Annotated in this window: 52 protein-coding genes and 1 pseudogene (1 of these 53 only partly in view); 37 read left to right on the top strand and 16 right to left on the bottom strand. The window is 61.3% G+C overall.

Annotated features, from left to right (window positions below; genetic code table 11):
- The first annotated feature begins 210 nt into the window (after window positions 1-210).
- Window positions 211-1,572, top strand: coding sequence for an esterase-like activity of phytase family protein (locus FUU19_RS10175; RefSeq protein ID WP_230490054.1), 1,362 nt, complete (start codon window positions 211-213; stop codon window positions 1,570-1,572).
- A 199-nt stretch (window positions 1,573-1,771) separates the two neighbouring features.
- On the opposite strand, the gene FUU19_RS10170 is transcribed toward FUU19_RS10175, so the two are convergent.
- Complete coding sequence (locus FUU19_RS10170; protein WP_230490055.1) at window positions 1,772-2,947, bottom strand: low temperature requirement protein A; 1,176 nt, start codon at window positions 2,945-2,947, stop codon at window positions 1,772-1,774.
- Window positions 2,948-3,256: 309 nt separating this feature from the next.
- Between FUU19_RS10170 and FUU19_RS10165 the strand changes: the two genes are divergently transcribed.
- The gene (locus tag FUU19_RS10165) at window positions 3,257-3,541 is read left to right on the top strand and encodes a YdgH/BhsA/McbA-like domain containing protein (protein ID WP_230490056.1); all 285 of its coding nucleotides are present in this window, start codon (window positions 3,257-3,259) and stop codon (window positions 3,539-3,541) included.
- Between the two features lie 240 nt (window positions 3,542-3,781).
- Complete coding sequence (locus tag FUU19_RS10160) at window positions 3,782-4,339, top strand: class I SAM-dependent methyltransferase (RefSeq protein ID WP_025301715.1); 558 nt, start codon at window positions 3,782-3,784, stop codon at window positions 4,337-4,339.
- Here FUU19_RS10160 and FUU19_RS10155 read toward each other — a convergent pair whose 3' ends face one another.
- Window positions 4,340-4,801: a GNAT family N-acetyltransferase gene (locus FUU19_RS10155; RefSeq protein ID WP_225529293.1), complete on the bottom strand. Its 462-nt coding sequence runs from the start codon at window positions 4,799-4,801 to the stop codon at window positions 4,340-4,342. It abuts the gene before it with no gap.
- A 219-nt stretch (window positions 4,802-5,020) separates the two neighbouring features.
- Here FUU19_RS10155 and FUU19_RS10150 point away from each other — a divergent pair, with 219 nt between their 5' ends.
- The 4 genes from FUU19_RS10150 (at window position 5,021) to aroL (ending at window position 9,458) form a co-directional block, all read left to right on the top strand.
- Window positions 5,021-6,136, top strand: coding sequence for an ABC transporter substrate-binding protein (locus tag FUU19_RS10150; RefSeq protein ID WP_197833107.1), 1,116 nt, complete (start codon window positions 5,021-5,023; stop codon window positions 6,134-6,136).
- Window positions 6,129-8,252, top strand: coding sequence for a TonB-dependent siderophore receptor (locus FUU19_RS10145; RefSeq protein ID WP_141970724.1), 2,124 nt, complete (start codon window positions 6,129-6,131; stop codon window positions 8,250-8,252). Before FUU19_RS10150 ends, FUU19_RS10145 begins: the two co-directional genes overlap by 8 nt.
- Window positions 8,253-8,305: 53 nt before the next feature.
- Window positions 8,306-8,824 (top strand): GNAT family N-acetyltransferase, encoded by a 519-nt coding sequence (locus FUU19_RS10140; protein ID WP_089194342.1) that lies wholly within the window; start codon window positions 8,306-8,308, stop codon window positions 8,822-8,824.
- A 109-nt stretch (window positions 8,825-8,933) separates the two neighbouring features.
- A complete protein-coding gene (gene aroL / locus FUU19_RS10135) occupies window positions 8,934-9,458 on the top strand; it encodes a shikimate kinase AroL (RefSeq protein ID WP_033637260.1) in 525 nt (174 codons plus the stop codon).
- Window positions 9,459-9,494: 36 nt separating this feature from the next.
- Here the strand turns inward: aroL and FUU19_RS10130 are convergent, their stop codons facing one another.
- Window positions 9,495-10,238: a helix-turn-helix domain-containing protein gene (locus FUU19_RS10130; protein ID WP_230507119.1), complete on the bottom strand. Its 744-nt coding sequence runs from the start codon at window positions 10,236-10,238 to the stop codon at window positions 9,495-9,497.
- 96 nt (window positions 10,239-10,334) lie between these two features.
- Between FUU19_RS10130 and FUU19_RS10125 the strand changes: the two genes are divergently transcribed.
- From FUU19_RS10125 to ppnP, 10 genes are all read left to right on the top strand, one after another.
- Window positions 10,335-10,739, top strand: coding sequence for a nuclear transport factor 2 family protein (locus tag FUU19_RS10125; protein WP_141970720.1), 405 nt, complete (start codon window positions 10,335-10,337; stop codon window positions 10,737-10,739).
- A 47-nt stretch (window positions 10,740-10,786) separates the two neighbouring features.
- Window positions 10,787-10,987, top strand: coding sequence for a YaiA family protein (locus FUU19_RS10120; RefSeq protein WP_046688340.1), 201 nt, complete (start codon window positions 10,787-10,789; stop codon window positions 10,985-10,987).
- Between the two features lie 143 nt (window positions 10,988-11,130).
- Complete coding sequence (locus tag FUU19_RS10115) at window positions 11,131-11,631, top strand: RNA polymerase sigma factor (RefSeq protein WP_033642035.1); 501 nt, start codon at window positions 11,131-11,133, stop codon at window positions 11,629-11,631.
- A gap of 76 nt (window positions 11,632-11,707) precedes the next feature.
- Complete coding sequence (locus tag FUU19_RS10110) at window positions 11,708-12,661, top strand: FecR family protein (RefSeq protein ID WP_141970718.1); 954 nt, start codon at window positions 11,708-11,710, stop codon at window positions 12,659-12,661.
- Between the two features lie 157 nt (window positions 12,662-12,818).
- Window positions 12,819-15,518, top strand: coding sequence for a TonB-dependent receptor (locus tag FUU19_RS10105; RefSeq protein ID WP_230490058.1), 2,700 nt, complete (start codon window positions 12,819-12,821; stop codon window positions 15,516-15,518).
- Between the two features lie 78 nt (window positions 15,519-15,596).
- Entirely contained in the window at window positions 15,597-16,163 is a 567-nt protein-coding gene (locus FUU19_RS10100) for a heme acquisition protein HasA (protein ID WP_033642038.1), read from the top strand.
- 72 nt (window positions 16,164-16,235) lie between these two features.
- Window positions 16,236-18,014: a type I secretion system permease/ATPase gene (locus tag FUU19_RS10095; protein ID WP_304622308.1), complete on the top strand. Its 1,779-nt coding sequence runs from the start codon at window positions 16,236-16,238 to the stop codon at window positions 18,012-18,014.
- Window positions 18,011-19,342, top strand: a complete 1,332-nt coding sequence (locus FUU19_RS10090) for an HlyD family type I secretion periplasmic adaptor subunit (protein WP_060432541.1) — start codon at window positions 18,011-18,013, stop codon at window positions 19,340-19,342. The genes FUU19_RS10095 and FUU19_RS10090 overlap by 4 nt, the downstream gene beginning before the upstream one ends.
- Window positions 19,343-19,344: 2 nt before the next feature.
- Window positions 19,345-20,136 (top strand): energy transducer TonB, encoded by a 792-nt coding sequence (locus FUU19_RS10085; protein ID WP_230490059.1) that lies wholly within the window; start codon window positions 19,345-19,347, stop codon window positions 20,134-20,136.
- A gap of 151 nt (window positions 20,137-20,287) precedes the next feature.
- Window positions 20,288-20,578, top strand: a complete 291-nt coding sequence (gene ppnP / locus FUU19_RS10080; RefSeq protein WP_230490060.1) for a pyrimidine/purine nucleoside phosphorylase — start codon at window positions 20,288-20,290, stop codon at window positions 20,576-20,578.
- A 65-nt stretch (window positions 20,579-20,643) separates the two neighbouring features.
- Here the strand turns inward: ppnP and rdgC are convergent, their stop codons facing one another.
- Window positions 20,644-21,555 (bottom strand): recombination-associated protein RdgC, encoded by a 912-nt coding sequence (gene rdgC / locus FUU19_RS10075; RefSeq protein WP_004940461.1) that lies wholly within the window; start codon window positions 21,553-21,555, stop codon window positions 20,644-20,646.
- A 215-nt stretch (window positions 21,556-21,770) separates the two neighbouring features.
- On the opposite strand from rdgC, the gene mak reads away from it, so the two are divergent.
- The 3 genes from mak (at window position 21,771) to FUU19_RS10060 (ending at window position 23,404) form a co-directional block, all read left to right on the top strand.
- Window positions 21,771-22,685: a fructokinase gene (gene mak / locus FUU19_RS10070; protein ID WP_141970711.1), complete on the top strand. Its 915-nt coding sequence runs from the start codon at window positions 21,771-21,773 to the stop codon at window positions 22,683-22,685.
- A gap of 102 nt (window positions 22,686-22,787) precedes the next feature.
- Window positions 22,788-23,021, top strand: a complete 234-nt coding sequence (locus FUU19_RS10065) for a type II toxin-antitoxin system Phd/YefM family antitoxin (RefSeq protein ID WP_016928893.1) — start codon at window positions 22,788-22,790, stop codon at window positions 23,019-23,021.
- On the top strand, window positions 23,018-23,404 hold the full coding sequence (locus tag FUU19_RS10060; RefSeq protein WP_033637281.1) for a type II toxin-antitoxin system VapC family toxin: 387 nt from the start codon (window positions 23,018-23,020) through the stop codon (window positions 23,402-23,404). The genes FUU19_RS10065 and FUU19_RS10060 overlap by 4 nt, the downstream gene beginning before the upstream one ends.
- On the opposite strand, the gene licT is transcribed toward FUU19_RS10060, so the two are convergent.
- The 3 genes from licT to sbcD all read right to left on the bottom strand — a co-directional run bounded on the left by licT (window position 23,401) and on the right by sbcD (window position 28,961).
- On the bottom strand, window positions 23,401-24,249 hold the full coding sequence (licT, locus tag FUU19_RS10055; protein ID WP_141970709.1) for a BglG family transcription antiterminator LicT: 849 nt from the start codon (window positions 24,247-24,249) through the stop codon (window positions 23,401-23,403). The genes FUU19_RS10060 and licT overlap by 4 nt on opposite strands.
- A gap of 231 nt (window positions 24,250-24,480) precedes the next feature.
- Window positions 24,481-27,732: an exonuclease subunit SbcC gene (gene sbcC, locus FUU19_RS10050; RefSeq protein ID WP_230507118.1), complete on the bottom strand. Its 3,252-nt coding sequence runs from the start codon at window positions 27,730-27,732 to the stop codon at window positions 24,481-24,483.
- Window positions 27,729-28,961, bottom strand: a complete 1,233-nt coding sequence (sbcD, locus tag FUU19_RS10045) for an exonuclease subunit SbcD (protein WP_230490062.1) — start codon at window positions 28,959-28,961, stop codon at window positions 27,729-27,731. Before sbcD ends, sbcC begins: the two co-directional genes overlap by 4 nt.
- Before the next feature lie 215 nt (window positions 28,962-29,176).
- On the opposite strand from sbcD, the gene phoB reads away from it, so the two are divergent.
- The 5 genes from phoB to proY all read left to right on the top strand — a co-directional run bounded on the left by phoB (window position 29,177) and on the right by proY (window position 35,468).
- Window positions 29,177-29,866 (top strand): phosphate response regulator transcription factor PhoB, encoded by a 690-nt coding sequence (gene phoB / locus FUU19_RS10040; protein WP_004940438.1) that lies wholly within the window; start codon window positions 29,177-29,179, stop codon window positions 29,864-29,866.
- A gap of 24 nt (window positions 29,867-29,890) precedes the next feature.
- Window positions 29,891-31,207: a phosphate regulon sensor histidine kinase PhoR gene (gene phoR / locus FUU19_RS10035; protein ID WP_230490063.1), complete on the top strand. Its 1,317-nt coding sequence runs from the start codon at window positions 29,891-29,893 to the stop codon at window positions 31,205-31,207.
- Window positions 31,208-31,221: 14 nt separating this feature from the next.
- On the top strand, window positions 31,222-32,184 hold the full coding sequence (locus tag FUU19_RS10030; RefSeq protein WP_127146264.1) for a PstS family phosphate ABC transporter substrate-binding protein: 963 nt from the start codon (window positions 31,222-31,224) through the stop codon (window positions 32,182-32,184).
- Between the two features lie 487 nt (window positions 32,185-32,671).
- Entirely contained in the window at window positions 32,672-33,988 is a 1,317-nt protein-coding gene (gene brnQ, locus FUU19_RS10025; protein WP_038873241.1) for a branched-chain amino acid transport system II carrier protein, read from the top strand.
- Between the two features lie 73 nt (window positions 33,989-34,061).
- Window positions 34,062-35,468: a proline-specific permease ProY gene (proY, locus tag FUU19_RS10020; protein WP_099817509.1), complete on the top strand. Its 1,407-nt coding sequence runs from the start codon at window positions 34,062-34,064 to the stop codon at window positions 35,466-35,468.
- Window positions 35,469-35,500: 32 nt separating this feature from the next.
- Here the strand turns inward: proY and FUU19_RS10015 are convergent, their stop codons facing one another.
- Both FUU19_RS10015 and FUU19_RS10010 read right to left on the bottom strand, forming a co-directional pair.
- Window positions 35,501-35,764, bottom strand: coding sequence for a hypothetical protein (locus tag FUU19_RS10015; RefSeq protein WP_049209296.1), 264 nt, complete (start codon window positions 35,762-35,764; stop codon window positions 35,501-35,503).
- A gap of 132 nt (window positions 35,765-35,896) precedes the next feature.
- Window positions 35,897-37,153, bottom strand: a complete 1,257-nt coding sequence (locus FUU19_RS10010; protein WP_230490064.1) for a mechanosensitive ion channel family protein — start codon at window positions 37,151-37,153, stop codon at window positions 35,897-35,899.
- A gap of 246 nt (window positions 37,154-37,399) precedes the next feature.
- Here FUU19_RS10010 and malZ point away from each other — a divergent pair, with 246 nt between their 5' ends.
- Complete coding sequence (gene malZ, locus FUU19_RS10005; protein ID WP_230490065.1) at window positions 37,400-39,223, top strand: maltodextrin glucosidase; 1,824 nt, start codon at window positions 37,400-37,402, stop codon at window positions 39,221-39,223.
- Between the two features lie 53 nt (window positions 39,224-39,276).
- On the opposite strand, the gene ggt is transcribed toward malZ, so the two are convergent.
- The 3 genes from ggt to FUU19_RS09990 all read right to left on the bottom strand — a co-directional run bounded on the left by ggt (window position 39,277) and on the right by FUU19_RS09990 (window position 42,688).
- Window positions 39,277-41,040: a gamma-glutamyltransferase gene (gene ggt, locus FUU19_RS10000; protein ID WP_230490066.1), complete on the bottom strand. Its 1,764-nt coding sequence runs from the start codon at window positions 41,038-41,040 to the stop codon at window positions 39,277-39,279.
- Between the two features lie 234 nt (window positions 41,041-41,274).
- Complete coding sequence (locus FUU19_RS09995; RefSeq protein WP_019454212.1) at window positions 41,275-41,877, bottom strand: peroxiredoxin C; 603 nt, start codon at window positions 41,875-41,877, stop codon at window positions 41,275-41,277.
- A 229-nt stretch (window positions 41,878-42,106) separates the two neighbouring features.
- A complete protein-coding gene (locus tag FUU19_RS09990; RefSeq protein ID WP_141970686.1) occupies window positions 42,107-42,688 on the bottom strand; it encodes an ACP phosphodiesterase in 582 nt (193 codons plus the stop codon).
- A gap of 120 nt (window positions 42,689-42,808) precedes the next feature.
- On the opposite strand from FUU19_RS09990, the gene queA reads away from it, so the two are divergent.
- From queA to secF, 5 genes and pseudogenes are all read left to right on the top strand, one after another.
- Window positions 42,809-43,879: a tRNA preQ1(34) S-adenosylmethionine ribosyltransferase-isomerase QueA gene (gene queA / locus FUU19_RS09985; RefSeq protein ID WP_016928878.1), complete on the top strand. Its 1,071-nt coding sequence runs from the start codon at window positions 42,809-42,811 to the stop codon at window positions 43,877-43,879.
- A 72-nt stretch (window positions 43,880-43,951) separates the two neighbouring features.
- Window positions 43,952-45,076, top strand: coding sequence for a tRNA guanosine(34) transglycosylase Tgt (gene tgt / locus FUU19_RS09980; protein ID WP_230507117.1), 1,125 nt, complete (start codon window positions 43,952-43,954; stop codon window positions 45,074-45,076).
- Between the two features lie 33 nt (window positions 45,077-45,109).
- Window positions 45,110-45,441: pseudogene (gene yajC, locus FUU19_RS09975) on the top strand (preprotein translocase subunit YajC).
- Between the two features lie 24 nt (window positions 45,442-45,465).
- Window positions 45,466-47,313, top strand: a complete 1,848-nt coding sequence (gene secD, locus FUU19_RS09970; RefSeq protein ID WP_141970682.1) for a protein translocase subunit SecD — start codon at window positions 45,466-45,468, stop codon at window positions 47,311-47,313.
- Between the two features lie 10 nt (window positions 47,314-47,323).
- A complete protein-coding gene (gene secF, locus FUU19_RS09965; protein WP_004940389.1) occupies window positions 47,324-48,292 on the top strand; it encodes a protein translocase subunit SecF in 969 nt (322 codons plus the stop codon).
- A gap of 64 nt (window positions 48,293-48,356) precedes the next feature.
- Here the strand turns inward: secF and FUU19_RS09960 are convergent, their stop codons facing one another.
- Window positions 48,357-48,917 (bottom strand): SadB/YajI family lipoprotein, encoded by a 561-nt coding sequence (locus tag FUU19_RS09960; protein ID WP_141970680.1) that lies wholly within the window; start codon window positions 48,915-48,917, stop codon window positions 48,357-48,359.
- Between the two features lie 175 nt (window positions 48,918-49,092).
- Here FUU19_RS09960 and nrdR point away from each other — a divergent pair, with 175 nt between their 5' ends.
- The 6 genes from nrdR (at window position 49,093) to pgpA (ending at window position 53,208) form a co-directional block, all read left to right on the top strand.
- Entirely contained in the window at window positions 49,093-49,542 is a 450-nt protein-coding gene (nrdR, locus tag FUU19_RS09955) for a transcriptional regulator NrdR (protein WP_004940387.1), read from the top strand.
- Window positions 49,543-49,552: 10 nt separating this feature from the next.
- Window positions 49,553-50,662, top strand: coding sequence for a bifunctional diaminohydroxyphosphoribosylaminopyrimidine deaminase/5-amino-6-(5-phosphoribosylamino)uracil reductase RibD (gene ribD / locus FUU19_RS09950; RefSeq protein WP_141970678.1), 1,110 nt, complete (start codon window positions 49,553-49,555; stop codon window positions 50,660-50,662).
- 107 nt (window positions 50,663-50,769) lie between these two features.
- Entirely contained in the window at window positions 50,770-51,240 is a 471-nt protein-coding gene (ribH, locus tag FUU19_RS09945; RefSeq protein ID WP_004940385.1) for a 6,7-dimethyl-8-ribityllumazine synthase, read from the top strand.
- Window positions 51,241-51,260: 20 nt separating this feature from the next.
- A complete protein-coding gene (gene nusB / locus FUU19_RS09940) occupies window positions 51,261-51,677 on the top strand; it encodes a transcription antitermination factor NusB (RefSeq protein WP_004940384.1) in 417 nt (138 codons plus the stop codon).
- A 51-nt stretch (window positions 51,678-51,728) separates the two neighbouring features.
- Window positions 51,729-52,721 (top strand): thiamine-phosphate kinase, encoded by a 993-nt coding sequence (gene thiL, locus FUU19_RS09935; protein WP_141970676.1) that lies wholly within the window; start codon window positions 51,729-51,731, stop codon window positions 52,719-52,721.
- Complete coding sequence (pgpA, locus tag FUU19_RS09930) at window positions 52,714-53,208, top strand: phosphatidylglycerophosphatase A (protein WP_004940382.1); 495 nt, start codon at window positions 52,714-52,716, stop codon at window positions 53,206-53,208. The genes thiL and pgpA overlap by 8 nt, the downstream gene beginning before the upstream one ends.
- 33 nt (window positions 53,209-53,241) lie before the next feature.
- On the opposite strand, the gene FUU19_RS09925 is transcribed toward pgpA, so the two are convergent.
- From FUU19_RS09925 to ispA, 3 genes are all read right to left on the bottom strand, one after another.
- Window positions 53,242-54,216 (bottom strand): aldo/keto reductase, encoded by a 975-nt coding sequence (locus FUU19_RS09925; protein WP_060432550.1) that lies wholly within the window; start codon window positions 54,214-54,216, stop codon window positions 53,242-53,244.
- Window positions 54,217-54,322: 106 nt separating this feature from the next.
- Window positions 54,323-56,188 (bottom strand): 1-deoxy-D-xylulose-5-phosphate synthase, encoded by a 1,866-nt coding sequence (gene dxs, locus FUU19_RS09920; protein ID WP_141970675.1) that lies wholly within the window; start codon window positions 56,186-56,188, stop codon window positions 54,323-54,325.
- A gap of 34 nt (window positions 56,189-56,222) precedes the next feature.
- Window positions 56,223-56,732 carry the 3' portion of a (2E,6E)-farnesyl diphosphate synthase gene (ispA, locus tag FUU19_RS09915; RefSeq protein ID WP_141970673.1) on the bottom strand. Its footprint extends 411 nt past the window's final position, so 510 of the gene's 921 nt are visible here — the last part of the coding sequence; the start codon falls outside the window, past its right edge; the stop codon is at window positions 56,223-56,225.

Below are 56,732 nucleotides of genomic sequence, written 5' to 3'. Positions count from 1 at the left end.
TACCCTAAGCGAAATGGCGGGCTATTTTCGGGCGATTTTTTCCAGTGGTTTTCTCCATTCAATATCCCCAGGTTAATTGCTAATTTCTATTTGCCAGCCAACCTATTGTCTATTTCACATTTGACGAATTGCCTGTTGTCATCTCAGTGTCATGCTAAATTAATATCTTCGTCTGCCTGATAACGCTTCATTCAACCTCGGGTAAAAACCATGAAAATAAAATCGCTCTCCCTGCTGTTGGCTTCACTGTTTCCTGTATTCACCTACGCTGCAGATATTGAGGTGGCGCGTTATGTGGTCGGCTTCCCCGGCGGGGAACACGTCGCCTATCAGGGGGCGTTCGCCAAGAATTTCCCGCAGGGGCTGCCGGTGGGGATCGGCTCCGGGCTAACGTTCAATAGCAAACAGGGCGACGCTCTGGTATTGACGACGCTGACCGATCGCGGCCCGAATGCCGATGCCCCTGCGGTGGGCAAGCAGGAGGCCAAGATTTTCGCCAATCCGCAATTCGTGCCTCTGTTGATGGACATTCGTATCGGCGGCGGCAAGGCCGTGGCCGAGAATGCACGGCCCTTGCATGACGAAAAAGGGCCGATTAGCGGGCTGCCGCTGCCGAGCGAGCTAATTGGCTCCACAAATGAAGTGGCGTTGAATGACGTGTTGCAGCCGCTGTCCGGCGATCGCCGCGGGTTGGATACCGAAGGCATTACCGGTGACGGCAACGGTGGCTATTGGCTGTGCGATGAGTACGGCCCGTTTCTGATACATGTTGATGGCAAAGGTAAAATTCTCGCCAAATACGGCCCAACGCCGCAGGCCGGTGAGCAGGCGGTGGCGAGCGGGTTACCGAACATCTTGAAATGGCGCCAGCCTAACCGCGGTTTTGAGGGGCTGACCCGGATGCCGGATGGGCGCATTCTGGCGGCGGTGCAGAGCACGCTGGATGTCGATGGCAAAAGCAAAAACAAGGCGCAGTTTACCCGGCTGGTGAGTTTCGATCCGCGCAGTGGCAAAACCGCCATGTACGGCTATCCCATCGATATCGACAGTTATAAAAAAGCCAAAGACGCCAAGATTGGCGATGTGGTGGCGTTGGACAATCAGCGCATCCTGTTGATTGAACAGGGAACCGGTAAAGATAAGACGATGATCAACAAGATCTATCTGGTGGATCTCGCGCAGGCCAGCGATCTGAGCGCGTTTGACGGCCAGGGTAAAGCGCTGGAGTTCGACGACGCGAAAGATCTCGCTAAGCGCGGCGTGAAGCTGGCGCAGAAACGGGAAGTGGCGGATTTGCGCCAGTTGGGCTGGCGCCAGGAGAAAGCGGAAGGGTTGGCGCTGATCGACGATCGCACGCTGGCGGTGATCAATGACAACGATTTCGGCCTGCAGGCCAAGCTGGTGGACGCATCGCCAAAGAGCAAGAAAATCGGTGATTATCAGCTGGAGAAAGAAGGGCGGCTGAGCCTCGACGGCGACAAGACCGACGCCCGTATCGAGTTGCGCCCGCTGGAGCAGCCGGAATCGCTGAGCGAGCTGTGGGTGTTCACCTTGCCGCACCCCTTGAAGTGACCGACAGTGGGGGCGATAGCGCCCCCGTCAGACCGTTGACAAAGGAGGAAAAAACGTGGTTTTTCCTCCTTTGTGGTCATCAGCCGAAAATCAATAAATTGATTTTCCTTGTTTTTTATCCGCTGCTCTTTGCAAACCCGGCAATGGCATGAGGTTTGTCATCAATCTCACAGCGGGGGCGATAGCGCCCCCGTTTGTGTCAGGCTTCCGCCTGCCGCTGCGGTGCTCTGCCGCGCGAGATGCTCTCCCACGCCGCCACCACCACCATGATCAGCGTCGTCAGGCCATTGACCATCAGCAGATCGGTTAAATAGGCGATGGGGGCCAATACCGCCAGCGCCAGCAGCCCCACCAGGTGCGATAGCGGGAAGCGATGATACACCAGCCGTTTATACAGCGCGTTGGCGAACAGGTAGAGCGCCGGGCCGAGCAGCAACACCGCCGCCGTGGCGTGTTGGATGCGGCCGTCGGGATGGGCGATCACCAGCTCGTTGGCCACGGCGCAGACGATGATCGCCCCCACCAGCGCGACGTGCACGTAATGAAAATAAGCGCCCAGCTGGCCGGGGTTTTCCGCCTGGCTGATGGCGTGGCTGCCGGCTTTGCTGCTGGTGTCGAAGTAGACCCACCACATCGCCAGGCTGCCGAGAAAGGCCACCAGCGAAGCGATGAGCACCGGCAGGCTCCAGCTTTCCATCTCGCTCAGGGTGGCGCCGGTGATCAAAATGGTTTCCCCTAGCGCCACGATCACGAACAGCTGGCAGCGCTCCGCCAGATGGTGCCCCTCGATGGTCCATTCGCTGCTGCTGTCCGAACGCCCCAGCATCGGCAGCCGGAAGCCGAACATCGGCGAGACGTATTCGCATAGTACGGCGACCGCCCACAGCGCCAGGCGGGCGTTGCCTTCCGCCAGCCCGCCGGCGATCCAGAAGACGGCGGAGATGCACAGCCAGCCGAGAATGCGGTGAAAGTTTCGTTTCAACGGGTGGCCGGGCGCCAGCAGGCGCAGCACCGTGACGGAGCGCCCGACCTGAATGGCGACATAGAACAGCGCGAAGATCAGACCGCGCTCGCCAAACGCCTGCGGCAGCGCGGCGGCGGCGAACAGCCCCAGCAGCATGATAGCGAACAGCAGCAGGCGGATCTGACGGGTGTCGGGATTGAACCAGTTGGTGACCCAGGCGGTGTATTGCCAGGCCAGCCAGACGGCGAACCACAACAGCAGGGTTTCCAGCGCGCCGGTCAACGTCAGGTGATGCAACAGATAGTGGGAAAGTTGGGTCACGGCGAAAACGTAGATCAGATCGAACAGCAGTTCGGAGAATGAGACCGAAGCGCCCTGACCGTCACGCATGCGCAGCAGGTTTTGCGACATAAGCGTTCTTCCTTAAAAGGGTAAGCCACAAAATCAGCGTAGCTCAGCGCGCCCCGGCGGGTAAAAAATCTTAAATAGCGGCGACACGCGTTCTTTCTTTCGCCCTGTCTTTAATTGTTCATCAAATAGGGGTAAGGTGAAGCCTGTAAAATCATTCTCGCCTGAAAATACATACTCGCTCTCACTTCCTCCTTATTCTCCTCACAATGATTGATGTTCTTTACGTTGCATGACGTCCGTTTTCATTGGCTAGCGGATAATTAACATCACTGACAACGAGCTAATAAACAAGAACACCTGGAGTCAATCATGAAACTTATCCCAAGCATCGCAACAGTATTGATCGCCGCCGCTTCCTTCTCCACTTTCGCCGCGCCGCTGTCGTCGGTGAAACAGGTCAACAGCGAACAGGCCGCCAATCTGCAAAGCCTCGGCGTGGTGTCGGTTTCCGGCATTAGCGGCTCACCGCATGACGCCATTCACGCCCTGAAAGAAAAAGCCGCGGCGGACGGCGCCAGCCATTACCGCATTATCGGCCTGGACACCCCCGGGGACTCCAGTAACTGGCGCGGCAACGCGGAAATTTATCGCTAAGCGTTGATTGTTACTCTCTGGCCACGGCAACGTGGCCAATAAAATAAACGGTCGTAATAATTATCTGAACAGTCGGCGCATAAACGGCTTATTTTCAGGTCATTATTACGACCGTTTTTCTTTGTGCCGTCGTGGCTGAGGTCGCATTTTATTACAACTGTGTCTGTCGCTTTCGGAATCATGTTAATGATTACTTAAGAAATTCGGCTCACATTGGGGGTTTAACCCAAGGAGGCCTCAATGTTAAATGCGACCCGGCTGCAACTGATGAATCACTTCGCTTACCTGCAGCAATTTATGGCTTCACCGCGCACCGTCGGTACGCTGGCGCCTTCTTCCCCGTGGCTGTGCCAGGCGATGCTGAACCAGATTGAATGGACCCGTGCGCTGTCGATCGCGGAGCTGGGCGCGGCGGACGGCGTACTGACCAAACGCATCCTGGGGCGGATGCGCGCCGATGCGGCGCTGGAGGCTTTCGAAATTCAACCGCATTTCGTGCATCGGCTGCGGGGAATAGACGATCGGCGGCTGCAGGTGATGCCCCATTCGGCGACCCAAATGGCCACGGATTACGATGTGGTGTTTTCCTGCCTGCCGCTGCTGTCGATCCCGGTCAGGATCAGCGTGCGCATTCTTCAGCAGGCCCGGCAGCGGCTGCTGGCGCGCAATGGCACGCTGGTGCTGTTCCAATACAGCCACCTGTCGGAAAAATTGCTGTCCCGCTATTTTCACTGGAAGCGCCTGCGGGTGGTGCGCAACTTCCCGCCGGCGCTGGTGTATGTCTGTACGCCGCGTTAACTACAGCGTTTTCGCCATCACCACCACGTCTTCGTCATGCTGTCGCCGGCGCTCCAGAGCTTGCCAACCCCAGCCGGCATACAGCGCTTCCGACTTGTCGGTGATGAGATGCAAGACCGAATGATGGCGCTGCCGCGCCGCTTCGACGATGGCCATCTCCAGGCGATGGGCGATGCCCTGGCGGCGATGGTCGGGATGTACGAAAACGCCGGCCAGCCACGGGGTGAGATCCTGGCGCTGATGATCGTCGCTGGGCCACAGGCTGGCCATGCCCACCGGGCGATCGCCGTCGATCATCATCAGCGTCAGGAGATCGTCGCTTGGCCGGCTGCATTGGGTGAAACGCAGCTGGGTGCGTTCCAGCGTGCCGCCGCGTTGTGAACCCCACTGGCCGAAGGCCCAGGCGGCGCACACGTCGACAAACTGCGGGCACTCCGACAGCGGAATAATGCGTTGAGTCATGGAGGTCTCCCGGTTTTTTTGCTGTTTCCCCCTCCTATTTAATCGATTTTTCCGCCATTTTTTTAACTTTTTAAAGCCGCTCTTTTAGCGGTTTCGCCATGTTTCGCCGTGCGCCCGGCGCCATTTACCGGATTTCTTTTGGCAATCACCGTGCAGGATTGCAAGTGCTAATGAGAGTGATTATCATGCGCACACTATTTCCCCCGTGCCGGCTCAATCATGCGCAATTCCCTCATTTTACTGCTGCTTTCCCTGTGGTTCAGCCTGTTCTCCGCTCAGGCGAAGACGGTGACCGATATCACCGGCCGCCAGGTCGTGGTGCCGGACAACCCGCAGCGCATCGTGGTGGGGGAGAGCCGCATGCTGTATACGCTGGCCCTGCTGGAGCCGGGCAACCCGGCGCAGCGCATCGTCGGCTGGCCGGCGGATCTGGCGCGGTTCGATGCGCAAAGCTGGCAGCTCTATACGCAGAAGTTCCCGCAGATCGCCGCGATCCCCGTGATCAGCGGCAATAACTTCCGCCAGGTCAATATTGAAAGCCTGCTGCAGCTGAAGCCGGATCTGGTGATCCTGGCGCGCTACGCGCGTGAAGACGGCGACAACGATCTGCTGGTTTCCGCGCTGAACAAGGCCGGCGTGGCGGTGATCTACGTCGATCTGCGTATCGATCTGCTGAACAACACCGTGCCGAGCGTGCGGCTGCTGGGCGAAGTGCTCAACCGCCAGCAGCGCGCCGAGCAATTCATCACGTTTTATCAGCAGCATATGGCGGTGGTTCAGCAACGGCTGGCGGGCTATCAGGGGCCGAAGCCCAAAGTGATGCTGCACCTGCATCTGGGGCGGCGCGACACCTGCTGCACCACCGCCGCACACGGCAATCTCGGCGATCTGCTGACCTTCGCCGGCGGCGACAACATCGCCAACGCCAGCGTCAAAGGCGTGTATGGCGAACTGAACCCGGAAACCATTCTGAGCGCCAATCCTGATGTGTACCTCGCCACCGGCATGGCCGGCCCGCAGGGCAAACGGCTGTCCGATCTGCGCCTCGGGCCGCAGGTCAGCCCACAGGAGGCGGCCGACAGCTTCCGCCGGCTGATCGCCACGCAGCCGATGCTGGCCAGCCTGCAGGCGGTGAAGCATCACCGTGCCTGGAGCGTCTGGCACAACTTTTACCTCAGCCCGTACCACGTGGTGCTGGTCGAGATGTTCGCCAAAGCGTTTTACCCGGATCTGTTCGCCGACATTAACCCGCAGCAGACCTTCCAACAGCTGTATCAGCAGTTTTTGCCGTTACCTTTTTCAGGGACCTATTGGAGTCAGTTAGATAATGAATAACAACAAGCGCGGCTGGTGGTGCGCATTGCCTTTGGCGGTCTGCGCAACATCGCCGACGTGGGCGGCGGAAAAAGCCGCGTCGAAGGAAGAAAGCCTGGTGGTGATTGGCCGCAAAGACGCCGACGGCGTGCAGAGCTATCAACCATTGACCAGCGTCACCGGCACCCGCAGCGAAGCCAACCTGCTGAACGTGCCGCAGGCGATCGACGTGGTGCCGCAACAGGTGATTACCGATCAGGCGGTCAGCAGCCTGGACGAAGCGCTGTACAACGTCAGCGGCATTACCCAGGCCAACACGCTGGGCGGCACCCAGGACGCGGTAATGAAACGCGGCTTTGGCGACAACCGCGACGGCTCTATTCTGCGCGATGGCGTGCGTTCGGTGCAGGCGCGCAACTTTACGCCGACCACCGAGCGGGTAGAGGTGCTCAAGGGGCCGGCCTCAATGCTGTACGGCATGGGTGAGCCGGGCGGGATGATCAACATGATCACCAAAAAACCCCAGTTGCAGCAGCACACCCATGTGGAAGGCTGGGGCAGCAGCTTCAACGGCGGCGGCGGCCAGCTCGACGTTACCGGGCCGCTCGGCACGTCGGGCTTCGCCTATCGCATGATCGTCGATCACGATGAAACCGACTACTGGCGCAACTTCGGCCGCAACCGCCAGACGGTGATCGCGCCCTCGCTGATGTGGTATGGCGAGAACACCACCGTGCGGCTGGCTTACGAGCATATGGAATATCTGGTGCCGTTCGATCGCGGCACCATTATCGATTCGCGCACCGGCAAACCGGTGAATACGCCGCGCGATCGCCGTTTCGACGAAGCCTATAACGCCACCCGCGGCGATCAGGACAGCGTCACTCTGCAGATCGATCAAACGCTCAACGAGCGCTGGAAAAGCTCGCTGACCTACGCCTACAGCCGCAACAGCTACAGTGACAACCAGGCGCGCGCCACGGCGCTGAACCCGGTGACCGGCGTGTTGAGCCGCCAGGCCGACTCGACCGCCCATGCTGTCAGCCACGCCAACGCGGTGCAGCTGACGCTCAATGGTGACGTGGATTGGGGCAGCATCAACCACCAGATGCTGTTCGGCTTCGATTTTGAAGATAACCGTACCTACCGCGGCGACATGATCCGCGGTAAAAAGAACAGCGATTTCAATATCTATCATCCGGTATACGGCCTGATGCCGCCGTCGACCGCGGTCAGCGCCAAAGACAGCGACCAGCGGGAAAACCTCACCAGCTATGGCTGGTTTATGCAGGACTCCATCCAACTGACCGATAAATGGCTGGTAATGGGCGGGCTGCGTTACGACGCTTTCGACGTCTATGCCGGCAAGGGGCGGCCGTTCCAGACCAACACCGACAGTTCGGACGGCAAGCTGGTGCCGCGCGCCGGGGTGGTCTACAAGCTGACGCCTTACGTGTCGCTGTACAGCAGCTATACCGAGTCGTTCAAGCCGAACTCTTCCATCGCCACCCAAATTGATTCGCTGCCGCCGGAGCAGGGCAAGTCGTGGGAAGTCGGCGGCAAGCTGGCGTTGCCGAACGGCGTTACCGGCACTTTGGCGCTGTTCGACATCACCAAGCGTAACGTCATGGTCAATGAGCTGGTGGAGGGCGAAACCGTGACGCGCACCGCCGGGCGCGTGCGTTCGCAGGGCGTGGAGCTGGACGTGGCCGGTAATCTCACCGACTCGCTGAGCCTGATCGGTTCCTATGCGTATACCGACGCCCGCGTGGTGGACGATCCGGATAACAAGGGGAAAGAGATGACCAACGTGGCGCGTCATACCGCCTCGCTGTTCCTGACCCAGAACCTGGGCAGCCTGGGCCTCTACAGCGGCGATGAGGTGCGTATTGGTGCCGGCGCGCGCTACGTGGGCCGTCGCCCGGGCGATGCCGCCAACAGTTTCTCCCTGGATAATTACACCGTTGCCGATGCGTTCGCCGCTTACACCATGCCGATCAACGGCTATCGGGTGAAATGGCAGCTGAACGTGAAGAACCTGTTTGATAAAACTTACTACCCGTCCAGCGGCGGTAATTTGCGCGTGGCGGTGGGGGAACCGCGTGAGGTGGTGCTGCGCGGCAGTATCGATTTCTAAGCCACGGGCGGTGAAATTTGCTTAAATAACCGCCCCAACGTTAAGGAGAACCCATGAGCCTGCAGATTCGTTTGGCGCAGCAGCAAGATATCGTGCATCTGATGGCGGTTGAACGTTCGGCGGCGCAGCTGTTTCGCCAGCAGCCGGAATGGCGCTTTATCGCCGAAGGCGAGGTGATGGCCCCGCAGCAGCACGCCGCATTTATCGCCGAGCACCGTGAATGGCTGGCGCAAAGCGACAACGGCGAGTGCGCCGGTTTTATCGCCGTGCAGGTTCAGGGGGACGATTGGCACATCGCCGAATTGTCGGTCGCCGGCACCTGGCAGCGGCAGGGCGTCGGCCGTCGCCTGATCGGCGCGGTAGCGGAAGAGGCCAAACGGCAGGGGGCCGGCCGCCTGACGCTCACTACCTTCATCGAGGTGCCGTGGAATGCGCCTTACTACCGGCGGCTGGGATTCCGGCCGCTTGACGACGCGCGGCTCACGACCGCTTTACGGCGGCACCTGGATGAGGATCTGGCGCACGGCTTTGCCGTCGGCAGTCGCTGTGCTATGGAATTTACACTATCGTAAATATTGAAATACAGAGCGGGCAGGGTATGATGCTGCCACCACGCCATCGCACCCGCTCGGTATTTTGGTATGCAATGCACTCAAGTCACCGCATAAGGGACAACCCGTAATGACACAAACCCTGTTCATGATAGGCGCTCGCGGAGCCGGCAAGACGACGGTAGGCAGCGCATTGGCGCTGGCGTTGGGCTATCAGTTCGTCGATACCGATCTGTTTATGCAGCAGGCGGCGCAGATGAGCGTGGCGGAAATGGTCGAGCGCGAGGGCTGGCTGGGGTTCCGCCGCCGCGAGACCATCGCGTTGCAAACCGTGACCAAACCGTCAACTATAGTTGCCACTGGCGGCGGTGCGATCCTGGCGGAAGAGAATCGTCAGTTTATGCGCCAGCATGGCACCGTTATCTACCTGCGCGCGCCGGCCAGCGTGTTGGCGCAGCGGTTGGAAGAGTACCCGGAAGATGCGCAGCGCCCGACGCTCACCGGCAGGCCGATCGCCGAAGAGATGCTCGAGGTGCTGGCGGCGCGCGAAGCGCTGTATCAGGACGCCGCGCATTACGTGATAGACGGCGCCGCCGATCCACAGCGGGTGGTGGAACAAATCCTCGCGGTGCTGCCGCGTGAGACGGTGAAGTAACCCTTTCTTCTCGTCGGGCGCTGGGCGCCCGTTTTCCTATTCCGTTTGTCGAGCCGGCGCAAAGTACGCCCCGGGCGTGATGCCGAAGCGGCGGCGAAAGGCGGCGATATAGGCGCTGACGTTGTCATAGCCACAGGCGTCGGCCACCTCGCCGACCGCTGCGCCGCGTGATAATCCCTCCAGTGAACGCAATACCCGCGCCTGCTGGCGCCACAGCGCAAAGCTGATGCCGGTTTCCTGCTGAAAGCGGCGGCTCAGGGTGCGCGGGCTGAGCCCGGCCCAGGCGGCCCAGTCGCGCTGGCTGCGCAGGCTGGCGGGATCGTTCAGCAGCGCCCGGGCGATGTTCAGCAACCGGGCGTCCTGCGGCAGCGGCAATTGCAACGGCGCGCGGCTTGCCGCATGCATTTCGTCCAGCAGCACCTGCAGTAGCCGCCGTTGCGGCGCACTCAGCGGGCCGGCGGGGAACTGCGCGATGCGCTCCACCAGGGCCTGCAACAGCGCAGAGGCCGTGAACAACTGCGGCTGCGGCGGCATCTCCGGCACGCTTTCCACCGGCAGATACAAACTCCAGCCCGCCACGTCGCCGCAGGCCAGCGCCTGATGGGCGCATCCCGGCGGCAGCCAGCCCAGCGTACCGCCGGTGATCGCCCATTGCCGGCGCGGGAGTTCCATTGCCAGCATGCCGCGCGTCAAGAGATAGATCTGGCCGCCTTCGTGTCGGTGCCAGGGCGTCAGGTGTTTTTTTTCATGCTGAAGGCGTTGGCTGCGGATCTGCGTCATATTGGCCGTTTAGCGTTATTAAAAGTCTTTATGTGGTTATTATGCCATCGCTTGGCCGAGATAGGATCGCCGTTCACCCTATTTCGGAGAAACGTGATGACTCAACTTACCCCACTGAATCTGGTACTCGATACGCTGCAGCAGGTTGTCGCCAGCCCGGAACATCGGCCGACGCAGCTCGCCGCCCGTTTCAGCGCAGGCTACCGCCAGCAGGTGGATGGCAAGGTGCTGAACTTCGAACAGTTTGAACAACACATGGCGCTGCTGAAGCGGCAAACTCGCCGCATGACGCTGAGCGTGATCGCGGCGGCGGCGCAGGGCGAGGCGGTGCTGACCCACCATCTGGTCGAGGTGGAAAAGCGCGATGGCTCCTGCAGCCGTGTGCGGGTGCTGGCGCACTTCACCGTGCGTGAAGGCCGCATTTGCGCCTGCGACGAATTGACCGAACTGTTGGCGGGCGCCCCCGGCGATCGCGATCTTGGCTCGCGCGTGTCGGAATGAGGGCGGCTGCTATACTTGCTACTGTGTGAAACACACGGGAGAACGGCATGCGCGAAAATGATCAACCTGCTTATCCACGGAGCGCCCGCGTCGTAGAGGTGTTTCGGGGCGACCCGAGTCTGCATCTGCGCCGTTTTGAAGTGCGCACCGACGACATTGAGCCGAATACGCTGCTCAGTGAACATGAAACCGAGCAGGAAGCGCTCGACGCCAAGCACCGCTATGAGGACGAGGCGTTAGAGCTCTGACCTGCAGCCCAGCGGAAACCGGCGTCAGGCCGGTTTCCTGTTATTCCCGCCTTAGCACATATTTCCCAGAACAATATTGATAATGATAATCATTTATGTGATTTTTATCGCCCCTATTGGGTGTTTCACTTCTGGGAAAAGAGATGTCCAATTCCGAGTTGCAGGCGCTATTTCTGCGCCACATGCGGCCGCTGCAAGCCTATTTGAATGCCAAACTGCGCGACCCTCAGCTGGCCGCGGATTTGGCGCAGGAAAGTTTTACCCGCCTCACCGAGCAATACCCGCAGGGCAATATTCTCGATATCGAGGCCTACCTGTATAAAACCGCCAAAAATCTGATGCTCGACCATCTGCGGCAGCAGCAGCGGCGGCAAACCGAAGCGGTAGAAGACGACATTCTGGCGCAGTACCCCTCCGGCGAACCGGCGCTCGAACAGCGGGCGATCGATGGCCAACTGCTGCAGCTGTTGCAACAGGCGTTGGCGGGCATGCCGCCGCGCACGCAGCAGATTTTCCGCCTTAACCGGCTCGATGGCTTGACCCAGGCGCAGGTGGCGACGCAGCTGGGGGTGTCGCTCAGCACGGTGGAGAAACACTTGGCCAGCGCGCTGGAGCGGCTGATGGCGCGGATGGGCGAACAATAATGGCAATTTTTTTACGGGTTTATCCGCCCTCAGACGTCTTAACCTATAACCAGAAAAAACAGGGGTCTACGTCATCATGAAACCGCTAACCGCACAGGTGCGACAGCAGGCGGCGGCCTGGGCCGTATGCCTGGCCGAAGGGGCGCTGCCCGACGATCGGCGGCAAGCGCTGGACGCCTGGCTGGCCGATGATCCGCAGCATCCGGCGGCGCTGCGTCAGGCTCGCCTGCTTTGGGCGACGCTGGGGCAGCTGCCGCCAGAGCAGCGGCAGGCGTTACAGCCGCAGGTGGCGGCGCTGAAAACGCCCTCTCGCCATCGATGGCCCCGCTGGGCGGTGGCGGCTGCGGTGGCGATCGCCGTTTCCTTCGGCGTTTATCGTGGGCCGGATCTGTGGATCGGCCTGCAGGCGGATTATCAAACCGTTCGCGGCGAGGTGCGCGAAGTCGCGCTGCCGGACGGCAGCCGGGTGGCGCTGGACAGCGGCAGCGCGATCGCGCTGGCGTATTCTGCAGACGAGCGCAAGGTGCGGCTGCTGCGCGGTACCGCCTATTTTATCGTCGCGCCGCTGGGCGGGGCGGAACGTCGCCCGTTCAGGGTGGAGGCGGAAAACGGCGTTACGCAGGCGCTGGGCACCGAGTTCAGCGTGGCGCGCACCGGGCAGGGCGTAGACGTCAGCGTGCATCAGCACAGCGTGCGGGTGACGCTCGAGCGCGGCGAGCGCTCGCTGGTGGTCGCGCAACGTCAGGCGGCGCATTACCGCAGCGGCCTGCTGTGGCTGACGAGGCAAACGGCCGGCGATGACGCCTGGCGGCGCGGCTGGCTGGTGATCGACCGCCAACCGCTGACGCAGGCGCTCGCGCAGCTCAATCGCTATCGCGAAACCCGCATCGTGGCGGTCAATCCCGCGCTAAGAGCGCGCACGGTGAGCGGCGTGTTCGCGCTCAATAAACTCGACGACGGCGTCGGCGCCATTCGTCAGGAACTCTCCGCCCGCCAACTGAATCTCCCCGGCATCACATTGCTTTACTGAGCGGCTAAAGGCGGGCCGGGATGCCCGTTTCGCCGCTATTTTCACTTTCTGTAAAAAATCTTTACGGGTTTTTGCCTCCCGGAACGTCCTTATGTTTAAACGAGATTGATTTCCATTATCACTTAGTTTGGCATTCTTTCGGGTGGAACACACACGCATGTTTATTCACAAGGGAACCACGCCGGCCGGCCGATTGGCCACGGCGGTACGCGCCGCGCTGGCGGTGATGATGCTGACTCAGCCGGCGGTAGCGCTCGCCGCCCAGGCTGATGCGAGCAGCGCGCAGGCCGCACAGCAAAAGAATTTCAACATTGCGGCGCAACCGCTGCAGAGCGCCATGTTGCGCTTCGCCGAGCAGGCCGATATGCAGGTATTTTTCGACGAGGTGAAGCTCGACGGCATGCAGGCGGCGGCGCTGAACGGCAGCATGAGCGTTGAACAGGGCCTGCGGCGCTTGATTGGCGACAATCCGGTGGCTTTCCGCCTGCAGCCGCAGGGGCAGATCGTATTGAGCCGGTTGCCAGCGGCAAACGGCGACGGTGGCGCGCTGGCGCTGGACAGCCTGACGGTGCTGGGCGCCGGCGGCATCAACGCCAACGATTGGGTTTACGACGAACCGCGCTCGGTCAGCGTCATCAGCCGCGAACAGATGGATAACCGCCCGGCGCGGCACGCGGCCGATATTCTGGAGCAGACTACGGGAGCCTATTCCAGCGTCAGCCAGCAAGATCCGGCGCTGTCGGTCAACATCCGCGGCATACAAGACTATGGCCGGGTGAACATGAACATCGACGGCATGCGGCAGAATTTTCAAAAGAGCGGCCATGGCCAGCGTAATGGCACCATGTACATCGATTCCGAACTGCTGTCCGGCGTGACCATCGACAAGGGCACCACCGGCGGCATGGGCAGCGCCGGCACGCTCGGCGGCATCGCCACCTTCAATACCGTCAGCGCGAGCGATTTCCTGGCGCCGGGCAAAGAGCTGGGCGGCAAGCTGCACGCCAGCACCGGCGATAACGGCACCCACTTCATCGGCAGCGGCATACTGGCATTGGGCAACGAAACCGGCGATATCCTGCTGGCCGCCAGCGAACGCCACCTCGGCGACTATTGGCCCGGCAACAAGGGCGATATCGGTAACATTCGTATCAATAATGACACCGGCAATTACGATCGCTACGCCGAGAGCATCAAGAACAATAAAATCCCCGACACAAATTACCGCATGCACTCGCGGCTGGCCAAGGTGGGCTGGAATCTGCCCGCCAATCAGCGCCTGCAGCTGAGCTATCTGCAGACCCAGACCGCGTCGCCGATCGCCGGCACGCTGACCAACCTGGGCACCCGGCCGCCCTATGAGCTGGGCTGGAAGCGCACCGGTTACAGCGACGTGATGGCGCGCAACGCGGCGTTTGATTACAGCCTGGCGCCGGAAGGCGTCGACTGGCTCGATTTTCAGGCCAAGCTGTATTACGTCGATACTCAGGACGACAGCGACACCTACAGCACCAGCTCGCTGCTGGACAACGGCTACGCGACGCGTACCCGGCTGCGTACCTATGGCGCGCAGGCGCAAAACACCTCGCGCTTCAGCCTGGCGCCGGGGCATGACTTCCGCGCCAACTACGGGTTGGAGTTCTATTACGACAAGGCGACCAGCGACTCTTCTCGCCAAGGCATGGAAGGGGTGACGCCGGCCGGCAACCGTTCGGTCGCCAGCCTGTTCGCCAACCTGACCTACGACTACGACGGCTGGCTGACGTTGGAGGGCGGGCTGCGTTACGACCGCTATCGCCTGCGCGGCCAGACCGGCCTGAGCTATCCGGATTTGGCCAAGGATGGGCAACGCTACACGATTGACAATCCTTGCAAAGCGCTGCGTCTGACCGGCTGTTCAACCACCACCCGCGAAGATTGGGCGGTTGACCGCGATCAGGGCAAGCTGTCGCCGACGCTGGCGGTGGCGGTGCGTCCCGGCGTGGAGTGGCTGGAGCTGTATTCCACCTACGGCAAATCCTGGCGGCCGCCGGCGATCACCGAAACGCTGACCAACGGCAGTGCGCACGGCTCCTCCACGCAATACCCCAACCCGTTTCTGCAGCCCGAGCGCTCGCGCGCCTGGGAAGTCGGGTTCAACGTGCAGCAGCCGGATCTGTGGTTTGAGGGCGATCGGCTGGTGGCCAAGGTGGCCTACTTCGACACCAAAGTGGATAACTACATCAACCTGGCGATAGACCGCAATAAACCGGGGCTGGTGCAGCCGAGCATCGGCAATGCCGCTTACGTCAACAACCTGTCGAAAACCCGCTTCCGCGGGCTGGAGTACCAGCTCAACTATGACGCCGGGGTGTTCTACGCCGATCTGACCTACACCCACATGATCGGCAAAAACGAGTTCTGCTCGAACAAAGCCTGGCTGGGAGGACGCCTGCGCTATGGCGACGGTTCGCGCCGCGGCAACTTCTATGTTGAACCGGATGCCGCGTCCAATGATGCCGTCACGTGCGACGGGGGCTCGCAGTTCGGCACGGCCGCCTATCTGCCGGGCGATCGCGGCTCGGTCACGCTGGGCGGCCGCGCTTTCGATCGCAAGCTGGACGCCGGGGTGACCGTGCGCTTCGCGCCGGGCTATCAGGACAGTTCGGTGCCGTCCAACTACCCGTACCTGGCCGACTGGCCGAAGTACACCCTGTTCGATCTGTATGCCAGCTACAAGCTGACCGACAGCCTGACGCTGCGCGGCTCGGTGGAGAACCTGACCAACCGCGCCTACGTCGTCAGCTACGGCGAGACGCTGGCCAACACGCTGGGGCGCGGCCGCACCGTGCAGGGCGGGGTGGAATATCGTTTTTAAGCAGTAAAAGGGCGTTGCTCATTCTTGAGCACAAGGGCGGCCTCGCAAGGGGCGCCATTCATCAATGGAGATAGAGAAATGGCATTTTCAGTCAACTATGACAGCAGCTTCGGCAGCTACAGCATCCATAACTATCTGAACGAGTGGGCGTCGTCATTTGGCGATATCAACCACACCAACGGTAACGTCACCGACTCCAACAGCGGCGGCTTCTATGGCGGCAGCCTGTCCGGCAGCCAATACGCCGTGACCAGCACCGCCAACAACGTTACCTCGTTCGTGGCGGGCGGCAACCTGACCTACACCTTGTTCAATGCCCCGGCGCACACCCTGTACGGCCAGCTGGATTCGCTGTCGTTCGGCGACGGCCTGAACGGCGGCGGCTCCACGCCGTACAACATCCAGGTGCCTGACGTCAGCTTCGGCGGCCTGAACCTCAGCAGCCTGCAGGCGCAGGGCCACGATGGCGTGGTGCACCAGGTAGTGTACGGCCTGATGTCCGGCGATACCGGCGCGCTGGAAACCGCGCTGAACGGCATCCTCGACGACTACGGCCTGAGCGTCAATTCCACCTTCGATCAGGTGGCGGCGGCGACGGCGGTGGGCGTGCAGCACGCCGACAGCCCGGAACTGCTGGCGGCCTGATCGCGGCCGTTTGCCCGCCGGCGCCGCGCGCCCCGGCGGGCGTTTTCTCGTTTTTAGCCGATGGAAAACGCCATGAAAAACGCCGTCAGGCGCGGAGAAGTGATGAGCGTGCTGGTCGCATACCGGCGCGGATTTTGGGGCATCGCGCTGTTTACCGCGGTGATCAATCTGCTGATGCTGGCCCCGGCGTTGTACATGCTGCAGGTCTACGATCGCGTGTTGCCGTCGGGCAACCGCATGACGCTGGCGATGCTGACCCTGATGGTGGTCGGCCTTTACCTGTTTATGGGGCTGCTGGAGTGGGTCCGCAGCCAGGTGGTGATCCGCCTCGGCGCCCAGATGGATATGCGCCTGAATCAGCGGGTCTACGACGCCGCCTTCGAAACCAATCTGAAAACCGGCAACCCGTTGGCGGGGCAGGCGCTGAACGATCTGACCAACCTGCGCCAGTTCGCCACCGGCAATGCGCTGTTTGCGTTCTTCGATGCGCCCTGGTTCCCGGTTTATCTGCTGGTGGTGTTTCTGCTCCACCCCTGGCTTGGCGCGTTGGCCAGCGCCGGGGTGATCGTGCTGGTGCTGCTGGCCTGGCTCAACCAGCGGGTGTCGCAAGCGCCACTCGCGGAGGCTGGCCGGGTCGCGCTGAGCGCCACGCAGCAGGCCAACGGCAACCTGCGCAACGCCGAAGCCATTGCCGCCATGGGGATGCTGACCGACTTGCGCCTGCGTTGGTTGCGGCAGCATCAGCAGTTCCTGCTGTTGCAGAACCGCGCCAGCGAGAAAATCGCCGCCGTCACCGCCTGGTCGAAAACCGTGCGGCTGGCGCTGCAGTCGCTGATGTTGGGCTGCGGCGCGCTGCTGGCGGTCAACGGCGACATTACGCCGGGCATGATGATCGCCGGATCGATCCTGATCGGCAGGGTGCTGGGGCCGATCGATCAGCTGATCGGCGCCTGGAAGCAGTGGTCGTCGGCGCGCCAGTCCCTGCAGCGGCTGGAGGTGATGCTGGCCGCCAACCCGCCGCAGGCGGCGAGCCTGCCGCTGCCGGCCCCCAATGGCACCTTGACCGTGAATCAGCTGGCCGCCAGCGCGCCCGGCGGGAGCGCACCGGTATTGCACGGCGTCAGTTTTCGTCTGGAGGCCGGTGAGGTGCTGGGCGTCATTGGTGCATCCGGCTCGGGCAAAACGCTGCTGATGCGCCAACTGGTCGGCGCGCTGACGCCGCTCAGCGGCGACGTGCGGCTGGACGGCGCGGATATCCGGCAGTGGGATAAACAGCAGCTGGGGCCGCATATCGGCTACTTGCCACAGGATATCCAGCTGTTCGCCGGTACCCTGACGGAAAACATCGCCCGCTTTGGCCAGGTTGACGCCGAGAAGGTGGTGACCGCCGCCGCGCTGGCCGGCGTGCACCAATTGATACTGCATTTGCCCAAAGGGTATGAAACTGAGCTGGGTGAGGGCGGCAGCGGCCTGTCCGGCGGCCAGCGTCAGCGGGTGGCGCTGGCGCGCGCGCTGTACGGTTCTCCGGCGTTGGTAGTGCTGGATGAACCGAATGCCAACCTCGATCGTGAAGGGGAAGAGGCGCTGCAGCGGGCGATCGAAGCGTTGAAGGCGCGCGGCACCACCATCGTGTTGGTGACTCACAAACCGGCGATCCTGGCGACCACCGACAAATTGCTGGTGCTGGCCGCTGGCCAGGTGCAGCACTTCGGCCCCAGTGACGCCATCCTGAAAAAGTTGCCTGGTTTTGCGCCCGCTGCCGTACCGGCCAACGTCGGCCGCAGCAGCGGTGGCTTCAACGTCAACTACGCCAACTTTGCCAAAACGGCCAGCGGTGAACGAAAAGTATGAGCAATCAGAGTGTGATCCCCGGCGATATCGACGCCCTTTCCCGACAGTTCGACGAAGGGCGCCATCTGCGGCTCGGCGGCTGGCTGGTGTTGCTGGGATTTGGCGGCTTCCTGCTGTGGGGGCTGTTGGCGCCGTTGGATAAGGGCGTGCCGGTTTCCGGCAGCGTGGTGGTGGCCGGTAACCGCAAGGCGGTACAGCACCCGAGCGGCGGCGTGGTGTCGCAAATTCAGGTGCATGAGGGGGACCGAGTCCGCGCCGGGCAGGTGCTGTTGCTGATGGATACCGTCGACAGCCGCACCCAGCGCGATGCGCTGCGCAGCCAGCAGTTGAGCAACGCCGCGCAGCGGGCGCGGCTGCAGGCCGAGCGTGACGGCCTGCAGGCGATCGCCTTTCCCGCGTTGTTGCAAGCGCGGCGGGAGGAGCCGGAAGTGATGTCGTTGATGCTGTTGCAACAGCAGCTGTTCACCAGCCGCCGTGCGGCGTTGCAGAGCGAGCTGGCGGCGATCGCGGAGAGCATCGCCGGATCGCAGGCGATGCTGGAGGGGATCCGGCAGTCTTACGCCAGCAAACAGCGGCAAAAGGCCATGTTGCAGGAGCAGCTGGGCGGCATGCGCAAGCTGGCGGCGCAGGGGTATGTGGCGCGCAATCGGCTGTTGGATCTGGAAGGACAGTATGCGCAGATTGACGGCCAGGCGTCCGAGGATACCGGCAATATCGGCCGCCTGGGGCGCCAGATCCTGGAGCTGAAGCTGCGGGCGATCCAGCGGCGGGAAGAGTATCAGAAAGAGGTCAGCAGCCAGCTGGCCGAGGTGCGGATGAAGCTGGACGAACTGGATAACCGCCTGGCCAAGGCGGAGGCCGATCTGGGCCATACGCAGGTGAAAGCGCCGGTGGCGGGCACCGTGGTGGGGCTGAGCGTGTTCACCGAAGGCGGCGTGATCGGCGCCGGTCAGCAGCTGATGGAGATCGTGCCCAGCGATCGGGGGTTGCAGGTGGAGGCGCGTATCCCGGTCGAGCTGATCGACAAGGTGCAGGTGGGATTGCCGGTCGAGCTGTTGTTCTCGGCGTTTAACCAAAGCACCACGCCGCGCGTCGAGGGCGAGGTGACGCTGGTCGGGGCCGATCGCCTGACCGACGAGAAAAGCGGCGCGCCCTATTACAGCGTGCGCGCCAAGGTCAGCGAAGCGGGGCTGCAACGCCTGAACGGGTTGGAGATCCGCCCGGGGATGCCGGTCGAAGGCTTCATCCGCACCGGCGAGCGTTCGATGATGAACTACCTGTTCAAACCGCTGACCGATCGCCTTCATCTGGCGCTGACGGAAGAGTGAGCATGTCGGTTTCGTCGCTGCCTTTCGCCGCGCCCGGTGCCGCCATGCCCTGGCGCCGCTGCCTGGTGCTGGTGCTGACGCTGCATCTGCTGGCCGCGGCGTTGCTCTGGCCCTGGCGAGACAAGGCCGCGCCGCCGTGGGTGCCACCGCCGGCGGTCATGGTGCTGATGGCCGCCGCACCGCAGGCCCCGGCCGAGGTAAAACAACCGCCGGGACAAAGGACGCCGCCGCCTCAGGTTGAACCGCCGGCACCGCCGGAACCCTTGCCGACGGTGAAGGTGCCTGAAGCCGTACGGCCGAACATCGCCGTACCGCCGAAGCAGAAAAAACCGCCCAAGCCGGTGAAGAAAAAAAACCTGTCGCGCACGCCGCCGCAGGAGAAAACGATCGCGCCGCCGAAGGTTCAGGAGCAAAGCGCCGGCGCGCCGCCGCCGGGCCGGGCGGATAAAACGGCCGCGCCGCAAACCCGCCTGATGCCCTATGCGCAAACAGGAGAGGATAGCTGGCGCAGCCGCATCAACAGCCGCCTTAATCGCTTTAAGCGTTACCCCAAAGACGCATTGCGGCTGAAGCGCCAGGGCGTCGGGCAGGTGCGTTTTACGTTGGACAGGCAGGGCCATGTGCTGGCGGTAACGCTGGTCAGCAGCGCCGGGCTGCCGTCGCTGGATCGTGAAATCCAGGCGCTGGTCAAACGCGCTTCGCCGCTGCCGACGCCGCCGGCGGACGCTTACGTCAACGGCACGGTGGAATTGACGTTGCCGATTGATTTCAGTTTGCGCGGCGCGGGTTTTTGACGCGGTGGTTTCATGGCGATGGCCTGAGCGTGACGCACGGAAACCTTTGCCTCTGCGCCGCGATCGCATTTCGCGCGAAAAACCAGTGACAGATCAACCGCAATCCCCCAATATGGATTTTCCATCAAGATGATTACGCGGGTGCCAGTCTATGCTGAAAGTGAATGAGTATTTTGCCGGAAAAGTGAAGTCTATCGGTTTTGACAGTAGCAGCATCGGTCTTACCAGCGTGGGCGTGATGGAAGAGGGCGAATACACCTTCTCCACCGCGCAGCCGGAAGAAATGACGGTGATCACCGGGGCGCTGAAAGTGCTGCTGCCGGGGGCGCCGGACTGGCAGGTGTTTACGCCGGGCGAGAAGTTCTTCGTGCCGGGGCACAGCGAGTTCAACCTGCAGGTGGCCGACGCGACCGCCTATCTGTGCAGCTATCTGAGCAAATAAATTTTGTTCGTTAGGGGAACGCAGGGCTCAGCGGATGCTGGGCCCTGGTCGTTTCTGAGGCGGGATTAACGCTGGGCTTCGCCGCCGAGCGCTTCGATGGTGTTTTTGATCAACGCCGCCAGCTCGCTGGTCATCAGGATAAAGTCGGCGTCAAAGCGCTGGGCGAAGTCATCGCGATCGATATCGTCGTTCTGCTCGCGCAGCGTGTCGGCGAACTTCAGGCGCTTGAGCGAACCGTCGTCCGACAGCATCAGCTGAATGCGCTCCTGCCAATCCACCGCCAGCTTGGTCACCAGCTTGCCGGCTTCGATGTGCACCGCGATTTCGTCGCTGATCAGATTCTGTTTCTTGCAGCGGATCACGCCGCCTTCTTCCAGAATCGCTTTCAGTTCCGCTTCATCCTGAATGGCGAAGCCGGCCGGCATCTCGCCGGAACGCACCCATTCGGTCAGCGTCAGTTCGATCGGGCTTTCCATGGTCAGCGGCACCACCGGCAGCGAGCCGAGGCTCTTGCGCAGCAGCGCCAGCGTATCTTCGGCGCGTTTGGCGCTGGCGGCATCGACCATGATCAGATCGTTGACGGTGTCGATCCACATGAAGGTCTGGTTGAAGCGGCTGAACGCGCGCGGCAGCAGGCTGTGCAGCACTTCGTCCTTCAGCGCGTCTTTCTCGGTCTTCTTCAGTTTGCGGTGTTGTTCCGCCTCCAGGCGCTCAATCTTGGCCTGCAGCTCTTGCTTGATGACCGGCGACGGCAGGATTTTCTCTTCTTTGCGCGCGCAGATGACGATCTGGCCGTTGACCGCGTGCGTCAGCGCATCGCTGTGTGAGCCCATCGGGGAGACCCAGCCGGTCTTCGCCATATCCTGGCTGCCGCACGGCGTGAAGGCGAACGCGCTGAGTTGTTTTTCCATTTCATCCGCGTTTAACGCCACTTCGCGGCTCAAACGGTAAACCATCAAATTCTTAAACCACAGCATAATGTTATCCCTGGCTGGGCGTGCGTTCGGCACGCTGATTCGTCAAAAGCAGGGCGGCATGATAACGAATTGACGCTGAAAAATCGCCCCATTCTCTCCGAATTGCGTCGCCGTACGCAGCGGAAAAGGCCTGGCCCGGGAGAGGGAAACAGGTGATTCATCCGCGCGCTTACATTAGGCTGTGGCAACGCTGCGTGGCATCGAGGAGAAAAAACGTGCGCATTGGCATCGACTTGGGCGGGACAAAAATTGAAGTGATTGCGTTGGCGGACGACGGGCGAGAGCTGTTTCGCCATCGCATCGCCACGCCGCGCCATGACTATGGGCAAACCCTGGCGGCGATCGCCGGGCTGGTGAAGCTGGCGGAAGATCATACCGGCGAATGGGGATCGGTCGGGATCGGCATTCCCGGCACGCTGTCGCCGTTTACCGGGCGGGTGAAGAACGCCAACTCGGTATGGCTTAACGGCCAACCGTTGGATAAGGATCTGTCGGCGCTGTTGGCGCGCGAGGTGCGTATCGCCAACGACGCCAACTGCCTGGCGGTGTCGGAAGCCACCGACGGCGCCGGTGCCGGCGCGCAAACCGTGTTTGCGGTCATTATCGGCACCGGCTGCGGCGCCGGCGTGGCGCTGAACGGCCTGGCGCATTCCGGCGGCAATGGCATCGCCGGCGAGTGGGGCCACAACCCGCTGCCGTGGCAGGATGACGATGAGCTGCGCTACGCCCGCGACGTGCCGTGCTACTGCGGTAAGCCGGGCTGCATCGAAACCTTTATTTCCGGCACCGGTTTCGCCACCGACTATGCGCGCCTGAGCGGCAACGCGCTGCAAGGGCACGAGATCATGGCGCTGAGCGAGCGGGGCGATGCGCTGGCGGAGCAGGCGATCGTTCGCTACGAAATGCGGCTGGCGAAAGCGTTGGCGCACGTGATCAACATTCTGGATCCGGACGTGGTGGTGCTCGGCGGCGGCATGAGCAACGTGGATCGCCTGTACCGCACGGTGCCGCAGCGGGTGAAAGATTGGGTGTTCGGCGGCGAGTGTGAAACGCCGATCCGCAAGGCGGTTCACGGCGACTCCAGCGGCGTACGCGGTGCGGCCTGGCTGTGGCCGCAACAGCAACGCTAAACGTTGCAACAAAGCGCGAGGCTGCTCGCGCTTTAAACCCTTTCCTGTACAAAAACTGGACGGCGCCTTATGCTTTAGCTAACTTAGCTAAGGAGGACGCGTATGCCGATTCAGGCCAATATGCACGAAGCCAAATCCAATCTGAGCCAGTTGGCGGACAGAGCCGCGGAGGGAGAAACCGTGATTATTGCAAAAGCAGGGAAGCCGTACGTACAGCTGGTTGCCATCAAGGGGGAAGCGCGCCGCCCTGGCGCCGCCAAGGGCAAGTTCACCGTGCCGGCGGATTTCAACGCGGGGGACGCGGCCATTGCGGCGCTGTTTGAGGGCGATGAATGAAGCGCTTGCTGCTGGATACCCACGCGTTGCTGTGGTGGCTGATTGATGACGCCTGCCTGGGCGCGAACGCCAAAAGGCAGATCGCCGATCCCGGCAACGCGGTATACGTCAGCGCGGCCAGCATTTGGGAGATCTCGATCAAGCAGGCGCTGGGCAAGCTGGCGCTGCCGGAAGATATCTTTGCGATCATCGAGGCCGAAGATTTTCTGGCGCTGCCGATGGACGCCTTTCACTGCCAACAGGCCGGGCAGTTGCCGCCCTATCATCAGGATCCTTTCGATCGCATGCTGATCGCACAGGCGCAGGCCGAAGGGCTGACGCTGATCTCCGCCGACGCGGTGTTTCCGCAGTACGGCGTGCGGGTGGCGGACGCCCGCCGTTAAGCCGGTTTTTCCTCGCTTTCGCTGCGCACCCGTTCGATATGAATAGTCAGGAACATCATCTCTTCCGTGGTGAGCTGATGCTGATAGTGCTTTTCGATGTGGCGGTTGATCTTGCCGGCGCAGGCGAATGACTCACGGTATTTCTCTTTCACCACCTGATACAGCGAGTCGTCGTCGCTGTCGACGTAGTTTTTCCCCAGCAGGCGCTGGGCGAAGAATTTCAAATGGGTGACAAAACGGTGGTAGCTCAGGGCTTCCTCATTGTAATCAAAGCGGAAGTGGTATTTGACCAGGTTGAGGATCTCTTGCATCACGCGGGTGATGTGCAGCGTGTTGTGCATCTCGTCGTTAAGCTGGGCGTTGACCAGGTGTAGGGCGATAAATCCGGCTTCGTCTTCCGGCAGTGCGGTATCCAGCCGTTGGGCGATCAGGGCCAGCGCCTCCAGCCCGACGGCGAACTCGGCCGGATAGAGCTTTTTAATCTCCCACAGCAACGCATTTTTGATATCCAGCCCTTGCGCATGGCGCTGCAGGGCGAAGTGGATGTGATCGGTCAGCGTGATGTAGACGATGTTATGCAACTTGCCCGGCAGCCGTTCGCGGGCAAGGGTAATAATCCTGTCGGCGGTGGTGACGCAGGCCAACGGGATCTCGGCGAGCAGCTCTTTATAGCGTTCGGCGATTTCACCGCCGTTATGAGTGAACACCTTTTCGATCAGGCTTTCATCCAGCGTGTCGCCGGGCTTCTTTTTAAAGCCGATTCCTTTTCCCATTACCACCGTCTCTTCGTGACGGTCGTCCAGCGTAATCACCACGTTATTATTGAGTATTTTAGCGATTTTCATGGTCTTTCCCGGTGTTTCAGCATCCTGAAAACGAAAAAACCTGACGCCCGGAAGCGATCCCGGGCGTCAGGTTTTGCCTGTATTTTATGTTTCTGCCCTGCGGCCTGAGCGGCGGAGGGGATACAGTAACAATCCTGTTATGCCTGCATAATAACCCGTGCTCGCCGCGGCTCAACGCTTTTCACCGCGGAGTGCCGCCACGGTCACACTTCTGCGCCGCGCGCGGCGGGATCATTCCAGCCTGAAGTGCGCCTCCAGCCGGCTGACGCCAAGCCCGTTGACCTTTTTCACCTTGATTTGCACCGGAATACGCTCTTTCATCGCCTCGACGTGGCTGATCACGCCAATGGTTTTACCGGAAGCATTCAGGCTGTCCAGCGCGTCCAGCGCGGTATCGAGGGTTTCGGCGTCCAGCGTGCCGAAGCCTTCGTCGAGGAACAGCGAGTCGATGCTGGTTTTGTGGCTGACCAGATCGGACAACGCCAGCGCCAGCGCCAGGCTGACCAGGAAGCTCTCGCCGCCGGACAGGGTGCGGGTATCGCGCAGCGCATCGGCCTGCCAGGTGTCCACCACCTGCAGCTCCAGCGCTGCGCTGGTTTTGCGCTGCAGCAGGTAGCGCCCGTGCAGCCGGCCGAGCTGAAGGTTGGCCAGGTAGACCAGGTGATCGAGCGTCAGCCCCTGAGCGAAACGGCGGAACTTGTCGCCTTCTTTCGAGCCGATCAGCTGGTTGAGGTAGCTCCAGTCGTCGTAGTCTTGCTGGCTGCGGGCGATTTGCTCGAACAGCGCCTGTTGATTGAGACGGCGGGCGGCGTCGCTTTCCAGCTGGTTGCGCAGTTCGCCCTGGCTCAGCTGCAGCGCCTTCAACTGCTGTGCCAGCGCGGCCAGCGATTGGGTGAGCGCGTCGAGATCCGCGTTGGCTTCATCCACCCCTTCAGGGCGGTTCAGCCGATGCTGCTCCAGCGTTTGCGTCGCCTGAGTCAGCAGGGCCGCAGCCTCTACCTGCCGCTGTTGCAGTTGCTCTTTGCGCTGCTGCAATTCGCGGCGCAGAGCGTCGTCCAGCAGCGCGGCGGCGAAGGCGGTTTCATCGGCGAATTCGCTGTCGGCCAGCGCCTGCTGCCATTGCTGCTGCGCCTGCTGCAGCCGTTCCTGCATTTGGGTGTGCTGTTGTTGTAACCCGGCCTGTTGGCCGGCCAGGCGTTCGCGCAGCTCCTGCGCCTTTTGCCACTGCTCGGCGGCCTGCAAGCAAGCCTGTTCACAGGCGGTTTGTTTGGCGCGCAGCTGTTCCCGCACCTCGGCGACCCGCTGTTCGCCGAACAGCGCCAACCGCTGCGCACGCCGCTCGGCGAGGGTTTTCTCGCCTTCCTGCCAGCGTTGTTGCAGGTCTTGCTGCTGTTGCAGGCTGTCGGCATGGGTTTTCTGCAGCAGCGTAAAGCGCTCTTCGAGCAGCGCCAGCTGTTGCTGCGCCTGCTGCTGCTGCGTTTGCAGAGCGGCGAGCGCGTCTTTTGCCTGCTGTACCGCCTGCGCCGCCTGTTCATGCTGCTGCAGCGCGTGTTGCCCGCACCGCTCTTCGTCGTCGCAGCCGCTCAGCCAGGCGCTGAGTCGCTCGCTCTCCGCCAGCGTAAAGTCGAACGCCAGCGGTGCGCTGAGCTGCTGCCACTGCTGCTGTTGGGCAGCCAGCTGCTGTTCATCCTGCGCGATAGCCTGCTGTTGGCGTTGCTGCTGCTCTTGCAGGCCTTCACAGCGGGTGCGCAGCTCGGTGCCCTGGGTTTGCAGTTTCTCGGCGAGGGTGCGCATCTCAACCAAGCGTTGTTCCGTCGCCGAAGGCTGCACTGCCTGATATTGCTCCACCGCCGGGTGGCTGGTGGAGCCGCACAGCGGGCAGGGGGCGCCGCTCTGCAACAGGGCGCGCTCCGCTTCCAGACTGACGATGCGTTTTTCCAGCTCGTGGATCCGCTCCACTTCCTGCAGCTGCGCCTTGTGCTGTTTGAATTGCTGACGCGCGTTCTCCAGCTGGTGTTGCGGCCCGGCGAGCTGCGTTTGCCGCTCGGCGTGCTCCGCCTGTTGCCGGGCCAGACGCTCGCGGGTCTGACGGTAAAGGGAAGCGAGCGTAAATAACTGCTGGCGCGTCGGGCGCAGGTCTGCCAGGGTGCTCAGGCGCTGGCGCAGTGGGGCCAGCGGCGTTTGCGCATCCAACGCCTGCTGCTGTTGCTGTTGAGCGGCCAGCGCTTCACTCAGCGCATTCAACTGCTGCTGATGCTGTGCGGCCTGCGTCGTCAGCTGGCTGCGCTGAGCGGTGAGCTGCTCCAGCGTAGTTTGCTGCTGGGCGCACTGCTGCGCGGCGGCATCGACGGCCTGTCGCCGTTCGGCCTGTGTCGACTGCAGTTGGGCTATTTGGTGGTCAAGCGGAGCGACTTGCTCATCGATCAGCTGTTGCTGCTGCCGCATATGCTCGGCATGGGTTTGCTGCGCCAGGCGGGCTTTTTCCACCGCCTGCTGCAGCGGTGCCAGCTGCGCCGAGTGCTGTTCCTGTTGCTGCGTCAGCTGGGCAGCCTGCTGTTGTATCGTTTGTAGCTCGGTGCGGCAGCGATCGCGTTCGCCGCGCAGCGGCCGCAATTTCTCGGCCGGTTCGCTGAGCGCCAGCCGCTGCAACTGCGGGGCGGCCTCGGCCTGCTCGCGCTGGGCGGTTTCCAGCCGCCGTTGACCCTCGTTTTGCTGTTGCCGGAGGCGTTGCCATTGCTGCAGCCAGCTCAGCGCCTGTTGCTGTTGCTGAGTTTGCTCGCCGAGAGCACTTTCCTGCGTGCTCAGCGCCGTCAGCTGTTCAGTCAGGGAGTGGCGCTGTTCATCATTCAGCAACTCGATGCCGCTGGCGCGCTGGTGCAACGCATCCAGGTCGGTTTTGGCCTGCTTGTGCGACTCGAACACCTGTTCGGACAACCGCCCGTAGATTTCGGTGCCGGTCAGCTCTTCCAGCAGCTCGGCGCGATCGTTGGCGTCGGCGTTGAGGAACGCGGCAAACTGCCCTTGAGACAGCATCATCGATTTGGTGAAGCGGCCGAAGTCCAGCCCGGTGATGGCGGCGGTGATCTCCAGCTTGTCGCGTACCTTATCCGCCAGGATCTTGCCGTCCTCGCGGCGCGCCAGTTCGACCTTCGGCGCCTGCAGATTGCCGTCCGGCGCATTTTTGGCGCGGCGCTGGCTCCAGAAGGCGCGATAGCCGATGCCCTTGACCTCGAATTCAACCTCCGCCAGCGATTCGGCGGTGTGGCGGGTCATCAGCTCATTCTGGCTCGGCGTGACGTTGAGGCGTGGCGTCTGGTGGTACAGCGCCAGGCAAATGGCGTCCAGCAGGGTGGTTTTGCCCGCGCCGGTCGGGCCGGTAATGGCGAACAGACCGTTGCTGGCGAACGGCTCGGCGGTGAAGTCAATTTTCCATTCGCCCTGCAGCGAGTTGAGGTTTTTTAACCGCAGGCTGAGGATCTTCATGAGTTGGTCTCCTCAGGATTGTGCTGCACCGCATCGACCACCTGGCGGAACAGTTGGTGCATCCGCCGTTGGCGCGCTTCGGGCATGTCGGCCTCCTGAGCCAGGCGCCGTTCGAACACCTCGTTGACGCTCAGCTCGTTGAGCGTTTCTTTGTCCTGCTGCGCGATCGCCTGGCGGCGTTGCTCTTTGCTGCGCCGCAGCAGTACCACTTCCACTGGCAGCTCATCCGCCATCAGTTGGATGCGGCGTTGGATATCGCTGAGGTAGTCCTGCGTCGCCACTTCGATATCCAGCCACACCGGCAGCTCGCCGGCATAGTCGGCAAATTGCTGCAGTTGCCGTTCGATCTCGGCCAGATCGCCTTTGATCAGCTGCATGGGCTGGAACTGCGGGATCGTTAACGCGTCTACCCGCTGGAGGGCGCCGTCGGCGAAATCGACCAGGAAGACGCTTTTGGCTTTGCCCAGTTCATCGAAGCTGAGCGGGATCGGCGAGCCGCTATAGCGAATATGTTCCGACTTGGCGACGTTCTGCGCGCGGTGAATGTGGCCCAGCGCGATATAGTCGGCAGGGGGGAAGGCCTGCGCCGGGAAGGCGTCCAGGGTGCCGATATAGATATCGCGCACCGAGTCGGAGGTAGTGACGCCGACGGTGGTCAGGTGGCCGGTGGCGACGATCGGCAGCGGCAGGCCCAGCCGATCGCGGCGCTCGCAGGCCGCCTGATACAGCGCCTGGTAATGTTCGGCGATGGCTTCCTGCAGCGCCTGCTGTTTCTGTACGCCGGATTCGCCGGCGCGGCTGGTGAGCAGATCGCGCGGCCGCAGAAACGGAATGGCGCACAGCACGGCACCCGGCTGACCGTCGCGCCGGTTAAGCACCACGATCTGCTGCTCGATGGCACCCTGCGCGCTCGCGATCACCGTGGTGTTCAGGCAAGAGAGCAGTTCCCGCGATTCGTTCAGCGTCGCGACCGAATCGTGGTTGCCGCCCAACACGACCAACTGGCAGCCGGTGCGCTGCAGGTCCACCACGAAGCGGTTGTACAGCTCGCGGGCGTAGCTGGGTGGCGAGCCGGTATCGAACAGATCCCCGGCGACGATCAGCGCATCCACCTGCTGCTGCTCGATCTGCTCGATCAGCCAGTTCAGAAAAGCCTGGTGCTCGGCGGCGCGGCTTTTGGTGAAAAAGTACTGGCCAAGATGCCAGTCAGAGGTGTGGATCAGGCGCATGACACTCCCGGATGCAAAGATAATGGCGATGATTATAAAGGCCGCGGCGGCGGCTGTCCCGGCGCAATGGCGATGACCATGGAATGATTTTTCTTTGCGCCGGGAAATAATCGCTATGCTTACTGCCTATAACAGCCGCTTTTTTTCATAAAAGTGTCACAAAACTGACGCATAATGGCGCCCGCAAAGTCGCTAACACATTGGCAGGATTGACGATGGCAAGACGCATACTGGTGGTGGAAGACGAAGCGCCGATCCGTGAGATGGTGTGCTTTGTGTTGGAACAGAATGGTTACCAACCGTTGGAAGCCGAGGATTATGACAGCGCCGTGACGCGCCTGTCTGAGCCGTTCCCTGATTTGGTGTTGCTCGACTGGATGTTGCCCGGCGGTTCCGGCATTCAGTTCATCAAACATATGAAGCGCGAAGCGCTGACCCGCGATATCCCGGTCATGATGCTGACCGCGCGCGGCGAAGAGGAAGACCGCGTGCGCGGCCTGGAAGTGGGGGCGGATGATTACATCACCAAGCCGTTCTCGCCGAAGGAGCTGGTGGCGCGCATCAAGGCGGTCATGCGCCGCATTTCACCGATGGCGGTGGAAGAAGTGATTGAAATGCAAGGGCTGAGCCTGGATCCATCCTCCCACCGCGTGATGGCTAACGATCAGGCGTTGGACATGGGGCCGACCGAGTTCAAGCTGCTGCACTTCTTTATGACCCACCCGGAGCGCGTTTATAGCCGCGAGCAGTTGCTTAATCACGTCTGGGGCACTAACGTTTATGTGGAAGACCGTACCGTTGACGTGCATATCCGTCGGCTCCGCAAGGCGTTAGAAACCAGTGGGCATGATAAAATGGTTCAAACCGTTCGGGGCACCGGCTACCGGTTCTCAACGCGCTACTGATCGCGCTGCGCTGGAGAATATGCCGTGTTAGAACGTCTGTCGTGGAAGAGGCTGGCTCTGGAGCTGGCTCTTTTTTGTTTGCCCGCTTTACTGCTGGGGCTGATTTTCGGTCATCTGCCCTGGTTCCTGCTGGCCTCCGCGCTGGCTGCGCTGGTGTGGAATTTCTACAACCAGCTCAAACTCTCCCATTGGCTGTGGATCGACCGCAGCATGACACCGCCGCCTGGCCGCTGGAGCTGGGAGCCGCTGTTTTATGGCCTGTATCAGATGCAGCAGCGCAACCGCCGCCGCCGGCGCGAGCTGGCGCTGCTGATCAAGCGCTTTCGCAGCGGGGCCGAATCGCTGCCGGATGCGGTGGTGATGACCACCGTCGAAGGCAACATCTTCTGGTGTAATGGGCTGGCGCAGCATCTGCTCGGCTTCCGCTGGCCGGAAGACAACGGCCAGCACATCCTCAACCTGCTGCGCTATCCGGAATTCAGCCACTACTTGCAACAGCAGGAGTTCTCGCGCCCGCTGACGCTGCAGCTGAACAACGAACACTACGTCGAATTCCGCGTGATGCCGTATTCCGAAGGGCAGCTGCTGATGGTGGCGCGCGACGTTACCCAGATGCGCCAGCTGGAAGGGGCGCGGCGCAACTTCTTCGCCAACGTCAGCCATGAGCTGCGCACGCCGCTGACGGTGCTGCAGGGCTACCTGGAGATGATGGGCGACGAAGAGCAGGACGGCTCGCTGCGCAGCAAGGCACTGAGCACCATGCAAGAGCAGACCCGCCGCATGGACGGGCTGGTCAAGCAGCTGCTGACGCTGTCGCGCATCGAGGCGGCGCCCAATGTCGACATGAACGAGCGGGTGGATATCCCGCTGATGCTGCGGGTGTTGCAGCGCGAGGCGCAGTCGCTGAGCGGCGGCAATCACGAGATCACCTTCCGGGTGAACGAGCAGCTCAACGTGTTCGGTAATGAAGACCAGTTGCGCAGCGCGGTGTCTAACCTGGTGTACAACGCGGTCAATCACACGCCGAAGGGCACCCACATTGAAGTGAGCTGGCAGCAGACGGCGCACGGCGCGCAGTTCCAGGTCAGCGACAACGGGCCGGGCATCGCCGCCGAACACCTGCCGCGGCTGACCGAGCGTTTTTACCGCGTCGACAAGGCCCGTTCGCGCCAAACCGGCGGCAGCGGGTTGGGGTTGGCGATCGTCAAACACGCGCTCAGCCATCACGATGCGCGGCTGGAGATCCTCAGCGAACCGGGGATTGGCACCCGCTTTATCTTTACCTTACCCAATCGGTTGATTGTTCCCGCCGCTTTATCAGAGAATGCGGTGAAAAATTAACGCGAGACACCGGTATGACCCGAATAACCCGAGGGCTGTTGCTTTGCCTGGCGCTGCTGGCCGGACGCGGCGCGCTGGCGCAGCCCGACGGCATGCTGGCGGGCAACCTGTCCAGCGTCGGTTCCGACACCCTGGCGAATCTGATGGCGCTGTGGGCGCAGGATTTCAGTCAGCATTATCCCAACGTTAACCTGCAGATCCAGGCCGCCGGCTCCTCTACCGCGCCGACCGCCTTGGCGGCGGGCGCCGCGCAGCTGGGCCCGATGAGCCGGCCGATGAAGGCGGCCGAGGTCTCGGCGTTCGAACATCGCTACGGCTATGCGCCGCTGGCGGTGCCGGTAGCGGTGGATGCGCTGGTGGTGTTGGTGCATCAGGACAATCCGCTGCGCGGCCTCAACCTGCAGCAGCTCGATCGCATTTTCTCAGCCACCCGGCGCTGCGGCGAAAGCAAGCCACTGACGCGCTGGGGCGAGCTGGGGCTGAGTGGCGACTGGGCGACGCGTTCGCTGCAGCGCTTCGGCCGCAACTCGGCGTCCGGCACCTACGGCTATTTCAAACTGCGTGCGCTGTGTGGCGGCGATTTTATGCCGCGCGTCAATGAGCTGCCCGGTTCGGCTTCGGTGGTGCAGGCGGTGGCCGGTTCACTCAACGGCATCGGCTACGCCAGCATCGGCTTTCGCGCCAGCGGCGTGCGGCTGCTGCCGTTGGCGGAGTCGGGAGAGGACTATGTTGCGCCTACCGCCGCCAACGTGCGCAACGATCGCTATCCGCTGTCGCGCTATCTCTATATCTACATCAACAAAGCCCCCAATCAACCGCTGGAGCCGCTGACCGCCGCGTTCCTCGATCGCGTGCTGTCGACCGCCGGACAGAGCCTGGTCAACCACGACGGCTACCTGCCTCTGCCGCCGGCCACCCTGCAGAAGACCCGCCAGGCGCTTGGGTTGCAACCGCTCGCGCCGGCCATGATGCAATAATCGACAAAAGGCGACGTAATTTTCGCCTTTTTTCACGGCCAAACGGAGCTCATGCCACGCGAAAATCGGACTTATATTGGCGTTTTCGCGCGGTAAAGTGATATATGCTTCACGTTTCGTGAATCAGTTGTTCAAAAATGATACAAATCATGTAGTGTATATTTATTGATAGCCAATATGATCGACTGGTGGCTAAAGTTTATATGGTCGATAGCTCTGCTTTTCGCCGTGCGCCTTGCCTTGAAGCGCTATAAACGTTTACCTTAGCCTTCGTTGTCGGATTAAACCTCCATTTTTATAACTCCTAAAATTTTGCCCATCTTCATGAGCGGCCACTTTCGAATAGGGACATAAACGCCGGATCCAGTGCGTTTAGGGTGCTTATTTGGCGCTGCAACGATCGGGCATGCCGGCAACCGGGTGGGGCGTTCACGCCACCACGCAATCGGACAATTTTTTTTCATTTGAACAGGCAACACGACATCGTATGAGTCATCGTTTAACGTCAAAAGATATCCTGGCACTGGGCTTTATGACCTTTGCCTTATTCGTCGGGGCCGGGAACATCATCTTCCCGCCGATGGTCGGCTTGCAGTCCGGTGAACACGTCTGGACCGCGGCGCTGGGCTTCCTGATCACCGCCGTCGGCCTGCCGGTCATCACCGTCATCGCGCTGGCGCGCGTCGGCGGCGGCATCGACGCCCTCAGCTCGCCGATCGGGCGCGGCGCCGGCCTGCTGCTGGCGACCGTCTGCTACCTGGCCGTCGGCCCGCTGTTCGCCACGCCGCGCACCGCCACCGTGTCCTTCGAAGTGGGTATCGCCCCGCTGACCGGCGACGGCGCCATGCCGCTGTTCATCTATAGCCTGGTGTATTTCGCGCTGGTGATCGGCATCTCCCTGTACCCGGGCCGCCTGCTCGACACCGTCGGCCATGTGCTGGCGCCGCTGAAGATCGTGGCATTGGCCGTACTGGGCATCGCCGCGCTGCTGTGGCCTGCCGGCGCGCCGATCCCGGCGACGGCGGCTTACCAGAGCGTGCCTTTCTCCTCCGGTTTCGTTAACGGCTATCTGACCATGGATACGCTGGGTGCGCTGGTATTCGGCATCGTTATCGTCAACGCGGCGCGTTCACGCGGCGTGAAAGACGCCGGTCTGTTGACCCGTTACACCATTCTGGCCGGTTTGATCGCCGGCGTGGGCCTGACACTGGTTTACCTGAGCCTGTTCAAGCTGGGCTCCGGCAGCGGCGCGCTGGTGCCTGACGCCACCAACGGCGCGGTGATCCTGCACGCTTACGTTCAGAACACCTTCGGCGGTTTGGGCAGCTTCTTCCTGGCGGCGCTGATTTTCATCGCCTGCATGGTGACCGCGGTCGGCCTGACCTGCGCCTGCGCCGAGTTCTTCGCGCAATATCTGCCGTTCTCGTACAAGACGCTGGTGTTTATCCTGGGCCTGTTCTCGATGGTGGTGTCTAACCTCGGCCTGAGTCACCTGATCCAGATCTCCATTCCGGTGCTGACCGCGATTTACCCGCCGTGCATCGTGCTGGTGGTGCTGAGCTTCACCCTGCGTTGGTGGCACAGCGCGCCGCGCATCATCGCGCCGGTGATGCTTGTCAGCCTGTTGTTTGGTATCCTTGACGCGGTGAAAGCCTCCAGCTTCCAGCAACTGCTGCCGGCCTGGACGACTCACCTGCCGCTGGCGGAGCAGGGGTTGGCATGGTTGCCGCCTTCGCTGCTGATGCTGGTGCTGGTCGCGATTTATGATCGGGTGTGCACGCGTTCCCAAGTGACCGCGCACTGATAATCCCCCGGCTTAATCCAGGGCCACGGACATGTCCGTGGCTTTTTTTCGTTTAAAACTATGGGTCATTTTCATGCAACAACAGTCACCCACCTCTGCCCCCGACAATAAGCTGAAACGCGGCCTCAGCACGCGTCATATCCGCTTTATGGCGTTGGGGTCAGCCATCGGCACCGGGTTGTTCTACGGCTCGGCGGATGCCATCAAAATGGCCGGCCCGAGCGTGCTGCTGGCTTACCTGATCGGCGGCATCGTGGCCTTTATCATCATGCGCGCCCTGGGGGAGATGTCGGTCAACAACCCGCAGGCCAGCTCATTTTCCCGCTATGCGCAGGACTACCTCGGCCCGATGGCGGGTTACATCACCGGTTGGACCTACTGCTTTGAAATCCTGATCGTCGCCATCGCCGACGTGACCGCTTTTGGCATCTATATGGGGGTCTGGTTCCCGGAAGTGCCGCACTGGATCTGGGTGCTGAGCGTGGTGTTGATCATCGGCGCCATCAACCTGATGAGCGTCAAGGTGTTCGGCGAGCTGGAGTTCTGGTTCTCGTTCTTCAAGGTCGCCACCATCATCATCATGATCGCGGCCGGTATCGGCATCATCATCTGGGGTATCGGCAACGGCGGGCAACCGACAGGCATTCATAACCTGTGGTCGAACGGCGGCTTCTTCAGCAACGGCTTTATCGGCATGATCCTGTCGCTGCAGTTGGTGATGTTCGCTTACGGCGGCATTGAAATCATCGGCATCACCGCCGGCGAAGCCAAAGATCCGAAAAAATCGATTCCCAAAGCCATCAACTCGGTGCCGTGGCGCATTCTGGTGTTCTACGTCGGCACGCTGTTCGTCATTATGTCTATCTACCCGTGGAACCAGGTGGGCACCAACGGCAGCCCGTTCGTGCTGACCTTCCAGCATATGGGTATCACCGTGGCGGCGGGCATTCTCAACTTCGTGGTGATTACCGCGTCGCTGTCGGCGATCAACAGCGACGTGTTCGGCGTCGGCCGCATGCTGCACGGCATGGCTGAGCAGGGCCACGCGCCGAAAATGTTCAGCAAGGTGTCGAAACGCGGTATTCCCTGGGTGACGGTGGTGGTGATGATGCTGGCGCTGCTGCTGGCGGTATACCTCAACTACATCATGCCGGAGAGTGTGTTCCTGGTGATTGCGTCCCTGGCGACCTTCGCCACCGTGTGGGTGTGGATCATGATCCTGTTCTCCCAAATCGCCTTCCGCCGCAGCCTGAGCAAAGAGCAGGTGAAGCAGCTGGCGTTCCCGCTGCGCGGCGGGGTATTCACTTCGGTGGTGGCGATCGTGTTCCTGGTGTTCATCATCGGCCTGATCGGCTACTTCCCGACCACGCGCGTCTCGCTGTACGCCGGCCTGGTCTGGGTGGTATTGCTGCTGGCGGGATACTGGTTCAAGGTCAACCATCAGAAAAAACGCGCGCCGCTGGCGACGCAGCAAGACTAAATGGAAAAACACCGGCTGAGGCCGGTGTTTTTTTAGCGTTGGTCTTCCACTTCATCCTCCCCGGCGGCGCGCGCTTCGATACGCATGTCGCCGCCGTTAAGGCGTTCTTCCTCCTCCTCGCCGGCGCAGCGCGCCAGCACTTCGCGAATGTCCTGCATATTGCTGCTGAGCGCGCTCAGCGAAGGTTGCAGATTACGGGGCATGCGGCTTTCGTCCAGCGACGCGCTGTGCAGGCAGCCGATAAACAGCAGGGTGGCCATCAGGGTAAACAACCGGTGACGTAACCGTTTCAGCAAGGGCTTTCCCTCTCGGTGGTGAAGGTGATGGCGCATTAACGCCGTTTTCGCCGGGGAAAAGAAGGGGGTGGAGATATCTGCTGGCAATTGAAAGAACATCATTACCAGCAGACACAATTACGTCAGCCGACGTCAGGAAGCGTTCGCGCTTTGTTGCAGCATGCCGCGCAGGTCATTGCCGGTCGGTGTCTGATGCACGCGCAGGCCGAACTCGTCGATCACCGCCAGGATATGGTCGAAAATATCCGCCTGAATGCTTTCATACTCCGCCCAGACCGTGGTGTTGGTGAAGGCGTAGATTTCCAGCGGCAGGCCTTCCGGCGTCGGCGCCAGCTGGCGCACCATCAGGGTCATGTTCTGGTGAATGCGCGGGTGAGCGCGCAGATAGGCTTCCAGATAGGCGCGCAGCGTGCCGAGGTTGGTCAGGCGGCGGCCGTTGAGCGGCGAGGCCAGATCGACGGCGATCTCCTGGTTGTGCTGGCTCAGCTCCTGGGTCTTGACGTTCAGGTAGCTGTGCAGCAGCGGGTTGCGCTGCAGGCTGCACTGTTCCTCTTCCGACAGGAAGTGCACGCTGCCGGTGTCGATATTCAGGCTGCGCTTGATGCGGCGCCCGCCGGATTCCGACATCGACCGCCAGTTTTTGAACGAGTCGGAGATCAGTGCGTAGGTGGGAATTGTGGTGACGGTGTTGTCCCAGTTACGCACTTTGACCGTGGTCAGGCCGATGTCGGTGACCGCGCCGTCGGCGCCGTATTTCGGCATTTCCAGCCAGTCGCCGATCTTCAGCATATCGTTGGCGGAGAGCTGAATGCCGGCCACCAGCCCGAGGATCGGATCCTTGAACACCAACATCAAGACCGCGGTCATGGCACCCAGGCCGCTGAGCAGCAGCAGCGGCGATTTGCCCATCAGCAGCGAGACGATCATGATGCCGATCAGGATCGCCGCCACCAGTTTCAGGCCCTGGAAAATGCCGCGCAGCGGCAGCTGATTGGAGATCGGGCTTTGGCGCAGCAGCGCCAGCAGCGTATCCAGCAACGAGAACAGCGACAGCAGGGTGAAGGCGAGGATCCACACCTGCGCGGCGGTAACGATCACCGCCTGGGTCTGGCTGCCGCTCTGCAGCCACAGCGTCGCCTGGATGCTGATGATCACCCCTTGCAGCAGCAGCGCCACGCGCTGGAACAGTTTGTATTGGGTGATAGCCTGTTGCCAGACGCGCTGCGATTGCTGGCCTCGGCGCTGAAGGGCAGCCAGCACTACCCGGTGCAGCACCAGGTGGATCACCACCGAGATCAGAACAATCAACCCCAATACCATCAACAGCGACATCACTCCGCCGAATTCCAACCCAAATTGTTCCAGCCAGCGCGTTATCTGTTGTTGCATTACCGCTCCTTAAAAAATGCGCAAAAAATATCCTGTAAGCTCAAAACGCGTTAGCCTAAGGGTTAACGTGCAGGATTTGTGCCTGTTTACCTTTTTTTACATCGAGTTAGCGTTATTTTTCGGTCTCCGCCCCCCGGCTCATCCCCGGGTTTTGCGGTCAGAGAGGAGGGGGAGTTGCACTTAACGTGGCATTGTTCGCTTCTTGAAGAACGCCGTCGATTTCGTTTGGTACAGCAGGAGAACAGTATGCTTAACGCCTGGCATCAACCGGTCCCGCCTTTTGTGGTGAAGCAAGGGCAACGTTTGGATATCACGCTGTGGTTACAAGGGGATGAACTGCCAGAACGGGTGTTTTTGCGCGCCGAACCGGACAACGAAGAGTGGCTGCTGGTGATGAAAGCGCAGCGCCACGAGGGGATGCGGCGCTACCAGGCCAGCCTGACGCTGAATGAGGGCGAGCCGACGCGGCGTTACTGCTTCAAGCTGCTGTGGGCCGATCGCCAGCAGTGGTTCGGCCCGCAGGGCTGGTCGCCAACGCCGCCGGGCCAGCTGGCGCAGTTCGCCGTCGACGAGCCCGACAACGGCCCCGAATGGGTGGCGGATCAGCTGTTCTATCAAATTTTCCCCGATCGCTTCGCCAGCAGCGGCGGCGAGCACGGCATCCAAAGCGGCAGTTACCGCCATCACGCGGCCGGTGCCGAGGTGATTCGGCGCGACTGGCAGCATCCGCTGGAGGATCGCCACGCCGCCTCGACCTTTTACGGCGGCGATCTGGACGGCATCAGCGCCAAACTGCCGTATTTGCAGCAGCTGGGCGTGACGGCGCTGTACCTGAACCCGATTTTTACCGCGCCGAGCGTGCATAAGTACGATACCGAGGACTATTATCAGGTCGATCCGCACTTCGGCGGCAACGCGGCGCTGCAGCGTTTGCGAGTGAGCACTCACAAGGTGGGCATGAAACTGGTGCTGGACGGGGTCTTCAACCACACCGGCGACTCGCATCCGTGGTTCGACCGCCATCGTCAGGGCGAAAACGGCGCCTGTCATCATCCCGATTCGCCGTATCGCGGCTGGTTCAACTTTTACCCGGACGGCCGCGCGCTCGACTGGAAGGGCAACGCCAGCCTGCCGAAGCTCAACTTCGCCGAGCCGCAGGTGGCGGAAGCGATTTATCAGGGGGAAGGCAGCGTGGTGCGCCACTGGCTGCGCCCGCCGTACAGCATCGACGGTTGGCGGCTGGACGTGGTGCACATGCTGGGGGAGAACGGCGGCGCCGCCGGCAATTTGCGTCACCTGGCAGGCATCTATCAGGCGGTGAAGCAGGAGAACCCGCAGGCCTACGTCTTGGGCGAGCACTTCGGCGACGCGCGCCGCTGGCTGCACGCCGGCGTGGAGGATGCGGCGATGAACTACATGGGCTTCGCGCTGCCGGTGCGGGCGTTCTTGGCGGGGCTGGACGTGGCCTATCATCCGGTGCGGCTGGACGCCGCCGGGTGCGCGCAGTGGATGGACGGCTACCGCGCCGGGCTGCCGCACGGCCGCCAGCTGATCCAGTTCAACCAGTTGGACAGCCACGATACCGCGCGTTTCCTCACGCTGTTGCAGGGGAACGCGGCGCGCATGCAGATGGCGGCGGTGTGGTTGCTGAGCTGGATCGGTGTGCCTTGCCTCTATTACGGCGATGAGATTGGTCTGGACGGCGGCAACGATCCGTTCTGCCGCAAGCCGTTCCCGTGGGACGTCGGCGACTGGGACCGGCCGCTGTTGGCGCTGTTCCAGCGTATGGCGGCGCTGCGTAAACAGAGCGTGGCATTGCGCCGCGGCGGCTGTCAGGTGCTGTATGCCAGCGGAGAAACGCTGGTGTTCGTGCGTCTGTATCAGCAGGAACAGGTGCTGGTGGCGCTGCAGCGCGACGGCAGCGGTCAGGCGCAGCTGCCGCACAACCCGCTGTTGGCGCGCGGCCCGTGGCGGCGTGTGGAAGGGCGGGGAGAGTTGAGCGAAACGGCGGGCGGGCTGCGCCTGCAGCTGGCGGAAGAGTCGGCCACCGTGTGGCGGTATGAAGGCTAAAGCAACTGCGGGGGCCGTAAGGCCCCCGCGATAAAGGTGAGTAGGCGTTTACATCAGTAACCGACCGCGGAGCCTGCCGGACGACGCACGTCGTTAGCGCCGTACAGGTAGCCTTCACGCACCTTACCGGAAACCGCCGAATCGTTGCCGGAGTTGGCCGGGCCGACGCCCGCCGCGCCCGGCAAGCCGACCAGAATCAGTTCGGCGGCGCCCCACGGCGTTTGCTCGACCATCTTATAACTCATGCCGCTCAGCAGCTTTAGCGTATCGGCGGAAACGCCGCGCTGTTCGTAGTACACCTCATCCGGCAACCATTGGTGATGGATGCGCGGCGCGTCTACCGCTTCCTGCGGCGCCATACCGTGGTCGATCACGTTCAACGCGGTCTGCAGGGTGATGGTGATGATGCGTGAGCCGCCCGGCGAACCCAGCACCATAAAGATTTTGTTGTCCTTGGTCACCAGCGTCGGGCTCATCGACGATAGTGGGCGCTTACCGGGGGCAATGCTGTTGGCGGTGCCCTGCACCAGCCCGTACAGGTTTTTCTCGCCCACTTTCACCGTGAAGTCGTCCATCTCGTCGTTGAGGAAGAAGCCGGTGCCCGGTGCGATCACCACGGCGCCGAAGCGGCCGTTGACGGTATAGGTGGTGGAGACCGCGTTGCCGTCGTGGTCGACGATCGAATAATGGGTGGTTTCCGGCTTCTCATGCGGTTCCATGCCGGGCTGCACGTTTTCCGACGGCGTGGCCTTGTCCGCGACGATTTTCTTGCGGATCTGCTCGGCGTAGCTCTTGCTCACCAGCCGGTCGATCGGGTTCTTGATGAATTCCGGGTCGCCGAGGTAGGTGTTGCGGTCCATGTAGGCATGGCGCATCGCTTCGGTCATGGTGTGAATGGCCGCCGCCGAGTTGAAGCCCATGCTTTTCAGGTCATAGCCTTCCACCACGTTGAGGATTTCGCACAGCGTCACGCCACCGGAGCTGGGAGGCGGCGCCGACACGAATTTGTAGCCGCGATAGCTGCAGGTGATCGGCGGGGTTTCGGTGACTTTATAGTTGGCGAAGTCGGCAGCGGTCAAAATGCCGCCGCCCTGTTTGGCCGCTGCCTCCACCGCCTGTGGGATCTTGCCTTTATAGAAGGCGTCGGTTCCCCCTTTGGCGATGGCTTCCAGCGTGTTGGCCAGATCGGTTTGCACCAGTTTGTCCCCCGGCTGCAGCGGGCTGCCGTCCGGGCGCAGGAAGATTTTGGCCGACTCGGGATCCTGTTTGAAGCGTGCGATGGTGGTGTCGAGAATATCGGTGTCGGCGCGGGTCAGCACAAAGCCTTCGCGCGCCAGCCTGATCGCCGGCGCCAGCACCTGTTCACGGCTCAGTTTGCCGTACTTCTCACGCGCGGTTTCCATCCCCAGCACGGTGCCCGGCACGCCCGCCGCCAAATAGCCGTACAGGCTGGCGTCTTTCTTCACCTTGCCGTCGGCATCCAGATACATGTTGGCGCTGGCCGCCGCCGGCGCGGTTTCGCGGAAGTTGATGAAGGTGTCGGTGCCGTCCGCCAGGTGGACGGTCATAAAGCCGCCGCCGCCGATGTTGCCGCAGCAGGGGTTAACCACCGCCTGCGCGTAACCGACCGCCACGGCGGCGTCGATGGCGTTGCCGCCCATCTTCAGGATATCCACCCCGACCTGCGAAGCCAGATGCTGAGAGGTGACCACCATGCCGTTTTTGGCTTCCACCGCCGGGTTGGACGCCGCATACAGGCTGCCGCTGACCAGCAGCGCCGCCATGGTCAGGGGTTTGCTCCATTTCTGTAAAAACATAGTTATTCCTACCCTGTCAGTTTTTTATTGTGTTGTGTTTGCTTGCCGCTGTTCACTTGCAAAGCGCGAGCCAGCGTTATTGATAGTAGCCGCAGATGGGCATTCGCGCGGCGAGCAGGGCGGGAAATGTGAGCGGAAACAGGGAAATAAAGCACTGAAGGTGGGCGGTCTGCCCCAAAAAGGAGCATAAAAAAACCGGCCGCGTGGGCCGGTTGATTCACTATCAGGCTGAAATTACAGCTTGGCAGCGTTTTCAGACAGGTATTTTGCCACGCCGTCTGGGGAAGCGCCCATACCTGCTTTGCCTTTTTCCCACTGAGCCGGGCACACTTCACCGTGCTCTTCGTGGAATTGCAGCGCGTCAACGGTACGGATCATTTCGTCGATGTTACGGCCGATTGGCAGGTCGTTAACAACCTGAGCACGCACGATGCCGTCTTTGTCGATCAGGAAGGAGCCGCGCAGCGCAACGCCGGCTTCCGGGTGTTCGATGCCGTAAGCTTTCTGGATTTCACGCTTGATGTCAGCAACCATTGCGTATTTCACTTCACCGATGCCGCCTTTGTCGACAGGGGTTTTACGCCATGCGTTGTGAACGAATTCTGAGTCGAAGGAAACGCCAACCACTTCAACGCCACGCTTCTGGAACTCTTCATAGCGGTGATCGAAAGCGATCAGCTCGGAAGGGCATACGAAGGTGAAGTCCATTGGCCAGAAGAACAGCACGGCCGGTTTGCCGTTCAGGTGCTTCTTCAGGTTGAAGTTTTCAACGATTTCGCCGCTACCCAGTACGGCAGCTGCAGTGAAGTCAGGGGCTTGACGAGTTACCAGGACCATAATTACTCCTGTAATAGGTGTTAAAGGGTGGATGTAAAAACAAGGGCCAGTATAGGGGCCGCGACTTGGCGAATAAAGGGCAAAAGACCAATCGATGAGATAGCTTTTACCTATTAAATTCATTAATTAAATTTGACAGGCTTTAAAAATAACCTTTTCCCACAAAAGGGCAAGCGGCAAAACGTAAATTCTTGCAAGGCGCTGCAATTTCAAACGCTTGGGCTTGACCTCAGAGCGTTTTGTCCTTCGCCTGCCGCATCATTTGCGGGTAAAACTGCCAGAATTGTGTTTCAAGCTGATGATAATGTTGCTCGACGTCGGCGAACGAGCCGGCCAGCGCATCGAGGCGCGGACGGCGGCTGGCCATGCCCTGCAGCACCCGGGCGATGAACGGCAATTCGGCGTAGCGTTCCAGCCAGCGTTCCGGCCACAGATAGCCGTTCAGGTTCTGAAAACGCGGCGGCGTGAGTGGCAGGTAAGGTTCGATCTGGCTGCGGGCTTCCTGGGTAAACTGGTGCAGGTCGCGTGAAGGTTCCAACTGCTGCCAGTGGCGCGCCAGAAAATGGTCCCACACCACGTCGAGGGTAATTGGCGCCACGCGGCGGTAGGGGGCGCTGAAGTAGTCGCGGCAGGCTTTCACCTGCGGCAGGCTGTCGGTCAGCACGTCGACGCGGCGGTGCATCATGATGCCGGCCACCACGTCGGGCTGGTAGTCGGCGGCGGGGTTGCCGCGCACGAAATCGGCCAGCAGGTTGCCCAGCAGCGAGCTGTCCGCCAACATGGCCAAATGAAGATGAGCGAGAAAATTCATCCCTCAACTATACCCGAAGTCAGGCAAATCCTCCTTATTTCTTGCCGCTGACCGCCCCCGGCTTTAGACTAGGCCGCCTGTTTTTTACCAACCAGCCCTAAATTGAAGAAGTGAATACCCATGCGCGTCGCTGATTTTTCGTTTGAACTTCCCGAATCCCTGATTGCCCACTACCCCCAGGCCGAACGCAGCGCATGCCGTCTGCTGCAGCTGGACGGGCCGAGCGGGGCGCTGACGCACGGCGTATTCACCGATCTGCTGGACAAGCTGGAAGCCGGCGACCTGCTGGTGTTCAACAATACCCGCGTGATCCCGGCGCGCATGTTCGGCCGCAAGGTCAGCGGCGGCAAGATAGAAGTGCTGGTGGAGCGCGTGCTGGACGACCATCGCGTGCTGGCGCACGTGCGTGCGTCGAAAGCGCCTAAGCCGGGCGCCGAGCTGCTGTTGGGAGATGACGAGAGCATCGCCGCCACCATGGTGGCGCGCCACGAGACGCTGTTCGAACTGCGCTTCAACGACGAACGCGACGTATTCACCATTCTTAACGCAGCCGGCCACATGCCGCTGCCGCCTTATATCGCCCGCCCGGATGAAGACGCCGACCGCGAGCTGTATCAGACGGTCTACAGCGAGAAACCGGGGGCGGTCGCCGCGCCGACCGCCGGCCTGCACTTCGACGAACCCTTGCTGGCGGCGCTGCGCGCCAAGGGCGTGGAAATGGCGTTCGTGACGCTGCACGTCGGCGCCGGCACCTTCCAGCCGGTGCGCGTGGAAACCATCGAAGATCACGTGATGCACGCCGAATACGCCGAAGTGCCGCAGGACGTGGTCGATGCCGTGCTGGCCTGCAAGGCGCGCGGCAAACGCGTCGTGGCGGTTGGCACCACCTCGGTGCGCTCGCTGGAAAGCGCCGCGGCGGCCAGCAAAGAGGCGCTGATTGCGCCGTTCTTCGGCGATACCAGCATCTTTATCTATCCAGGTTATCACTACCAGGTGATCGACGCGCTGGTGACCAATTTCCACCTGCCGGAATCGACCCTGATCATGCTGGTATCGGCCTTCGCCGGCTATAAAAATACCATGAACGCCTATCAGCAGGCGGTGGCCGAGCAGTATCGCTTTTTCAGCTACGGCGATGCGATGTTCATCAGCCGTAACCCGCAGGCGGAAAACGAGTCCGTCGGCGGCTAATTTCCCGGGCTGTGCCCACGGCGCGGCCCCGTTTCAACGACATCAGACTGTTTCTCTGATGCTGGAGGCTTTGTGAAGTACGAATTAGACACTACCGATGGCCGCGCGCGTCGCGGCCGCCTGATCTTCGACCGCGGCGTGGTGGAAACCCCGGCCTTTATGCCGGTCGGTACCTATGGCACGGTCAAGGGCATGACGCCGGAAGAAGTGAAAGAGACCGGCGCGCAGATCCTGCTGGGCAACACCTTCCACCTGTGGCTGCGCCCGGGCCAGGAGATCATGAAACTGCACGGCGATCTGCACGACTTCATGCAGTGGCCGGGCCCGATCCTCACCGACTCCGGCGGTTTCCAGGTATTCAGCCTGGGGGCGATGCGCAAGATCAAAGAGGAAGGCGTGTACTTCCGCAACCCGATCAACGGCGACAAGGTGTTCCTGAGCCCGGAAAAATCGATGGAAATCCAGTATGACCTGGGTTCCGACATCGTGATGATCTTCGACGAATGCACGCCGTACCCGGCCGACTGGGACTACGCCAAGCGTTCGATGGAAATGTCGCTGCGTTGGGCGGAGCGCAGCCGCAAGCGTTTCGACGAGCTGGAAAATAAAAATGCGCTGTTCGGCATCATTCAGGGCGGTGTTTACGAAGATTTACGTGATGTTTCCGTCAAAGGGCTGGTGGATATCGGCTTTGACGGGTACGCTGTGGGCGGCTTGGCTGTAGGCGAGCCGAAAGAGGATATGCATCGCATTCTTGAACACGTTTGCCCGCAAATTCCGGAAGATAAGCCACGCTATTTGATGGGCGTCGGCAAGCCGGAAGATTTGGTGGAAGGCGGGCGTCGCGGCATCGACATGTTCGACTGCGTCATGCCGACCCGCAACGCCCGCAACGGCCATTTGTTCGTGACTGACGGTGTGGTAAAAATCCGTAATGCCAAGCACAAGGATGATACGTCTCCGCTGGATAAGGACTGTGATTGCTACACGTGTCGCCATTACAGCCGCGCCTACTTGCACCATCTCGACCGTTGCAACGAAATATTGGGTGCTCGACTGAACACGATTCATAACCTGCGTCACTACCAGCGCCTCATGGCGGGTTTACGCCAGGCTATCGAAGAGGGTAAATTAGAGCAGTTTGTTGCGGATTTCTATGGTCGGATCGGCAAGCCGATTCCGCCTTTAAACGCTTGATCTAATAATTGATAACTTAATGAGGGAATTTCAATGAGCTTTTTCATTTCTGAGCCGTCGCATCCGCAGGGGCTCCGGCTCAGGGAAGCCCGTACTCTCTGATCATTATGCTGGTGGTGTTCGGCCTGATCTTCTACTTCATGATCCTGCGCCCACAGCAGAAACGCGCGAAAGATCACAAGAAGCTGATGGACTCCATCGGTAAAGGCGACGAAGTGCTGACCACTGGCGGCTTGATCGGTCGCGTGACCAAAGTGGCCGACACCGGCATCATCGCCATCGCGCTGAACGACACCACGGAAGTGATGATCAAGCGTGACTTCGTGGCGGCCGTTCTGCCGAAAGGTACCATGAAGGCCCTGTAATCTTTTTTCCCGAAGGGAATTGCCGTGCTAAACCGTTATCCTTTGTGGAAGTATCTGATGTTGATCGTCGTGATCCTCGTCGGTCTGCTTTATGCGCTTCCCAACATCTACGGTGAGGATCCGGCCGTACAAATCACTGGCGCGCGCGGTGTCGCCGCCAGTGAAACTACGCTGGACCAGGTCCGTACCGTATTAGAAAAAGACAACATTGCGAGCAAGTCGATTGCGCTGGAAAATGGCGCTATCCTGGCTCGCTTTAAAGATCCTGACGTTCAGCTGCGCGCCCGCGAAGCGCTGGTGACCGAGCTGGGTGACAAATTCGTCGTGGCGCTGAACCTGGCGCCGGCCACGCCGACCTGGCTGGCCATGCTGGGCGCAGAACCGATGAAACTCGGCCTGGACCTGCGCGGCGGCGTGCACTTCCTGATGGAAGTGGACATGGACACCGCGTTGAGCAAGCTGCAGGAACAGACCATGGATACCCTGCGCAGCGAGCTGCGCGAGAAGGGCATTCCTTACGCGTCTCTCCGCAAGCTGGACAACAACGGCGTGGAAGTTCGCTTCCGTGACGATGCGGCTCGCGACCAGGCCATCAGCTACATCGGCCCGCGTCAGCGCGATCTGGTGCTGTCCGCCAACGGCGCCAACACCATGAAAGCCAACCTGACGGACGCCCGTCTGAGCGAAGCGCGCGAATACGCCGTCCAGCAGAACATCACTATCCTGCGTAACCGCGTCAACCAGCTCGGCGTCGCCGAACCGCTGGTGCAGCGCCAGGGCGCCGACCGCATCGTGGTCGAGCTGCCGGGCATTCAGGACACCGCGCGCGCCAAAGAAATTCTGGGCGCCACCGCGACCCTCGAATTCCGTCTGGTGAACACCAATGCGGACGCCACTGCGGCGGCCAACGGCCGCGTGCCGGGCGATTCCGAGGTGAAATACACCCGTGACGGCCAGCCGATCGTGCTGTACAAGCGCGTGATCCTGACCGGTGACCACATCACCGACTCCACCTCGAGCACCGACGAATACAACCAGCCGCAGGTTAACATCTCGCTGGACAGCGCCGGCGGCACGTCCATGTCCAACTTCACCAAGGACAACATCGGCAAGCCGATGGCGACCCTGTTCGTGGAGTATAAGGACAGCGGCAAGAAAGACGCCAACGGCCGTGCGGTGCTGGTGAAACAGGAAGAAGTGATCAACGTGGCGAACATTCAGTCACGTCTGGGCAACAGCTTTCGCATCACCGGTATCGGCAACCCGAACGAAGCGCGTCAGCTTTCGCTGCTGCTGCGTGCGGGTGCGCTGATCGCGCCGATTCAGATCGTTGAAGAGCGCACCATCGGTCCAACCCTGGGTCAGCAGAACATCACCCAAGGTCTGGAAGCCTGTCTGTGGGGCCTGGTGGCGTCCATCGTCTTCATGGTGGTCTGGTACCGTAAGTTCGGCGTGATCGCCACCACGGCGCTGGTCGCCAACCTGGTGCTAATCGTCGGCGTGATGTCCCTGTTACCGGGGGCGACGCTGACCATGCCGGGTATTGCCGGGATCGTGTTGACGCTGGCGGTGGCGGTTGACGCCAACGTACTGATTAACGAACGTATCAAGGAAGAGCTGAAGAACGGCAGGTCCGTTCAGCAGGCGATCCATGAGGGCTATAAAGGCGCGTTCTCCAGTATCGTCGACGCCAACATCACCACCCTGATCACCGCGGTCATCCTGTACGCAGTCGGCACCGGTTCGATCAAGGGCTTTGCGATCACCACCGCTATCGGTGTGGCGACGTCCATGTTCACCGCGATTGTCGGTACCCGTGCCATCGTCAACCTGCTTTACGGCGGCAAACGCATTAACAAGCTGTCTATCTGAGGAGTGCGTTGTGGCACAGGATTATACTGTTGAGCAACTCAACTACGGCCGTAAAGTCTACGACTTTATGCGCTGGGACTATTTGGCCTTCGGCATCTCGTTGCTGCTGTTGGTCGCGTCGATTGTCACCATGTCGGTGCGCGGGTTTAACTGGGGTCTGGATTTCACCGGCGGTACGGTGATTGAAATCAACCTGGAGAAGCCGGCTAACCTCGATCTGATGCGCGATACGCTGGAGAAGGCCGGATTCCAGGATCCGATTATCCAGAACTTCGGCAGCAGCCGCGACGTGATGGTGCGCATGCCACCGGCGACCGGCACCGCAGGCCAGGAACTGGGCAACAAGGTGATCGGCGTGATCAACGACTCGGTGGATAAAAACGCCACCGTGAAGCGCATCGAGTTCGTCGGCCCGAGCGTGGGCAGCGAGCTGGCACAAACCGGCGGCATGGCGCTGCTGGTGGCGTTGATCTGTATCCTGATCTACGTCGGTTTCCGCTTCGAATGGCGCCTGGCGCTGGGGGCGGTTATCGCGCTGGCGCACGACGTGATCATCACGCTGGGCGTGCTGTCGCTGTTCCACATCGAGATTGACCTGACCATCGTCGCGTCCCTGATGTCGGTTATCGGTTACTCGCTGAACGACAGTATCGTGGTATCCGACCGTATTCGTGAGAACTTCCGCAAGATCCGCCGCGGCACGCCTTACGAGATCATGAACGTGTCGTTGACTCAGACGCTGAGCCGTACGCTGATGACTTCCGGTACTACCCTGATGGTGGTGCTGATGCTGTACATCTTCGGTGGCGCGATGCTGCAAGGCTTCTCGCTGGCGATGTTGATCGGCGTGTCGATCGGTACCGTTTCCTCCATCTACGTCGCGTCCGCGCTGGCGTTGAAGCTGGGGATGAAACGCGAGCACATGCTGCAGCAAAAAGTGGAAAAAGAGGGCGCGGATCAGCCTTCGATTCTGCCTTAACCGCCGCAGTATTCAGCGAAATGAGAAGGAGCGCCGATGGCGCTCCTTTTTTTTGCTTTGAGTTTCAGTGTTGCTGCACCACCGCCGGTTGTGCGGTGGCCACCAGGCTGTGCAGACGGATATAGCCGAGCTGTTCCGGCGTCAGGCCGCTAAAGCGCAGTTCGAAGTCCTGGCCGGGTTTCGGCAGCAGCGAATCGGCGCTGGCGATCGGTTGCGACAGCGCCTCGGCGGTCAGCGGCCGGCCGGTGGCCTCATCCAGCTGGCCCCATTCCACCACCGCGTTGAACGGCGGCAGCGTGGCCTGCGAGAGGATGCGCACATGCAGCTGCGCCTGCGTGCCGTTGGCTTCGCTCTTGATGTGGCTCAGTGAAACGCTCAGTTCGCCGAGGCTGCTCTGCAAACGGGCGGCGCTCCGGGCTGCCGGCAGCAGGTAGACGCCGTTGTCGGAGTGCTGATTGAGCAGATTCTGCCGCTCCAGCGCGGTGGTTTGGTCGGTCAGCACGCTCACTTTCTGGTTCAGCGCGGCGACCTGATGGCGCAGCTGGGGCACGGCGGCGTTGTGCGCGCAGCCCGCCAGCAAAATGGCGGCGGCGAGCAGGGCGATTTTGGGGTAACAGGTTGTCATGACGGCGATTTCCTATGCTGAGTCTCCTGCTATCAGCTTAGTCCGCATGGCGGTGAAAGTCATATCGCTGTCGCCTTCTCGCCGCCTGTCGCAACAAATGGCCGCCGCTCTTTGTTGTGGCTGCACTTCGGGTTAAACTGCATTTATCTATAAAAAACGTTTATCAGGACGTGTTATGCATTGCCCTTTCTGCGCCGCCGTTGATACCAAAGTCATTGATTCCCGCCTGGTGGGGGACGGGTCGCAAGTGCGCCGTCGTCGCCAGTGTCTGGTATGCAATGAACGCTTCACCACCTTCGAGGTGGCCGAGCTGGTGATGCCGCGAGTGATTAAAAGCGATGAGGTGCGCGAGCCGTTCAACGAAGACAAACTGCGTCGCGGCATGCTGAAAGCGCTGGAAAAGCGCCCGGTCAGCTCGGACGACGTGGAAAACGCCCTTAACCATATCAAATCCCAACTGCGCGCCACCGGCGAACGCGAAGTGCCGACTAAATTAGTCGGCAATCTGGTGATGGACGCGTTGAAAAAGCTGGATAAGGTTGCCTACATTCGCTTTGCGTCGGTGTACCGCAGCTTCGAAGACGTGCGCGAATTCGGCGAAGAGATTGCCCGCCTGCAAGACTAAAGGATCTTTCATGCATCACGACGAATTTTACATGGCGCGCGCCTTCGAACTGGCGCGACTGGGGCGTTTCACGACTGCGCCCAATCCGAACGTCGGCTGCGTTATCGTGCGTGACGGCGAAATTGTCGGTGAAGGTTATCACCTGCGCGCCGGCGAGCCGCATGCGGAAGTGCACGCGCTGCGCATGGCGGGCGACAAGGCGCGCGGCGCCACCGCTTATGTCACGCTCGAGCCGTGCAGCCATCACGGCCGCACGCCGCCCTGCGCCGATGCGCTGGTGGCCGCCGGCGTGACGCGGGTGGTCGCGGCGATGCAAGATCCCAATCCGCAGGTGGCGGGGCGCGGGCTGTACAAGCTGCAGCAGGCCGGCGTCGAAGTCCGTCATGGCCTGATGCTGGCCGAGGCCGAAGCGGTCAACCTGGGCTTCCTCAAACGCATGCGCACCGGTTTCCCCTATGTGCAGCTGAAGCTGGGCGCGTCGCTGGACGGCCGCACGGCGATGGCCTCCGGCGAAAGCCAGTGGATCACCTCACCCGAAGCGCGCCAGGACGTGCAGCGTCTGCGCGCGCAGAGCGCCGCCATTCTCAGCACCAGCGCCACCGTGTTGGCGGACGATCCGTCGCTGACCGTGCGATGGGATGAGCTGGACGCCGAGACGCAGCGCCTCTATCCGCGCGAAAATCTGCGCCAGCCGCTGCGCATCCTGCTCGATAGCCAAAATCGCATTACCCCGCAGCACCGCGTGGTGCAGCAGCCGGGCGCCACCTGGTTGGCGCGCCTGCAGGCGGATGAACAGAGCTGGCCGCAAGACGTTGAGCAGTTTATCTGCCCGGCGCACGGCGGCGGCGTCGATCTGGTGGTGATGATGATGCTGTTGGCCAAACGCCAGGTGAATTCAATCTGGGTGGAGGCGGGGGCATCACTGGCCGGGGCATTGCTGCAGGCCGGCCTGGTGGATGAGCTCATTTTGTACATCGCGCCGAAACTGTTGGGCGATAATGGCCGTGGCCTGTGCCACCTGCCGGGCCTGGAGCGGTTGGCCGATGCGCCGGAATTCGTCTTTAGCGATGTGCGTCAGGTTGGCCCCGATCTGCGTTTGCGCCTGCGGGCGAAACACTGAATCTCGCGCCCGCGCGCCGGTTTTACAAAAGCGCCGCGCAGGCGATGAAAGAATATGATAGAATCCGCCCCCCTGCGGGGTATTGAACCCATTTTTAAGGAAAGCCCATGAAAGTTATCGAAGGTGTTGTTGCTACTCCAAATGCCCGTGTGGCGATCGCAATTGCACGTTTTAACAATTTCATCAACGACAGCCTGCTGGAAGGTGCCATCGACGCACTGAAACGCATTGGTCAGGTTGCTGACGACAACATCACTGTTGTCTGGGTCCCGGGCGCTTACGAGCTGCCGTTGACGGCGAGCGTATTGGCCAAAACCGGCAAATACGACGCGGTTATCGCGCTGGGCACCGTTATCCGTGGGGGCACCGCGCACTTCGAATATGTGGCGGGCGAAGCCAGCTCCGGCATCGGCAACGTTGCGATGAATGCCGAAATCCCGGTTGCCTTTGGCGTGCTGACCACCGAAAGCATCGAACAGGCGATCGAACGCGCCGGCACCAAAGCGGGCAACAAGGGCGCTGAAGCCGCGCTGACCGCACTTGAAATGATTAATGTTATCAAAGCTATTAAAGCCTGAATTTAGTTAAGGGGAATTCCGTGAAACCTGCTGCTCGTCGCCGCGCTCGTGAGTGCGCTGTTCAAGCGCTTTACTCTTGGCAGTTGTCTAAAAACGACCTTGCCGATGTTGAACACCAGTTCCTGACGGAGCAGGATGTCAAAGATGTTGACGTCGCCTATTTTCGCGAGTTGCTGTCCGGCGCGGCAGTGAATGCAGGTATGCTGGACGAACTGATGGCGCCTTACCTGTCGCGTCAGCTCGAAGAGCTGGGTCAGGTGGAGCGCGCGGTGCTGCGCGTCGCGCTGTTTGAACTGAAAATGCGCGAGGATGTCCCTTACAAGGTGGCGATTAACGAAGCGATCGAGCTGGCGAAAACCTTCGGCGCGGAAGACAGCCACAAGTTTGTGAACGGGGTGCTGGATAAAGTGGCGCCAACCCTTCGCAAGAAAAAGTAAAACATTAAGGCCGGCATTCCCGGCCTTAATTTCTTCTAGTGGAATATCGATATGGCATGCGGCGAATTTGACCTCATTGCCCGCTATTTTGACCGGTTTAAGCGCGTGCGCCGGGATGTACAGTTGGGCATTGGAGATGACTGCGCACTGCTGGCAGTGCCGGAAAAACAGCTGGTGGCCGTCAGTACCGATACGCTGGTGGCGGGCATTCACTTCCTGCCGGACATCGATCCGGCCGATCTCGGTTACAAGGCGCTGGCGGTCAATCTCAGCGATCTGGCGGCGATGGGCGCCGATCCTGCGTGGCTCTCGCTGGCCCTGACCCTGCCGGAGGTGAACGAGCCGTGGCTGAAAGCCTTCAGCGACAGCCTGTTCGATCAGCTCAACTATTACGGCATGCAGCTGATAGGCGGTGATACCACGCGCGGCCCGCTGAGCATGACCTTGACCATTCAGGGACTGATCCCGGCCGGCCGGGCGCTGACCCGCAGCGGTGCGCGCATCGGCGACTGGATCTATGTGACCGGCACGCTGGGCGACAGCGCCGCCGGTCTGGCGATCCTGCAGGATCGCCTGGCGGTGACGGATACGGCGGCGCGCGATTATCTGGTCGCTCGCCATCTGCGGCCGCAGCCGCGGGTGTTGCAGGGGCAGGCGCTGCGCGATCTGGCCAGCTCGGCGATCGACATCTCCGACGGCCTGATTTCCGATCTGAAGCACATCCTGAAGGCCAGTGACTGTGGCGCACGCATTGTTCTGGACGAGCTGCCGATGTCGCAGGCGCTGAGCAGCCACGCCGATGCCGAGCAGGCGCTGCGTTGGGCGCTGGCGGGCGGCGAAGATTACGAACTGTGCTTCACCGTGCCGGAGATCAACCGCGGCGCGCTGGAAGTGGCGCTGAGCCACCTCGGGGCTGACTACACCTGCATCGGGCAAATTGGCCCGCTGTCTGAAGGCATCCGCTATTATCGCAACGACGAAGCGGTAGAGCTGGACTGGATTGGGTTCGATCATTTCAACGCGGAGCCGGGCAGCCATGGATGAAGCCAAGCGCCGGCTGCGGATGAGCAATCCGTGGCACCTGCTGGCCACCGGTTTTGGCAGCGGTTTGTCGCCGGTGATGCCGGGCACCATGGGATCGCTGGCGGCGATTCCGTTCTGGCTGCTGCTGATCCAACTGCCGTGGCAGCTCTACTCGCTGGCGGTGATGTTCAGCATTTGCATCGGCGTCTATATTTGCCATCGCACGGCAAAAGACATGAAGGTGCACGATCACGGCAGCATCGTCTGGGACGAATTCGTCGGCATGTGGATCACGCTGATGGCGTTACCGGTCAACGATTGGCGCTGGGTCGCCGCCGGTTTCGTCATCTTCCGCATTCTGGATATGTGGAAGCCGTGGCCGATCCGCTGGTTCGACCGCAACGTGCATGGCGGTATGGGTATCATGGTCGACGATATCATCGCCGGCGTGCTGTCCGCCGGCATCATCTACCTGATTGGGCACCACTGGCCGATCGGGCTGTTCTGACAGACGGGCGCGCTTCTTCGCGCCCGCTTCTCTTTATTCAAACCCCGTCACCCGGTGCGGCACGTAAGCCGTCTCCAGTTCCGCCACCTCTTGCGGCGACAAACTCAAATCGACTGCGGCGATGGCGTCGTCCAGCTGTTCGCTGCGCGAAGCGCCGACGATCGGCGCGCTGACCGCCGGCTTGTTCAGCAGCCAGGCCAGCGCGATCTGCGCGCGTGAAACGCCGCGTTCGTCGGCGAGGCTGGCGACGCGCTCGGCGATAATGGCGTCAATGCCTTCGGTTTCCTCGTACAGGCTCTTGCCGAACTGGTCGGAAACCAGCCGCGCGGTGGTTTCGCCCCAGGGGCGGGTCAGGCGGCCGCGCGCCAGCGGGCTCCACGGCAGCACGGCGATGCCTTCGGCGGCGCACAGCGGGTGCATCTCGCGTTCTTCTTCGCGCTGAATCAGGTTGTATTGATCCTGCATGCTCACGAAGCGCGTCCAGCCGTGCAGATCGGCAGTATACAGCGCCTTGGCGAACTGCCAGGCGTACATCGAGGAGGCGCCGATGTAACGCGCCTTACCGGCTTTCACCACGTCGTGCAGCGCTTCCAGCGTCTCTTCCAGCGGCGTTTCGTAATCCCAGCGATGGATTTGCAGCAAATCGACATAGTCGGTGCCCAGGCGCCGCAGGCTGTCGTCGATGGACTGCATGATGTTGGCGCGCGACAAACCGCGCTTCAGGTTGCTCAGCGGGAAATACACTTTGGTGGCGATTACCACGTCCTCGCGGCGCGCATAGTCGCGCAGCGCTCGGCCGAGGATCTCCTCGCTGCTGCCGTCGGAATAGCTGTTGGCGGTGTCGAAAAAGTTGATACCGGCTTCCAGCGCCTGTTTCAGCAGCGGGCGGCTGCTCTCTTCCGGCAATGTCCAGGCGTGATTGCCGCGGTTTGGCTCGCCGTAGGTCATGCAGCCCAGGCAGATGCGCGAGACGTTCAGATCGGTGTTGCCCAGTTTCAGGTACTTCATGCTTGCCTCCCATTCACAGCTCAGACAGTAACTGTAGCGCGGATCCCGGAGGGCGGAAATGAAAACGCCCCCGCAGGCGGAGGCGTTTGTCAGATGCAGGCGGTGATTACTGCGCCAGCCAGGTTTCGATTTGGCGCTGAATGCCGGCGGCGTCCAGCCCCAGATCGGCGCGCAGCTCTTCCTGGCTGCCCTGCGAGACGAAGCTGTCCGGCAGGCCGAGGTTCAGCACCGGCACCGGGCGGCGTTTGGCCATCAGCAGTTCGTTGACGCCGCTGCCGGCGCCGCCCATGATCGCGTTCTCTTCCAGCGTGACCAGTGCTTCATGGCTGGCGGCCAGTTCGAGCACCAGCTGTTCGTCCAGCGGTTTGACGAAGCGCATGTCGACCAGCGTGGCGTTGAGCGCTTCCGCCGCTTGCGCGGCCTCCGGCAGCAGGGTGCCGAAGTTGAGAATGGCGATCTTTTCCCCCTGGCGGCGCACCACGCCTTTGCCGATCGGCAGCAGGCTGAGCGGCTCCAGCGCCGCGCCGGTGCCGGAGCCACGCGGGTAGCGCACGGCGCTCGGGCCGGCATTGTAGTGATAGCCGGTATACAGCATTTGGCGGCATTCGTTCTCGTCGCTTGGCGTCATGATCACCATGGTCGGGATGCAGCGCATGAACGACAGATCGAACGCCCCCTGGTGAGTCTGGCCGTCGGCGCCGACGATACCGCCGCGATCGATGGCGAACATCACCGGCAGGTTCTGGATCGCCACATCGTGGATCAGCTGGTCGTAGGCGCGTTGCAGGAAGGTGGAATAGATCGCCACCACCGGCTTGTAGCCGCCGATCGCCAGCCCGGCGGCGAAGGTGACCGCATGCTGCTCGGCGATCGCCACGTCGAAATATTGCTGCGGGTAGTCGCGGGAGAACTGCACCATGCCGGAGCCTTCGCGCATGGCCGGCGTGATTGCCATCAGCGAGCTGTCTTTGGCGGCGGTTTCACACAGCCAGTCGCCGAAGATTTTCGAATAGGTCGGCAGACCGCCGGCGCTTTTCGGCAGCGTGCCGCTGGCAGGATCGAACTTCGGCACCGCGTGGAAGCTGATCGGATCCTTCTCCGCCGGCGCGTAACCGCGGCCTTTCTTGGTCATGATGTGCAGCAGCTGCGGGCCTTTCAGATCGCGCATGTTTTTCAACGTGGCGACCAGTCCCTGCACGTCGTGCCCGTCTACCGGGCCGATGTAGTTAAAGCCCAGTTCTTCGAACAGCGTGCCCGGCACCACCATGCCTTTCAGGTGCTCTTCGGTGCGTTTCACCAGCTCCTTGATCGGCGGCACGCCGGCCAGCACTTTCTTGCCGCCTTCGCGCAGGGTGGAGTAAAGCTTGCCGGACAGCAGCTGCGCCAGGTGGTTGTTCAGCGCGCCGACGTTTTCCGAGATCGACATCTCATTGTCGTTCAGCACCACCAGCATGTCCGGATTGATGTCGCCGGCGTGGTTCATCGCTTCGAACGCCATGCCGGCGGTGATGGCGCCGTCGCCGATCACGCACACCGTGCGGCGGCCTTTGCCTTCACGCTCTGCCGCCACCGCCATGCCGAGGCCGGCGCTGATCGAGGTCGATGAGTGGCCGACCGACAGCACGTCGTATTCGCTTTCGGCGCGCCACGGGAACGGATGCAGGCCGTTCTTTTGCCGAATGGTGGCGATGCGGTCGCGACGACCGGTCAGAATTTTGTGCGGGTAGGCCTGGTGGCCGACGTCCCACACCAGATGATCGAACGGCGTGTTGTAGACGAAATGCAACGCCACCGTCAGTTCGACGGTACCCAGCCCGGAGGCAAAGTGGCCGCTGGAACGACTGACGCTGTTCAGCAGGTATTGCCGCAGCTCATCGCACAGCTTCGGCAAGCTCTCTTTGGGCAGCGAGCGGAGTTCCTCGGGGTTTTCCGCTAGCGCCAGGGTTGGGTATTTGGCTATATCAAGACTCATTCGATACTCATATCAGAGGAGTTAACGTCACACGTTAATTGTCGCGTTCAATAATGAAGCTGGCTAACGCTCGCAATGGCGCTGTGTTATAAGATTGCGCTGCCAAAGTGTCCAATGCAGCTAATGCTTCCTGATAGAGATCCCACGCTTTTGCTTTCGCGCTGTCAAGCCCGAGTAACGCCGGGTAGGTACTCTTTCCGTGTTGTTGGTCCGCGCCCTGGCGCTTGCCGATTTTCTCAGTCTCGCCGACAACGTCCAAAATGTCATCCTGCACCTGGAACGCCAGGCCGACCGCGGCGGCATAACGATCCAGCTGCGGCAGCGCCGCTCGCCCGGCTTCGCCGGCGCTCAGCGCGCCCAGGCGCACCGCCGCGCGGATCAGCGCGCCGGTTTTGTGGCGATGGATTTGCTCCAGCGCCTGCAGGTCGACGTGCTTGCCTTCAGCTTCCAGATCCAGCGATTGGCCGCCGCACATGCCGGCTACGCCGCTGGCGGCCGCCAGTTCGGAGACCATCGCCAGCCGATCGCGCAGGGCCACGTCGGG

The organism is Serratia montpellierensis (genome assembly GCF_020858655.1).
Classification (GTDB): Bacteria; Pseudomonadota; Gammaproteobacteria; order Enterobacterales; family Enterobacteriaceae; genus Serratia; species Serratia montpellierensis.
The sequence above is the reverse complement of the archived record's forward strand: the minus strand, read 5'-3'. Positions and strand labels throughout refer to the sequence as shown.

Coding starts and splice junctions, on each gene's coding strand:
- FUU19_RS10130 (WP_230507119.1), bottom strand. CDS start 10,238: ATGACGCAGATCCGCAGCCAACGCCTTCAGCATGAAAAAAAACACCTG.
- FUU19_RS10090 (WP_060432541.1), top strand. CDS start 18,011: ATGAGCAATCAGAGTGTGATCCCCGGCGATATCGACGCCCTTTCCCGA.
- FUU19_RS10105 (WP_230490058.1), top strand. CDS start 12,819: ATGTTTATTCACAAGGGAACCACGCCGGCCGGCCGATTGGCCACGGCG.
- thiL (WP_141970676.1), top strand. CDS start 51,729: ATGGCATGCGGCGAATTTGACCTCATTGCCCGCTATTTTGACCGGTTT.
- FUU19_RS10155 (WP_225529293.1), bottom strand. CDS start 4,801: ATGACTCAACGCATTATTCCGCTGTCGGAGTGCCCGCAGTTTGTCGAC.
- FUU19_RS10140 (WP_089194342.1), top strand. CDS start 8,306: ATGAGCCTGCAGATTCGTTTGGCGCAGCAGCAAGATATCGTGCATCTG.
- FUU19_RS10125 (WP_141970720.1), top strand. CDS start 10,335: ATGACTCAACTTACCCCACTGAATCTGGTACTCGATACGCTGCAGCAG.
- FUU19_RS10030 (WP_127146264.1), top strand. CDS start 31,222: ATGACCCGAATAACCCGAGGGCTGTTGCTTTGCCTGGCGCTGCTGGCC.
- queA (WP_016928878.1), top strand. CDS start 42,809: ATGCGCGTCGCTGATTTTTCGTTTGAACTTCCCGAATCCCTGATTGCC.
- FUU19_RS10120 (WP_046688340.1), top strand. CDS start 10,787: ATGCGCGAAAATGATCAACCTGCTTATCCACGGAGCGCCCGCGTCGTA.
- ribD (WP_141970678.1), top strand. CDS start 49,553: ATGCATCACGACGAATTTTACATGGCGCGCGCCTTCGAACTGGCGCGA.
- FUU19_RS10115 (WP_033642035.1), top strand. CDS start 11,131: ATGTCCAATTCCGAGTTGCAGGCGCTATTTCTGCGCCACATGCGGCCG.
- malZ (WP_230490065.1), top strand. CDS start 37,400: ATGCTTAACGCCTGGCATCAACCGGTCCCGCCTTTTGTGGTGAAGCAA.
- FUU19_RS10175 (WP_230490054.1), top strand. CDS start 211: ATGAAAATAAAATCGCTCTCCCTGCTGTTGGCTTCACTGTTTCCTGTA.
- dxs (WP_141970675.1), bottom strand. CDS start 56,188: ATGAGTCTTGATATAGCCAAATACCCAACCCTGGCGCTAGCGGAAAAC.
- FUU19_RS10060 (WP_033637281.1), top strand. CDS start 23,018: ATGAAGCGCTTGCTGCTGGATACCCACGCGTTGCTGTGGTGGCTGATT.
- FUU19_RS10100 (WP_033642038.1), top strand. CDS start 15,597: ATGGCATTTTCAGTCAACTATGACAGCAGCTTCGGCAGCTACAGCATC.
- FUU19_RS09925 (WP_060432550.1), bottom strand. CDS start 54,216: ATGAAGTACCTGAAACTGGGCAACACCGATCTGAACGTCTCGCGCATC.
- FUU19_RS10150 (WP_197833107.1), top strand. CDS start 5,021: ATGCGCAATTCCCTCATTTTACTGCTGCTTTCCCTGTGGTTCAGCCTG.
- pgpA (WP_004940382.1), top strand. CDS start 52,714: ATGGATGAAGCCAAGCGCCGGCTGCGGATGAGCAATCCGTGGCACCTG.
- FUU19_RS09995 (WP_019454212.1), bottom strand. CDS start 41,877: ATGGTCCTGGTAACTCGTCAAGCCCCTGACTTCACTGCAGCTGCCGTA.
- FUU19_RS10110 (WP_141970718.1), top strand. CDS start 11,708: ATGAAACCGCTAACCGCACAGGTGCGACAGCAGGCGGCGGCCTGGGCC.
- nrdR (WP_004940387.1), top strand. CDS start 49,093: ATGCATTGCCCTTTCTGCGCCGCCGTTGATACCAAAGTCATTGATTCC.
- FUU19_RS09960 (WP_141970680.1), bottom strand. CDS start 48,917: ATGACAACCTGTTACCCCAAAATCGCCCTGCTCGCCGCCGCCATTTTG.
- FUU19_RS10165 (WP_230490056.1), top strand. CDS start 3,257: ATGAAACTTATCCCAAGCATCGCAACAGTATTGATCGCCGCCGCTTCC.
- brnQ (WP_038873241.1), top strand. CDS start 32,672: ATGAGTCATCGTTTAACGTCAAAAGATATCCTGGCACTGGGCTTTATG.
- FUU19_RS10065 (WP_016928893.1), top strand. CDS start 22,788: ATGCCGATTCAGGCCAATATGCACGAAGCCAAATCCAATCTGAGCCAG.
- FUU19_RS09990 (WP_141970686.1), bottom strand. CDS start 42,688: ATGAATTTTCTCGCTCATCTTCATTTGGCCATGTTGGCGGACAGCTCG.
- aroL (WP_033637260.1), top strand. CDS start 8,934: ATGACACAAACCCTGTTCATGATAGGCGCTCGCGGAGCCGGCAAGACG.
- ggt (WP_230490066.1), bottom strand. CDS start 41,040: ATGTTTTTACAGAAATGGAGCAAACCCCTGACCATGGCGGCGCTGCTG.
- FUU19_RS10160 (WP_025301715.1), top strand. CDS start 3,782: ATGTTAAATGCGACCCGGCTGCAACTGATGAATCACTTCGCTTACCTG.
- FUU19_RS10170 (WP_230490055.1), bottom strand. CDS start 2,947: ATGTCGCAAAACCTGCTGCGCATGCGTGACGGTCAGGGCGCTTCGGTC.
- sbcD (WP_230490062.1), bottom strand. CDS start 28,961: ATGCGCCTGATCCACACCTCTGACTGGCATCTTGGCCAGTACTTTTTC.
- rdgC (WP_004940461.1), bottom strand. CDS start 21,555: ATGCTGTGGTTTAAGAATTTGATGGTTTACCGTTTGAGCCGCGAAGTG.
- ribH (WP_004940385.1), top strand. CDS start 50,770: ATGAAAGTTATCGAAGGTGTTGTTGCTACTCCAAATGCCCGTGTGGCG.
- FUU19_RS10145 (WP_141970724.1), top strand. CDS start 6,129: ATGAATAACAACAAGCGCGGCTGGTGGTGCGCATTGCCTTTGGCGGTC.
- sbcC (WP_230507118.1), bottom strand. CDS start 27,732: ATGAAGATCCTCAGCCTGCGGTTAAAAAACCTCAACTCGCTGCAGGGC.
- proY (WP_099817509.1), top strand. CDS start 34,062: ATGCAACAACAGTCACCCACCTCTGCCCCCGACAATAAGCTGAAACGC.
- FUU19_RS10085 (WP_230490059.1), top strand. CDS start 19,345: ATGTCGGTTTCGTCGCTGCCTTTCGCCGCGCCCGGTGCCGCCATGCCC.
- ppnP (WP_230490060.1), top strand. CDS start 20,288: ATGCTGAAAGTGAATGAGTATTTTGCCGGAAAAGTGAAGTCTATCGGT.
- FUU19_RS10010 (WP_230490064.1), bottom strand. CDS start 37,153: ATGCAACAACAGATAACGCGCTGGCTGGAACAATTTGGGTTGGAATTC.
- licT (WP_141970709.1), bottom strand. CDS start 24,249: ATGAAAATCGCTAAAATACTCAATAATAACGTGGTGATTACGCTGGAC.
- phoB (WP_004940438.1), top strand. CDS start 29,177: ATGGCAAGACGCATACTGGTGGTGGAAGACGAAGCGCCGATCCGTGAG.
- FUU19_RS10095 (WP_304622308.1), top strand. CDS start 16,236: ATGAAAAACGCCGTCAGGCGCGGAGAAGTGATGAGCGTGCTGGTCGCA.